The sequence below is a fragment of the Nonomuraea sp. 3N208 genome (assembly GCF_052245935.1).
Lineage (GTDB): Bacteria > Actinomycetota > Actinomycetes > Streptosporangiales > Streptosporangiaceae > Nonomuraea.
In genome coordinates this window covers 110,432-167,144 of record NZ_JBQQBR010000008.1, presented here as the reverse complement: position 1 = coordinate 167,144, position 56,713 = coordinate 110,432, and the positions used below count along the sequence as shown (strand labels likewise).

Below are 56,713 nucleotides of genomic sequence, written 5' to 3'. Positions count from 1 at the left end.
AGCTCACGCTCGTGCTCCACCAGCGCCTGCAGCTCCGGGCCCCACTCCTCCTCGGGCAGCACGGTGAAGCCGTGGCGCGCGTACCAGGGCGCATTCCACGGCACGTCCCGATACGTCGTCAGCGTCACGTGCGGCGCGCCGGCCGCACCTGCGTGGTCGATCACCGCGGCCACCAGCCGCCCGCCGATGCCTTGGCGCATGTTGTCAGGATGGACCGCCAGCTGCTCGAGATGCAGGTTGCCGTCCACCCATCCGACCAGCGCGAACCCGGCCAGCGGTGCCCCCTCGACCAGCACGTTCCCCGGGTCGTCCACTTCCTCGATCATGGTGGTGCCGGGCGGGAACGTGATGCCCACCTGCTCGAACAGCCGATCCGCGGCCAACTCGATCGCCACCAGCCCGGCGAGCTCGCCGGCCTTCGCCCATCGCACCATGCCGACACGATCTCATGTTTCGAGCGGATCTCGCCGCTCGTATTAGTGTTGATGATCGTAGGCCCGGCTGTGCGGAGCCGGGACCCTCTCCTCACGACGTGCCCACGACCCACCAGGTGGTGGGCACGTCGTGCGGCCACATCGGGGCCGCAGCAGATCCCCCTCAGGACCGCCTCAGAGGTCGAGCAGCGGCTCCAGGCCCACGGTGAGGCCGGGCAGCTCGCGCACTCTGCGCACGCCCAGCAGCACGCCGGGCGTGAACGCCGACCTGCTCATCGTGTCGTGCCTGATCGTGAGGATCTCGCCGTCGCCGCCCAGCAGCACCTCCTGGTGGGCGATGAGCCCGGACAGGCGCACCGAGTGCACGCGCACCTCGCTCACGTCGGCGCCGCGGGCGCCGTCCAGCGCGGTGCTGGTCGCGTCGGGCATCGGGGCGGAGCCGGCCTTGGCACGCGCCTCGGCCACCAGCTGCGCGGTACGGGTGGCGGTGCCGGACGGGGCGTCGGCCTTGTTGGGGTGGTGCAGCTCGATGATCTCGACCGACTCGAAGTGACGCGCCGCCTGCTGCGCGAAGTGCATCATGAGCACGGCCGCGATGCCGAAGTTGGGGGCGATCAGGCAGTTGGTGCCCGGGGAGTCCGCCAGCCACCCGCGTACGGTGGCCAGCCGCCCCTCGTCGAACCCGGTCGTGCCCACCACTGGATGCACGCCGTGCGCGATGGCCCATTCGAGGTTGCCCATGACCACGTCGGGGTGGGTGAAGTCGACCACCACCTCCGCGCCTTCGAGGCCTTCGATGGAGTCGTCCTTGTCGAGCGCGGCCACCAGCTCCATGTCGCTGGCCGCCTCGACCGCCTTGCACACCTCGGAGCCCACGCGACCGCGGGCGCCGAGCACACCTACCTTGATCACACGCCCAACCCTATCCCAACGGGAAACGGCCGACGGTTTCGCCCACCGTCCGTGCCGCCGCCGCTGTCACACCGACGCCCGGCCGGACGCATCACGCACCCCACCACGCCGCGTCAGGCGCCCACGCAACCTCAGGGCACGCCCGTCAGGGATAACCGCTGGAAGGGACTGGACGCGCAAGCCTGCTCAAGGGCGGAAGCGCACCTGTGGCGAGCCGCAGCACACGGCCCGCCCGAGGTGCAGTGTGGCGGCGGACCGCTGCATGCGGCCCGCCACGATGACGGCCGGCTCAGCGGATGGAGTCGGTGAAGTCCTTGTCGCCGTACGGGCCGATCACGGCGAGCGTGAGCGGCCGGTTGAGCACATCCCTGGCGATCTCGGAGATCTCGTCGGGAGTGACGGCCTCGATGCGGGACAGCACCTCGTCCACCGACATGAGCTCCTCGTAGACCAGCTCGTTCTTGCCGATCCGCGACATGCGCGAGCCCGTGTCCTCCAGGCCGAGCACGAGCCCACCGCGCATCTGCCCCTTGCCACGCATGATCTCGTCGGCGCCCAGCCCCAGGTCCACCACCCTGGTCAGCTCGTCCCGGCAGATCTTCAGCACGTCGTCGATCTTCGACGGCAGGCAGCCGACGTAGATGCCGAACTGACCGGTGTCGGCGTACGCCGAGGTGTAGCTGTAGGCGGAGTATGCCAGGCCGCGCTTCTCCCTGATCTCCTGGAACAGCCTGGACGACATGCCGCCGCCCAGCGCGGAGTTGAGCACGCCCAGCGCGAACCTGCGATCGTCGGTACGCGACAGGCCGGTCGTGCCGAGCACCAGGTTGGCCTGCTCGGTAGGCCGGTCGAGCACCCTGACGCCGGAGCGCGAGCCGGCGCCCGGGCCGCTGGTGCGCGGCGGGGCGAACTCGGCGGGGCCGCTCAGGGCGCCCGCCCGCTCGTACGCCCTGGTGACCAGCTCGACGACTTCCTCGTGCCGTATGTTGCCGGCCACCGACACCACCGTGCGGCGGGGCCGGTAGTAGCGGTGGTAGTACTCGGCTATCCGGTCGCGCCCGAGCGCGTTGATCGACTCGACCGTGCCCAGGATGGGCCGGCCGATCGGCGAGTCACCGTAGAGCTCGGCAGCGAACTGCTCGTGCACCACGTCAGAGGGGTCGTCGTCGTGCATGGCGATCTCCTCGAGGATCACGCCACGTTCGGACTCGACGTCCTCGTCGGTCACCAGAGAGCTGGTCACCACGTCGGCGAGCACGTCGACCGCGACCCGCAGGTCCTCGTCGAGCACGCGGGCGTAGTAGCAGGTGTATTCCTTGGCGGTGAAGGCGTTGATCTCACCGCCAATGCCCTCGATGGAGGCGGAGATCTCCATGGCGTCGCGCGTCGGAGTGCCCTTGAACAGCAGGTGTTCGAGGAAGTGGGTGGCCCCCATGTGCTCGGAGGCCTCGTCACGCGAGCCGATGCCGACCCACATGCCGACCGCGACGCTGCGCACGGTCGGCATGGTCTCGGTCACCACGCGTAGGCCACCCGGAAGGACAGTGCGCCTTACCACCCCGGCTCCGTCCTTGCCGGGGTGGAGCGTGGTGGTACTCACGAGTTCCGGTCGTCCCCCTCGCCGCCGCCGTTACCACGGGTGCGGACGCGCGTACGGGTGCGGCGGGGCCGCTCGGACCTGTCCTCGCCCGCGGCAGCGGACTCCTCCGGCTCCGGCGCCTCGTCGCCACCCTCGGCGGCCTTCGCCTCCTTGTCGGCGGCCTCCTTCTCGATGACCTCGACCGGCACCAGCGAGAGCTTGCCGCGACCGTCGATCTCGGCGATCTCGACCTGAACCTTCTCGCCGACGCTCATCACGTCCTCGACGTTCTCGATGCGCTTGCCGCCGTGCAGCTTGCGGATCTGCGAGACGTGCAGCAGGCCGTCCTTGCCCGGCATGAGCGAGATGAACGCGCCGAAGGCCGCGATCTTGACGACCGTGCCCAGGTAGCGCTCGCCGACCTCCGGCATGTGCGGGTTGGCGATGGCGTTGATCGCCGACCGCGCGGCCTCGGCGGCCGGGCCGTCGGTGGCGCCGATGTAGATCGTGCCGTCGTCCTCGATGGTGATCTCGGCGCCTGTGTCGTCCTGGATCTGGTTGATCATCTTGCCCTTCGGGCCGATGACCTCGCCGATCTTGTCGACCGGGACCTTGATGGTGATGATGCGCGGCGCGGTCGGGTTCATCTCCGCCGGAGAGGCGATCGCCTCCTGCATCACGTCGAGGATCGCCAGACGGGCGCCCTTGGCCTGCTTGAGGGCGGCGGCCAGCACGCTGGCCGGGATGCCGTCGAGCTTGGTGTCGAGCTGCAGGGCGGTGATGACGTCCTTGGTGCCGGCGACCTTGAAGTCCATGTCGCCCATGGCGTCCTCGGCGCCGAGGATGTCGGTCAGCGTGACGTACGCGTCGCCCTCGCCGATCAGGCCCATCGCGATGCCCGCGACCATCTCCTTGAGCGGCACACCGGCGTCGAGCAGCGCCATCGTGGACGCGCACACCGAGCCCATCGACGTGGAGCCGTTGGAGCCGAGCGCCTCAGAGACCTGGCGGATGGCGTACGGGAACTCCTCGCGCGTGGGAAGCACCGGGATCAGTGCCCGCTCGGCGAGCGCGCCGTGGCCGATCTCGCGCCGCTTGGGCGAGCCCACCCGGCCGGTCTCGCCGGTGGAGTAGGGCGGGAAGTTGTAGTTGTGCATGTAGCGCTTGGTGCGCTCAGGGTTGAGCGTGTCGATGTTCTGCTCCATGCGCAGCATGTTGAGCGTAGTGATGCCCATGATCTGGGTCTCGCCGCGCTCGAACAACGCCGAGCCGTGCACCCGCGGCACCACGTGGACCTCGGCCGACAAGGCGCGGATGTCCTTGGTGCCGCGGCCGTCGATGCGCACGCCTTCCTTGACGACCCGCTCACGCATGAGCTTCTTCATCACGGAGCGGAACGCGGCGCCGATCTCCTTCTCGCGTCCTTCGAAGTCGGCCAGGAGCTTCTCGGCGGCCAGCGCCTTGATCTTCTCCAGCTCGTTCTCGCGCTCCTGCTTACCGGCGATGGTCAGCGCGGTGGCCAGCTCGTTCTTGATCGCCGCTTCGACCGCGGCGTAGGCGTCCTCCTGGTACTCCAGGAAGACCGGGTATTCGGCCGTCTCCTTCGCCGCGACCTGCGCGATGCGCGCCTGCGCCTCGCACAGCACCTTGATGAAGGGCTTCGAGGCCTCCAGGCCCTGCGCGACGGTCTCCTCGGTGGGCGCGACGGCGCCCTCGGCGACCAGCTTGAGCGTGTCTCTGGTGGACTCGGCCTCGACCATCATGATCGCGACATCGCCGTCGTCGAGCACCCGGCCCGCCACGACCATGTCGAACGTGGCCGACTCCAGCTCGTGGTGCGTCGGGAACGCCACCCACTGGCCCTCGATCAGCGCGACGCGCACGCCGCCGATCGGGCCCGAGAACGGCAGGCCCGCCAGCTGCGTCGACAGGGACGCGGCGTTGATGGCGACCACGTCGTAGAGGTGGTCGGGGTTGAGCGCCATGATCGTGGCCACGACCTGAATCTCGTTGCGCAGGCCCTTGACGAAGGACGGGCGCAGCGGCCGGTCGATCAGGCGACAGGTGAGGATGGCGTCCTCGGAGGGACGGCCCTCACGGCGGAAGAACGAGCCGGGGATGCGCCCCGCGGCATACATTCGCTCCTCGACGTCCACCGTCAGCGGGAAGAAGTCGAACTGCTCCTTCGGAGCCTTGGACGCGGTGGTGGCCGACAACACCATCGTGTCGTTGTCGAGATATGCGACGGCGGACCCGGCCGCCTGACGCGCGAGCCGTCCGGTCTCGAACCGGATCGTGCGCGTGCCGAATGAACCGTTGTCTATGACGGCTTCAGCAGTGTGGACACCCTCCACGGGGGACCTCCTTGTGGTCGGTCTCCCGCGCCCTTTTCTCACCGGCACCCTCGTTAGGTGCAGCGCCGGTCTTCGATCGAAGCGCCCGGTTGAATGTCACAGTCAGACGTGCTGTCACCCACCGGAAGCCACTACCGAGGACCGGCCCGCAGGCGTCGCGGGTCGCATGGTGCTGAGCGGACGCGGGGGCTGTGTGTCTCGGAATCTTCAGTTGTAAGGCGGTGGAGCCGTTTCACGTCCCCGCGCGCCTGCTTCATATGGGCTCTACCCATATGAAGAAGGGAGCGGCGCGCGCCGCTCCCTTTCCATGTTATCGGCGCAGACCGAGCCGCTCGATAAGCGAACGGTAGCGCTGGATGTCGACCTTCTGCAGGTACTTCAGCAGGCGGCGCCGGCGACCGACGAGCAGAAGCAGGCCACGACGGCTGTGGTGGTCGTGCTTGTGCGTCTTCAGGTGCTCGGTGAGCTCGCTGATGCGCTTGCTCAGCAGCGCGATCTGCACCTCGGGCGACCCGGTGTCACCCTCGGTCGTCGCGTATTCGCCGATGATGGTCTTCTTGGCAGCGGTGTCGAGGGACACGGCTCTCCTTCAATCTACGGGCACGCGCTAATGTGTCGAAAGCGCGAACGACCGTGCGTGCCTACAGTCGCCGCATGAAGGCCGTCATGGGCAGCGCACAGCGCCGCCGTTACATAGCCGACATGCAAGGTTACCACCTAGGGCCGGGTGCTCGGGTGTTCCCGCCCGGCACCGGACGTGTGGCGCGCGACCAGCCGCCGGTAGGCGCGGGGAGCGGACTCCTCCAGTGCCCGTGCGCGCCGTAAGCCCACGACTGAAACCACGGAAGCCAGTGCCCGTGCGCGCCGTAACGGCGGCGCGCCACTGACCGGTCAGAGGCCGTTCCCCTGGACAGACGCAAGCCGTCGACGGCGGTTGGCCAACCACGGCAACGCGTAAAAGAAAGAAATAGGGTTATCTTGTGAGTCGCCGGGTGGCGTCGACGTCGGCGTGGATCTGGGCGATGAGAGCGTCGATCGACTCGAAGCGGGTGTTGCCGCGCAGGCGGGCGGCGAAGTCCACCGCCACGTGCACCCCGTACAGCTCCAGGTCGTCCCGGTCCAGCGCGTACGCTTCCACCGTCCGCGGCACGCCCTCGAACGTCGGATTCGTGCCGACCGAGATCGCCGCCGGCCACCGCTCCCCCGCGTACAGGGCAGGCAGGTTGGCCATGGGCACGCACTCCAGCCAGCCCGCGTAAACCCCGTCGGCGGGGATCGCCGTGTGCTGCTGCGTCTCGACGTTCGCGGTCGGAAAGCCCAGCTGCCGCCCCCGCTGGTAGCCGCGGACGACCACGCCTTCAACCCGGTGCGGCCGCCCGAGCGCCGCCGCCGCGCCCTCGACGTCGCCGGCCACGATGCGCTCGCGGATGGCGGTGGACGAGACGCCGTCGAGCATGGGCACGACCTCTACCTCGAAGTCGTATTTATCGCCCAGCGTCCGCAATGTCTCGGCGTCGCCGCTCGCACCCTCCCCGAACACGAAATCCTCTCCTACCACCACGACGGCGGCCCGCGCCCGTTCGCCCAGCACCGATTGCGCGAAGTCCGCCGGACTGGTCCGCGACAACTCGAGCGTGAACTCCACCACGTCGATCTCGTCCACCCCCAGCCCGCTCAGCAGCTCGGCCCTGCGCCTGGGGTTCGTCAGCCGCTGCGGATGCGACCCGGGCCGCACGACCTCGTCGGGATGCGGCTCGAACGTGACGGCGACCGCACGCAGCCCCTGCTCCCTGGCAACGGCGACGGCCCGCTCGACAACCCGCTGGTGCCCGCGGTGGACCCCGTCGTACACGCCGATGGTGACGACAGACCTTCCCGAACCCTGCACGCTAGGCCCCATTCGCTCGTGGCGGATCAATCCCCCACAAGCCTGCCACGCGCGTCACGGTTCCCTGCAACCGAGGGGGATAGGATCGGACATCATGCCTCGATACGCGCTTCTGATCCTGCCTGCCTTCAACCGGGTCTACGGTGAGAGCTCCGTCCGGCTGACGAGGAGCGAGCTGGCGGTCTTCAGCACGCGGGCACTGCAGGGTGAAGTGCTGGGCAGCGAGGAGACCACGATCGGCGGCGTGCCGTACGTGACGTTCGACACGGCGGAACCGCTCACCCAGCCGGATATTTCGCTTTTGTCCAATCTTTCCTCGGTTTACGCAATTTTTGGGACCGAGGGCGAGCTGCTCAGGCCGCTCTGGATGCAGCCGCTCGACCGGCTGAGCAGCGACTTGATCACCATCCAGAAATACGCCGGCAAGACCAACGAGCACTTCACCAAGCTGCTGCTCAACGTCACCGCGCTGGCCGGGGACAAGGGGCTGGGCGAGCGGCTGTCGGTGTTCGACCCGCTGAGCGGCCGGGGCACGACCCTCAACCAGGCCCTCATGTACGGCTACGACGCCTACGGGATCGACGTCGACGGCAAGGACTTCGAGGCGTACTCCGGCTTCATCAAGACCTGGCTGCGTAACAAGCGGCTCAAGCACACCGCCGAGACCGTGCCGGTACGCCGCGAGCGGGCCCTGGCCGGGCGGCGGCTGAACGTCACGTTCGGGCTGTCGAAGGAGGCGGTCAAGGCGGGTGACGTACACCACCTGACCATGGTCAACGCCGACACCCTCAAGAGCCGCGAGTTCTTCAAGCCCCGCTCGTTCGACGTCCTGGTGACCGACGCCCCCTATGGGGTCCAGCACGGCAGCAAGGGCGGCTCCGGCCTGTCCCGCAGCCCTCTGGAGCTGTTGCGCCAGGCGGTGCCCGTCTGGGCCGAGCTGCTGCGTCCTGGCGGTGCGATGGGCATCGCCTGGAACACCTACGGCGGCAAGAGCTCCGACCTCGCGGAGATCCTCACCGCGGCCGGTCTCCAGGTGATGGACTACCCCGACTTCGAGCACTGGGTGGATCAGGCGATCGTCCGCGACATCATCGTCGCCCACAAACCCGCCTGAGGCATCGCGGCCCGCCCGGTGTGGCCCGCCCGGTGCGCCTGCCCGAAGGGGCCGAGGTCGGCGGAGGTCCCCTCTGGGGCCAGGCCGGATCCGAGAGCGGCTGACGTACAACGGACGCAGCCAGCGCGGGAAGGGGACTAGCCCGCGAAGACGGCGATGGGCTTGGCGGTCCTGCCCTGCTCCTCGACCAGCGCGAGCAGCTCCCCCTCCGGCCCGAACACGCCGATCGGGCCCTTCCCGAGGCCGGTCGCGGGCAGCCGCCCGCCGTGCGCGACGACGCGGGCCTCCTCAGCCGTCACGTCCCTGCGCGGGAACGCCGCCGCCACCGCCTCCCCGATCGGCAGGATCACACATTCCTCGGCAAGCTGCTCGATGCTCCTGGCCAGCGACAGGTCATAAGGGCCCACCCGGGTGCGCCGCAGCCGCGTCAGATGCCCACCTACCCCGAGCGAAGCGCCCAGGTCGCGGGCCAGCGCGCGGATGTAGGTGCCGCTGGAGCAGGTCACGACCGCGTCCACGTCCACCACGTCGTCGTGGGCCCTGATGTCCAGCACGTCGAACGCCCGCACGGTCACGGGCCTGGCCGACAGCTCGACCTCCTCGCCCGCCCGGGCCATCTTGTAGGCCCGCTGGCCGTTCACCTTGATGGCGCTGACCTGGGGCGGGATCTGCATGATCTCCCCGGTCAGCGTGGCGACGCCCTTGTGGATCTCGGCCATCGTCACGCCGGCCGCCGAGGCGGTGGCGGTCACCTCGCCCTCGGCGTCGTCGGTGTTGGTGCTGACGCCGAGCCTGATCGTGGTGTCGTAGACCTTCTCGGTCAGCGTCAGGTGCCCGAGCAGCCTGGTCGCCTTCTCCACGCCGATCACCAGCACGCCCGTCGCCATCGGGTCGAGCGTGCCGGCGTGCCCCACGCGGCGGGTGCCTGCGATGCGCCGCATCTTGGCCACCACGTCGTGAGACGTCCAATCGGCCGGCTTGTCGACGATGATCAGACCGCTCTCGGCCATCAAGCCATCCCCTGCCCTCGTACGAACGCCATTCCGCCTGGTCCGGTGGCAGTCACGCCATCCCCAGCTCGCGTTTGAAGGCGGCCATGGTCTCCTCCACGGTGGCGTGCGAGGTGTAGCCGGCCGCGTTGTGATGCCCGCCGCCGCCCAGGGCAGCGGACGCGGATCCCACGTCGACGGTGCCCTTGGACCGGATGGACACCTGCCAGGCGCCCTGGTCGTCCTCCTTGAGCACGACCGCCACCTCGGCCTCGTCAGTGCGCCGCACGATGTCGATGATGCCCTCAAGCTCGGCATACGGCAGCCCGTATGCGGCCCGGTCCACCCGCGTCACGTACGTCCACACCAGCCCGCCCTCCAGCGTCACCCGGTCGAGGGCGGCCGCCAGCACCTTGAGGTAGCTGAACGGCGAGCGGTCCCACAGCTCGCGCGCGATCTCGTCGGTACGCAGCCCCGTCGCCACGAGCCTGGCCGCCATCTGGTGAACGGCCGGCGTGGTCGAGGAGTGGCGGAACGAGCCGGTGTCGGTCACCAGGCCCGCGTACAGGCACGTGGCGATGTCCCGGTCGAGCCGCCCGCCCAGCCGGTAGATGAGCTGTTCGGCCAGCATCGCGGTGGCGGCGGCTTTGGCGTCGATGAGCCCGAGCGTGCCGAACCCGGCGTTGGACGGGTGGTGGTCCACCACGATGACCTCGCGCGCCCTGGCGGTGTTGTCGCCGAGCGGACCCAGCCGTTCGAACGTCGAGGAGTCGAACGAGATCACCAGCTCCGGCGCGGCCGGGTATTCCTCCGGCGGCACCAGCATCTCCTGCCCGGGCAGGAACCGCAGCAGCCGCGGCACCGCGAACGGCCGGTCGCCGAACGACGCCACGACCCGCTTGCCCATCGACCGCAGCACGAAGGCCACGGCCAGCATCGAGCCGAGCGCGTCGCCGTCGGGCGTCACGTGGCAGACCAACGCGACCTCGTCGGCCTGCCCGATCAGGTGCAGCGCCCGGTTCCAGGCGCTCTCCGGTATCGCGCCACCGCCGACGCCGTTGCGGGACTCGACCCGTGCCGGCCGGTCGGCCCGGTCTCGTACGTCGGGCGTCACGCCGACTCGTCCTCGTCCTCGCCCTCGTCGGGCTTCCTGTAAGGATCCGCCTCGCCCGCGTACGCGGCGCTCTGGGCCTGCCGCGCGACCTCGGCGTCCCGCTCCCGGGCGGCGTTGATGAGGTCGTCGAGGTGGCGGGCACTGTCGGGCAGCGGGTCGTGTTTGAAGGCGAGCGTCGGGGCGAAGCGCACGCCGGTCTGGCGGCCGACCTCAGAGCGGAGGATCCCCTTGGCGCTCTCCAGGGCTGCCGCGCTGTCGGCGCGCTCGGCCTCAGAGCCGAACACCGTGTAGAAGACCGTCGCCTCACGCAGGTCAGCGGTGACGCGTGTGTCTGTCACGGTGACGAAGCCCAAGCGTGGATCCTTGATCCGGCGCTCCAGCATCTCGGCGACGATCTGCTGGATGCGGTCGGCGAGCTTGCGCGCTCGTGCGGCATCCACCATGTTCGCTCCCCCTCACGCACGACCTGGCCGTGCTGTCGTTCAATCTTCGTCGTGGTAGAGCCGCTGCCTGGCCGACAGCAGCTCGATCTCAGGGCGGAAGGCCACCATCCGCTCGCAGGCGTCCATCACCTCTTTGCAGTTACCCGCGGAGGCGGAGATGACTGCGACGCCGATCTCAGCCCTGCGATGCAGGTCGAGATGACCGGTCTCGGCCACCGCGATGCTGGGATAACGTCGCTGCAGCTCGGCGATCAGAGGCCGGACGGCAGAGCGCTTCTGCTTCAGCGAACGCACGTCGCCGAGCAGGATGTCCAGGGTCAGAGCACCCACATACATCGTTGGCTACCACCGCTTGGACTGGTGTGGTGGACGCACGACCGGCCTGCTGCGGTGGGGACCAGGCCAGGACGTGCGAGAGGCGCCCGGCGGATGTCCCGCCGGGCGCCATGCCGCGCGTCAGTCTCGCGGCTTCTCCCGCATCTCGAAGGTTTCGATGGTGTCGCCTTCCTTGATGTCGCTGTAGCCGACGCCGATGCCGCACTCGAAGCCCTCGCGGACTTCGGTGACATCGTCCTTCTCCCGCCGCAGCGAGGAGACGGTGAGGTTGTCGGCCACGACGACGCCGTCGCGGATGAGGCGCGCCTTGCTGTTGCGCACGATCCTGCCCGAGCGGACCACCGAACCGGCGATGTTGCCGATCTTCGGCACCTTGAAGATCGCGCGGATCTCGGCGGTGCCCAGCTGGACCTCTTCGTATTCGGGCTTGAGCATGCCCTTGAGCGCCGCTTCGATCTCCTCGATCGCCTGGTAGATGACCGAGTAGTAGCGGATGTCGACGCCCTCGCGCTCGGCCAGGTCGCGCGCCCGAGGCTCGGGGCGGACGTTGAAGCCGATGATGACCGCGTTGTCGTCGGCGACGGCCAGGTTGACGTCGTACTCGGTGATCGCGCCGACCGCGCGGTGCAGGACACGGAGCCTGACCTCGTCGCCGACATCGATCTTGAGCAGAGCGTCTTCCAGCGCCTCCACCGAACCGGACACGTCACCCTTGATGATGAGCTTGAGCTCGTCGACGCGGCCCTTCTCGAGGTCGCTGAACAGCTCCTCGAGGGTGCGGCGACGGCTCGACTTCGCCATGTCGGCGCTGCGCTTGCGCGCCGCGCGCTGCTGGGCGATCTGGCGGGCCATCCGGTCGTCGGTGACGACGATGAAGTTGTCACCGGCGCTCGGCACTGCCGTCAGACCCATCACCAGGACCGGACGGGACGGCGTGGCCTCTTCGACCGCGTCGCCGTTGTCGTCGAGCATCGCGCGGACGCGGCCGAAGGCCTCGCCACACACGATCGAGTCGCCGACCCGCAGCGTGCCGCGCTGGACCAGGACGGTCGCGACGGGGCCGCGGCCCTTGTCGAGGTGTGCCTCGATCGCGATGCCCTGAGCATCCATCGTCGGGTTGGCCCGCAGGTCGAGCTCGGCGTCGGCGGTCAGCAGGATGGCCTCGAGCAGGTTCTCGATGCCGGTGACGTTCTTCGCCGAGATGTCGACGAACAACGTGGAACCGCCGAATTCCTCGGCCACCAGACCGTATTCGGTGAGCTGGGCCCGCACCTTGTTGGGGTCCGCGCCTTCCTTGTCGATCTTGTTGACCGCGACCACAACCGGCACGTCGGCCGCCTGGGCGTGGTTGAGCGCCTCGATCGTCTGCGGCTTCACACCGTCGTCGGCCGCGACCACCAGCACCGCGATGTCGGTGGACTTGGCGCCTCGGGCACGCATGGCGGTGAACGCCTCGTGACCCGGGGTGTCGATGAAGGTGATCTTCCGGTCTTCGCCCTCGTGCTCGGCGGACACCTGGTAAGCGCCGATGTGCTGGGTGATGCCACCCGCCTCGCGCGCCACCACGTTGGTCTTGCGGATGGCGTCGAGCAGCTTGGTCTTACCGTGGTCGACGTGACCCATGACGGTCACGACCGGCGGACGCGCGGCCAGGTCGGCCTCGTCGCCCTCGTCCTCGCCGAACTCGATGTCGAAGGCCTCGAGAAGCTCGCGGTCCTCCTCCTCCGGGCTGACGACCTGGATGTTGTAGTCCAGCTCGGCGCCGAGCAGCTGCAGCGTCTCCTCGTTGACCGACTGGGTCGCGGTCACCATCTCGCCGAGGTGCAGCATGATCTGCACGAGCGCAGCGGGGTTAGCGCCGATGCGGTCGGCGAAGTCGGACAGCGACGCGCCGCGCGGCAGGCGGATCGTCGCGCCGTTGCCGCGAGCGACCTGCACGCCGCCGATCGCCGGCGCCGACATGTTGTCGAACTCCTGGCGCCTCTGGCGCTTGGACTTGCGGCCACGAGCGGGACGGCCGCCGGGACGCCCGAAGGCTCCCGCGGTGCCACCGCCACGGCCACGGCCACCGGCGCCAGGACGACCACCGAAGCCGCCACCGCCACCGGGTCCACCGGTGCCGGTGCGCTGACCGGTGCCGGCGCCACCACCGGGACGGCCGGCGAAGCCGCCGCCACCGCCGCCGGGACGGCCACCGCCGCCACCGCCACCGGGACGACCGCCGCCGCCACCGCCACCGGGACGGCCACCGCCGCCACCACCGCCGGGACGGCCACCGCCGCCACCGCCGCCACCGCCGCCGCCGGGACCGCTGGGACGGCCCTGGGGCATCATCATCGGGTTAGGACGCGGGCCACCGGGACGGGGACCGCCTGCTCCGGGACCCGGACGCGAACCGCCGGAGGGCGGGCCGGGCCGCGGCCCAGGAGCGGGCCTGCCCTCGCCGCCTCCACGGCTCTGCGGCGGACGCGGCATCGCGCCGTCACGCGGCGGGCCGTCGCGGCGCTCGCGCTGGCCGGGGCCACCGCCGTCGCGCTGGTGACCACCCGGCCGCGGCGGCCGGGCCTGGCCCATGCCGCTGGCGGTCGACGAGAACGGGTTGTTGCCCGGACGCGGGCCACGCGGACCCGGCTTCGGTCCCGGACCGGGACGCGGACCGCCGCCACCTGCAGGCGCGCCGGAACGCGGGGCCTGCGTGGAACCGCCGCCTCCAGGACCCGGACGAGGACCTGGGCCGGGCTTGGGACCCGGGCGAGGGGCGGGACTGGGCCGCGGACTCGGAGTCGGCCGAGCAGGGGCGCCGCTCTCGAAGCGAGCCTGCGGAGCCGGAGGCGTCTCACTGCGCGGAGCCTGAGGCTGCTGCTGCTGCTGCTGGGGCATGGGCACCGGCGGGCGCGGCTGACCGCCGCCCGCGGGACCCGGACGCGGAGCGGGACCCGGCTTGGGACCCGGACCCGGACGCGGAACAGTTGGAACCGGCGCCTGTGCGGTGCCGTTGCCGGCCTGGCTGTCTGCCGGCCGGGGAACAGCCTTCGGCGGCTGCTGTCTGTGGGACGGCTGTCCGCCGCCCCTAGAGGGCCCACCCTTGGATGCGCCCAGAGCTTCGGTGAGCCTGCGGACCACCGGCGCTTCGATGGTCGAGGACGCCGATCGGACGAACTCTCCCATCTCTTGGAGCTTGGCCATGACGACCTTGCTCTCTACGCCGAACTCCTTAGCGAGCTCGTATACCCGGACCTTCGCCACTGCACTCCCTTACTCGGCCCGGGAGGCTGGCTGTGCCGTCCGGACCGTCGCTACCTTGACGTCTTCATCGCCGCGTGCTCATCAGGCGCTCATAGCAATCTGACTCCGCCCATCAACTCGGCGTCCTACATGACATTTCGTGGTTCTCCTTCCAGGTGCGCCCGCACGGGCGACAGGTCGAGCGGTCCCGGCACGCGAAACGCGCGCGGAATCGCCCGGCGACGCTCGGCGAGCTCCAGACAGCTCAAGGACGGATGCAGCGATGCACCGCGGCCAGGAAGCCGTCCTCGCAGGTCAGGGACCACATGATCCTCAACCCGCACCAGGCGGAGCAGCTCGGTCTTAGCCGTGCGAACCCTGCAGCCCACACACGTGCGCTGTGGGGCCGCTTGGCCACCATATTCCAGCTTACCGTGTTGACGCATCTACGGAACCGGCGGCATCTTCCGCTTGGGTGTCGGGCCGGATGTCGATCCGCCATCCCGTGAGCCGTGCGGCCAGCCGGGCGTTCTGCCCCTCTTTCCCGATGGCCAGCGACAGCTGGTAGTCGGGAACGATGACTCGAGCGACACGCCCCTCCAAATCGAGAACCTCGACGTGGGAAACGCGTGCGGGCGACAGAGCATTCCCGACGAACTCCGCCGGATCCTCCGACCAGTCGATGATGTCGATCTTCTCGCCGTGCAGCTCGGTCATCACGTTGCGCACGCGCGAGCCCATCGGGCCGATGCACGCGCCCTTGGCGTTGACGCCGGGCTTGCGCGACCTGACTGCGATCTTCGTACGGTGTCCGGCCTCGCGCGCCACCGCGGCGATCTCCACGGTGCCGTCGGCGATCTCCGGGACCTCCAGCGCGAACAGCTTCTTCACCAGCCCGGGATGCGTGCGCGACAGGCTGACCGAGGGGCCCTTGTGGCCCTTCTTCACCTGCACCACGTAGGCGCGGATGCGCTCTCCGTGCACGTATTCCTCGCCGGGCACCTGCTCGGCGTGCGGCAGCACGGCCTCGATCTTGCCCAGGTCGACCAGCACCACGCGCGGGTCCTTGCCCTGCTGGATGACTCCGGAGACCAGCTCGCCCTCGCGGCTGGCGTACTCGCCGAAGTTGATCTCGTCTTCGGCGTCGCGCAGCTGCTGCAGGATGACCTGCTTCGCGGTGGTGGCGGCGATCCTGCTGAAGTTGTTGGGCGTGTCGTCGAACTCCCTGACAACCTCGCCCTCCTCGTCGAGCTCGGCCGCCCAGATCGTCACGTGACCGCTGCTCCTGTCGAGCTGGGCACGCGCCTTGGAGGCCGCACCCTCGGTCCGGAAGTACGCGATCAGCAGCGCGTCCTCGATCGCCTTGACCACCAGGTCGAAGGAGATGTCCTTTTCACGTTCCAGGCTGCGCAGGACGCTCATGTCGATGTCCACGGCGGCTCCCCCTTAGCCTTCGTCGCCGTCGACGTCGTCGATTCGGCGGAACTCCACCTGCACCCGTCCCCGGGTCAGGTCTTCGTAATCAAGCCGGCGCGCGGCGCCCGCGACGTCGAGGTCGACGCCGCTCTCGTCCGCGGCCAGGATCCGGCCCTCCACCTCGGTGCCGTCTCTCATCTCGGCCTTCACCAGGCGTTTGGCCGCACGCCGCCAGTGGCGCGGCTCGGTGAGAGGGCGGTCGACACCAGGCGAGGAGACCTCCAGCGTGTAAGCCGCGTGGCCCATCGAGTCGTCGTCGTCCAACGCCGCAGAGACGGCCTGGCTCACGTCGGCCACGTCGTCGAGGCTCACGCCGCCGTCGCGATCGACGATCACGCGCAGCAGCCGTCGCTTGCCTGCCTGGGTGACGGTGATGTCCTCCAGGTCGAGACCCTCCGCGCTGACCACGGGCTCCAGGAGCTTTATCAGGTGGTCGCGGGGTGATGCGCTGCCCATATCGACCTCCCCTATTGTCATGTCTCAGCCGGGCGGACCTCGCCTCTGGCTCTCCGCCGCCTGGCTGCGCAGCCAGCGACGACAGTTGACACCCTATCCGTACGAGGGCACGGAAAGAGCGCCACTCGGCACGCTCGAGTGGCGAGCGTCGCGTACAGCGATCGCGGGCATGAGCCCGTACGATGCTATCCGGGTCCCGTATTCCTGGAGGTTCCTGTCCGTGCGTCCGCGTCACCTCTCCCGGCGGGTCTTGCTGGCGAGCGGAGCGGCCGCTCTCACCGCCTGCAACGCTTCCGGCCCGCCGCCGCAGCCGCCCGCGCAGGCTCCGGACTCCCCCGAGACGCGTCTGGTGAAAGAGTTGATCGCCGAGAAGGAGCGTACGATCGCGCTCTACTCATCCATGATCGCGAGCGGGGCGCGCAAACTGGTCCCCTTCAGGGATCGTCACCAGGCCCATCTGAACGCGCTGCGCAAGCACGTCGCGACCAGCTCCTCCGCGTCATCGTCCGGTGCGGCCTCCGCATCGCCGCCCCCCGCCGCCTCGGCGTCCGGCACCGTCACCGCCTCGGCGTCGTCGTCCCCCACGGCCACCGCCACACCGGAAGTGTCGCTGGCGCGGCTGCGCAGCCTGGAGCGTAAGGCGGCCGCGCTGCGGGCGCGCCAGCTCGCGACCGTCTCGCCCGGGATGGCCCAGCTCATCGCCAGCATCGGCGCCTGCGAGGCCGCCCACGCCATCGCCCTGCCGAGGTCGCTGTGAACGCCGACGACGTCGAGAAGCTGCGCAAGGCGCTGGCGGCCGAGCATGCGGTGCTGTTCGCGTACGGGCTGCTGGGCGCGCGGACGTCCGGGTCGCTGCGGGACAGGATGAGTGCGGCCTTCGACGCCCACCGGGCGCGCCGTGACCAGCTGCGCGGGTTGATCACGACGCGCGGCGGCCGGCCGGTCGAGCCCGACGCGTCCTACGCGCTGCCGTTCTTCCCCTCCAACGCCACGCTGGCGGCCAAACTGGCCGTGCACCTGGAGAACGGTGTCACGGCCGCCTACCTGGAGCTGGCGGCCGCACAGGACATGTCGCTGCGCCGCTACGCCGCACTGGCCATGCAGGAGGCGGTCACCCGTGCCTATGCCTTCCGCCCCGCCCAGCCGCCCGCGTTCCCCGGCATGCCCGTCGCGGCACAGCACGGAGATTGAAGTGATCTCCTCCGGTGAACGGAGGAGATTCCCTCCTACCTTGCGGTGAAGGACCCGTACCACTCCGCGCCAGGTGCCCTTGGTGGCGGTCGGCACGTCGGAGAGGACCAGGGGCCCCTGGCCGGTGTGCACGGTGAGGCGTGATCGGGCGGACCGTGCAGGTTCTACGCGCAGAGGCGCCGACCGGGTCCCTACGTGCGGGATCCGGTGTGCGCCAGTGCTCGGGCGGGGTGTCAGGCGATGGTGGCGGTGACGCGGTCGGCGGCCTCCGCCAGCGGGATCTCCGACTTCTCGCCCGAGACCCGGTCCCGGAGCTCCACCACACCCTGCGACAGTCCGCGCCCGACCACCACAATGGTCGGCACCCCCAGCAGCTCGGCGTCCTTGAACTTGACGCCGGGCGACACCTGCGGCCGGTCGTCCACCAGGACACGCACGCCGCGCGAGGACAGCTCGCCGGCCAGCTTCAGGGCAGCCTCCACCTGGTTTTCCTTGCCGGTCCCGACGATGTGCACGTCGGCGGGCGCGACCTCGCGGGGCCACACCAGGCCGAGCGGGTCGTAGGCCTGCTCGGCGATGACCGCCACGGCGCGTGAGACGCCGATGCCGTACGAGCCCATCGTGATGCGGATCGGCTTGCCGTCCGGGCCGAGCGCGTCGAGGCCGGCGGCGTCGGCGTATTTACGGCCGAGCTGGAAGATGTGGCCGATCTCGATGCCGCGGTCGATGGACAGCTCCGCGCCGCAGCGAGGGCAGGGGTCGCCGGCGCGCACCTCGGCGGCCTCGATCGTGCCGTCAGGGGTGAAGTCGCGGCCTGCGACCACGTTGGCGGCGTGTTTACCCGGCTCGTTGGCGCCGGTCACCCAGGAGGTGCCGGTGGCCACGCGCGGGTCGACGAGGTAGCGGATGCCCAGCTCTCGCAGGACCTGCGGCCCGATGTAGCCGCGGACGAGCCCGGGGTGCCTGGCGAAGTCGGCGGCCTCGAAGATGGCGGGCTCGCCGGGCGCCAGCGCTGCCTCCAGGCGCTTGAAGTCCACCTCGCGGTCGCCGGGCACGCCGATCACCAGCGTCTCGATCTTGTCCGAGCCGGGCGTGGTGATCTTGACGACGACGTTCTTCAACGTGTCGGCGGCGGTGACGGACAGGCCGTGATGCTCGTTGACGTACGAGACGAGCGTCTCGATGGTCGGAGTATCCGGAGTGTCCATGACCCGCAGAGCCGGCACGTCCTCGTACGAGCGGGCGGCGGGGGCGGGCGTGGTGACGGCTTCGGCGTTGGCCGCGTACCCGCAGGAATGGCAGGCCACGAACGTGTCCTCGCCGGTCGGCGTGGGCGCGAGGAACTCCTCCGACGCCGACCCGCCCATCGCCCCCGACTGCGCGAACACGATCTTGTAGCGGATGCCGAGCCGGTCGAAGGTCCGGATGTACGCCTCGCGGTGCTGCTCGTAGGAACGCTTGAGCCCGTCGTCGTCGAGGTCGAAGGAGTAGGAGTCCTTCATGAGGAACTCGCGGCCCCGCAGGATGCCTGCACGCGGCCGGGCCTCGTCGCGGTATTTGGTCTGGATCTGGTAAAGCGTGACCGGATAGTCCTTGTAGGAGGAGTATTCGCCCTTGACCATGTCGGTGAAGAGCTCCTCGTGCGTGGGCCCGAGGAGGTAGTCGGCGCCCTTGCGGTCCTGGAGCCTGAACAGCGTGTCGCCGTATTCGGTCCAGCGGCCGGTGGCCTCGTAGTATTCGCGGGGCAGCAGGGCGGGGAAGAGCACCTCCTGGGCGCCCATCCGGTTCATCTCCTCGCGGACGATCCTGGTGACGTTTTCCAGGACGAGCTTGCCGAGGGGCAGCCAGGAGTAGATGCCCGGCGCCACGCGGCGGACGTAGCCGGCGCGGACCAGGAGCTTGTGGCTCGGCACTTCCGCGTCTGCCGGGTCGTCCCGCAGGGTGCGAAGAAACAACGACGACATGCGCAGCAACACGGCTACTCCTTGCTCGAACCTCGGTCTGGAGGATTACAGGCTATCGAGTCGGAGCAGCGGCTCGCTCGGTGTTAAACCTCCACCCCTGCGTCGTCAGACCGCCAAGGGTATCCAGCCGGAGACGAAGGCGGCCAGGCAGACCGTGAACACGCCGACGAAGACCGCCGACAGGGCGAGCGCGCGGACCCGGGCGCGGGCGTTCCTGCGCAGGACAAGCACCAGTGCGACCGACAGCAGCCCGACGACCAGTGCAGGCAGGGGCCAGAACGACTGCTCGCTGCCGATGAAGCCAGGTGTCGCCCGGTCCACGACGTCCGCGATCAGCGCCGCGCCGACCGCGCCTGCCGCCAGGTCGCCCCAGGCGTCGTTCCTGCGGGTGACGTACGCCAGCAGGCCCAGGCCGACAAGGAGGGCGAGCATCCAGTTGAGCCCGGCGGCGCTGCCGCCGATGACGTCGAAGGCCACGTCGCCGCGGAGCGCTCCGGCGCCCATGGCGGCTACCAGCGTGGACACGGCCGCCAGGAACGTGGTCAGCAACGCCCATCCGAACCCCGACGCGGTGACCCCGACGACCAGGGACAAGGCAAGGTACGCGTACGGCTCGTAGACTTGGCCGAGCCATTCGGGGCCGCGGCCGGAGATGAGCATGCCGATGAGGCCGATCAGCAATCCTCCTGAGAAAGCCGCGACCAGATGGCGTTCGATGCCGCGCTGCCGCCGGTCGTATTCGGCGAAGTCGGCGTACTCGATGGCGGTGTTGTTCATCTCCATTCCCTGGTCAAACCCTCCCCCGGAGACCTATAGGGCAGACCGCCATCAGATTATGCGACCGTACAGAAAAGGCAAATTTCGGTCATTCCTTTACCAAGACAAGCAATCGCTTGGTTAGCATGAGTCCGTGTCGCTTCCCGATGAGCTCCGCGCCGTTGTCCGCGACTACCTCGCCGGCCGCCCAGGTGCATCCTGGGAGGAGTTCGCGCGGGACGTAGGCATCGCGGGACTGCTCGCACCCGAGGAGCACGGGGGCGCGGGATGCGGGCCGGCCGAAATGGCGGCCGTGGCGGAGGAGCTGGGCCGGGTCCTGTCGCCGCATCCGTTCCTGCAGTCGGCGGTGATGGCCGTCGAGGCCGCCGCCGCGTGCGGGGCGTCCGACCTCCTGGCGGCGCTGGCCGAAGGGGCCGCGACCGCGACCGTGGTGCTGCCGGGTGACGGCGAGCTGCGGCTGGAGGGGGACCTGCTCGCGGGGGTGGTGCCGTACGCGCTGGAGGGCGAGCTGGTGCTGCTCTACGTCGACGGGCTGCTGGTCGAGGCCGTGCCCACGCGGCGGGAGCCGTACCCGACGATGGACGAGAGCAGGCCGCTGACGCGGCTGACCTTCGACCGCGAGCCGGCACGACCGCTCGGCGACGGCGGGTCATGGACCCGGGTGCGGGACCTCGGCATCGCGGCGCTGGCCGCCGAGCAGGTGGGCGGGGCGCAACGCTGCCTGGAGATGGCGGTCGAGCACGCCAAGCGGCGGCACCAGTTCGGGCGGCCGATCGGATCCTTCCAGGCGATCAAGCACAAGCTGGCCGACGTGCTGCTGCTCGTGGAGTCGGCCAGATCGGCGGCCTTGGCGGCGGCGCGGGACGGGATGTTCGCGGCGATCGCGGGGTCGTATTGCACGGAGGCCTATCTGGCGGCGGCGGGCGAGAACATCCAGGTCCACGGCGGGATCGGGATCACGTGGGAGCACCCGGCGCACCGGTACCTCAAGCGGGCCACGTCCGACGCGCAGCTCTTCTGCCCGCCCCAGGCCCACCGCGCCCGGCTGGCGGGGCACGTCTTCGGGCCACCCGCCTGATCCCGGCCACCGGCCTTGCCGAAGTCAGTGTGATGTTCGGGTGGAGGTCCTTTGCAGGAGGAACGTCGGTGGCCATGGCGTGAGGCCACCCCTTCGAAGGACCCGGACGCCCGTGGCATGGGGTCGGCCGCAGAGGAGGGGTGTGCCCACGGCAGGAGGCCGGCCGCAGCGGAGGGGTGCCCACGACATGGGGCTGGCCGCAGCGGAGGGTTGTGCCCACGGCATGGGGGCGGCCGTGGAGGGTGGGCGGCCTGAGTGGGTCAGCCGCCCAGGAGTTCCTCCCAAGGGTGGCGGGTGTTGGTGCGGCGGCTGGTGTCGAGGGCCTCGGCCAGGCGCCAGAAGCCGGGCCGGGAGCGTACGGTGGCCCGGCCCATCGGGTCGACCGCGCGCAACTCGAACCGCACGCCCATCACGTCGAGCACGGCCGAGCCGTCGCTGCCCGGACCCGCCTCGGTGACGAGCGAGCCTTCGTAGTCGGGGTCTCGCACCTGCTCGGCCAGTAGTAAGGCCACCTCCGACGCGTACGGCCCGTCGCGCCACTCGATGTGCCAGCTGTGATCGGCCCCCCGCCACCAGGTCAGGTCGCGGCACGACTCGATGAAGTCCGCCTCGGTCGCCAGCGCGGCCATGACCCGGCCGAACGCCTCGTACCGGCGGGCACTCGTGAGCGAGAGGCCGTCGTCGCCGTGATCGGGGACCGTCGCGTCCTTCGGCCGCCTCAGCGCGTGCTTTCGCTTCACAGGCATCCACTCTGATCGCGCCCGTGCCCTTCCCGCAAGTGTTCGCTGCTGATACGCTCTACCAAGCGAGCGCTTGGTTTCCTACTGTGCCGGAGGCGCGATGACGTCCCTACGGATCAGCCTGGGGTACGAACTGGAGGTCCGCGGGCGCGCCCGCGAAGTCGAGCAACAGGCGTTCCACAACGTGGTCGACCAGGTCGTTCTGGGCGACCGGCTGGGCTTCGACACCGCCTGGTTCGTCGAGCACCACTTCACCAGAGGCTTCTCCCACTCCTCCGCCCCTGACCTGGTCCTGGCCGCCATCTCCCAGCGAACCGAGCGCATCCACCTCGGGCTCGGAGTGGTGCTGCTGCCGTTCCAGTCCCCGATCCGCACGGCCGAGCGCGTCGCCACGCTGGACGTGCTGAGCGGCGGCAGGGTGGAGTTCGGAACGGGACGCGGGGCCTCGCCACTGGAGTACCAGGCGTTCCAGCGGCCATTCGAGAAGTCCCGGCAGATCTGGGAGGACTCGCTGGAGGCCACGCTGGCCATCTGGCGGGCCGACGGCGAGCCGATCAGCCGGTCGAACGAGTTCTTCGAGATCCCCGACGTGGCCGTCTATCCGCGGCCGGTCCAGGAGCCTCATCCGCCGGTGTGGGTGGCCTCCACCTCCCTGGAGGGGTATCTGGCGGCGGCCAAGCACGGATACAACCTGCTCGGCATGACGATGCTCAAGGGCATCGACGACGTCGCCGCCGACATCGCGCGGTACCGGGAGTGCCTGAGCGAGCACGGCTTCGACCCGTCCAGCCGCCGGGTCGCCCTCATGATCCCCTGGTTCGCCGCCCCCACGCGGGACGAGGCCAATGCCACGGCCGCCGACGCCGTCCTGTGGTACATCCGCCGCCAGGTCAACCTCGTCACCCCGCCCGACTACTACGACGCCCGCCACGCCACGCACCGCGTGCTCGGCCAGCTCGCCGCCGGACTGCCGCCCGACGAGGCCATGGCCACGCTGCGCGAGCACCTGATGGTGGTGGTCGACGACGTGGAGGGCTCGCGCAAGGCCCTGGCCAGGATCGCCGAGGCCGGCGCCACGGATCTCATCATCCAGGCCCAGGTCGGCGGGCTGGCGCACGAGCAGGTGTGCGAGTCGATGACGCTGTTCATGACCGAGGTGGTGCGCTGATGGCACGCTGGCTGACCCGCGACGATCTCGGGGCCGCCGCGCGTACCGCCGAAGGGCTCCTGCTCGTCTCTCCTGATGTGTCGAGCGTCTTCCCGCTGAGCCAGGACGACCGTACGGCCGCCGCCGGGCTGACCGCGGCGGCGCTGCGGGCGGCCGGGGTCGGCGACCGGGACCGCGTGGCGGTGGCACTCGCCCAACCCGCGGGTGCGCTGTGGACCGCCGCCGCGGCCGACGTGGCGCAGGCCGCCGCCGACGTGGGGCCGCGCGGCCGGATGCGGCTGCACCACGCGCTGTCCGCGCTGCGCGCCACCACGCTGGTGGCCACCCCCACGGGCGCGATGGACTTCCTGGCCCGCCTGCACCTGGAGTTCCTCCTGGACCCGCTGGACCTCGGGCTCAGGAACATCGTCCTGACCGGCGAGATCGCCTCGAAACGCACGCTCGGCCATCTGGCCGGCGAGTTCGCGGCGCGAGTCACGGAGGTGTACGCGAGCCCGTTCGGCGGCACGGCACTGGCCTGGCGGGCGGCCGAGGAGGACCCGCTCACGCCGCTGGCGGACGGCGTGCTGGGGCTGGCGGCGCTCGCCAAGGACGCCGACCCCGACGCGCATGCGGAGCTGGCCGAGCTGGTCGTCACCCCGCAGGGGCACTCGACGCTCGGCGACGCCGTGCTCAGGACCGGACAGGTGGCCGGGGCCGGCGACGGCATTCCGGCGCCCGCGCACACCGTGGGCGAGCACGTACTGGTCAGAGGCGTATGGCTGGCCTTGCCGCGGGTCGAGAAGGCGCTGTCGAAGATCGACGGCGTGGCCGGCTGGGACCTGCAGATCAGCAGGCAGGGCACGCTGGACGCGGCCGTGCTCACCGTGACGTTCAACCGGGAGAGCCTGGTCGGCAACCCCATGTGGCGCTCGAGGATCCAGCAGGCGATCCGGGCGCTGACCCCCATCTCGATCACCGTAGAGATCGCCCAGGACGTCGCCGACACGCCGCGCCCCGCCACGGTGACCGACCTGCGCGGCCACCACCTGGGCCGGGATCGAGCTCTCATCACCTGAGGGGGACCGATGACGCCGGACTGGGGGACGCTCCCCCGCATGCTGCGCGACCAGGCGGCGCACCACCCCGACGCCATGGTGATCGCCGAGGGTGGCACACGGGTGACGTTGACGGAGCTGCGGGCGGCGGCCGCCAAGGTCGCCCGCGGCCTCATCGCCCTCGGCGTCGAGCCCGGCGACCGGGTGGCGATGTGGGGGCTGAACTCGGCGTACTGGGTGGCGCATGCTCTCGGGATCTGGGACTCGGGAGCGGCCATCGTGCCGCTGTCGTCACGGTTCAAGGGCATCGAGGCCGCCCAGCTCATCGAGAAGACCGGCGCGAAGGTGCTGATCACTGGCAAGGGGCCCACGGCCGTCCCGCTCGCCGGGCTGCTGCCGCCGCTGCCCGGCCTGCGTCACACGATCGTCCCCCCGGCGTCGGAGCTGCGCGCCCTCGCGGCGCGGGTGACGGCGCGGGAGGCCGAGGAACGGGCGCTCGCCGTCCGTCCCGGGGACCTGTGCGAGATCATGTCCACGTCGGGCACCACCGGCACGCCCAAGGGCGTCATGCTGGACCATGCCCAGGTCCTGCGCGGCTACTGGGACTGGTCCGAGATCGTCACGCTGAACGAGCACGACCGCTATCCGGTCATCGCGCCGTTCAGCCACGGGTTCGGGCTTAACGCCGGGCTCGTCGCCTGCGTCATGCGCCGGGCCACGATGGTGCCGATCCCGATCTTCACCCCGGACGCCCTCATGTCCCTCATCTCGGCCGAGCGCGTCACCATCCTGGCCGGGCCGCCCACGTTGTTCCACCGGATCCTCGACGAGCTGGACCGCGGGTCCTGGGACGTGTCGTCGCTGCGCGTGGCCATCTGCGGAGCCGCCGCCGTGCCGGCGACACTGATCACGCGGCTGGTCGAGCGGGTCGGCCTGGAGCGGATGATCAACGCGTACGGGCTGATGGAGGGCACGGTCGTCTCCATGACCAGGGCCGGCGACCCCATCGAGGTCGTCGCCAACACCACAGGCAGGCCCGTGCCGGGCATCGAGGTCAAGATCGTCGATGACGACGGCAAGGAGGTCGCGACCGGCGAGCGCGGCGAGATCCTCCAGCGCGGCTACGGCGTGATGCGCGGCTACTGGAACGAGCCCCAGCGGACGGCCGAGGCCGTGGACGCCGGCGGCTGGCTGCACACGGGCGACGTCGGCGTGCTGGACGAGCAGGGCAACCTCGCGATCGTGGACCGCAAGAAGGAGCTCTACATCGTCAACGGCTTCAACGTCTCGCCCGCCGAGGTCGAGTCGCTCCTGTTGCGTGAAGGGTCGCTGGCCCAGGCCGCGGTCGTCGGCGTGCCCGACCGGGCCACGGGCGAGGCCGGCGTGGCGTACGTGGTCCCGCGGCCCGGCGCGAGCGTCGACCCCGCCGGCCTGATCGCGTGGGCGCGGGCCAACATGTCCAACTACAAGATTCCCAAACGGGTCGTCGTGGTGGACGCCCTGCCGGTCAACGTCAACGGCAAGATCGACAAACTTGCCCTCCGTGATCGGGCGAAGCAGGCGCCGGGCGAGTAGGTTGGAAGTGCGCCCACTGCCCCAGGAGCTGCCATGTTGCGCCTGCTGGCCGGTGCGGCCGCACGTACATTCGGGGCGCGCGCGGCCGTCGTCACCGGCGCCACTTCACTGACCTTCGCCGACCTCGACCGGCTCTCCGATCAGGTGGCCGCCGGGCTCGCCCATCGCGGGGTCCGGATCGGCGATGTCGTGGTCCTGGCGCTCCCCGACGGGCCCGAGTTCGTGATCTGCTACGTCGCCGCCGCGAAGATCGGGGCGGTGACCGCGGGCATCGGGACGGATCGTGTGGAGCTGCTGACCATGCTGGACCCTGCCATCATCATCACCGTTCCGCGGGTGCTGCCGCCGCTGCCCGGGCTCGACGTGGTGACGCTGCCCGTCGAGGGACGCGTACGGCAGTCCTACGACCCCGCGCGGCTGGCCGGCCTGTGCCGGGCCGAGCCGCCACCGCCGCCGTTCCCGCCCGACCCCGGCCGCCCGGTGGTGATCACGTTCACCTCGGGGCGGACCGGGCCGCCCAAGGCCGTGTTGTTCGGCAACCGCCAGCTCGAGGCGATCCGGACCCACGGGGCCGGCGATCGCTGGGGCACGGGCGACGCCCGGCTGGTGCCGCATCCGCTCGGGCGCCTCGGGTTCGCCACCCGGCTGCCGATCTTTCTCCAGACCGGGCGAACTTGCCACGTCCTGCCCGCGTGGAGTGAGGACGCCGCGATGCGGGTGCTGCGCGAACACCGGATCGGCGTGTTGCAGGGCAGCCCGCTCCAGCTCTCGCGCATCCTCGACTGCGGCGGGGACCTGCCCGACCTGACCCTCATCCTGTCCAGCGGCGCGCCCGCCCCGCCCGAGCTGATCAGGGCGCTGCGCGACAAGTACGGCGTGCCGGTCTGCAACCGATACATCTGCACCGAGGCGGGGCTCGGGCTCGGGACACGGCCCGACGACCCACCCGAGGACGCGGAGGTGAGCGTCGGCAGGCCACGCGGCGGGGTGGACGTGTCCATCCGGGACGAAGACGGTCATGAGCTGCCTCATGACGTGCAAGGTGAGGTGCTTCTCCGCTCGGACGCGGTCATGAGCGGCTACGTTGGCAACAACACCGAGCAAGCGGTTTTCTCCAAGGACGGGTTCGTTCGCACGGGCGACCGGGGATACATCGATCGCACCGGCCGGTTGCATCTGGTGGGACGGGTGTCTTAGGAGGCGGCGTGGCGTTGCGTGTGGCGGTCATCGGGTCGGGCCCCGCCGGGATCTATACGGCTGAGGCACTGGTCAAGCTGTCCGTGGAGGCCGTGCGGGTCGATGTGCTCGAGCGCCTGCCGACCCCGTACGGGCTGGTCAGGTACGGCGTCGCACCCGACCACACGTCGATCAAGTCGATCGCCAACTACTTGCGGAGGGTGCTGGAGCTGCCCGAGGTCCGCTTCCTCGGCGGCGTCACGCTCGGCACGCACGTCTCCGTCGATGACCTGCTCGGCCGCTATGACGCGGTCGTCTACTGCACGGGGGCGATGGTCGACAGGAAGCTCGGCATCCCCGGCGAGGACCTGCCGGGGAGCGTGGCGGCGACCGACTTCGTCAACTGGTACTGCGGGCATCCCGACGTCGACCCCGGCATGTTCACGCTCGACACCTCCGAGATCGCGGTGATCGGGGTCGGGAACGTGGCCGTGGACGTCGTCCGCGTCCTGGCCAAGACCGCCGACGAGCTGCGCTCCACCGACGTGCCGCACGACGTGCTGCAGCGCCTGTCGGAAAGCCAGGTGAAGGCCATTCACATGGTGGGCCGCCGGGGCCCAGAGCACGCCAAGTTCACACTCAAGGAGCTGCGCGAGCTGGGCGATCTGGCCAACGCCGACGTCTGCGTACGTCCCGAAGAGGCCGTCGTGCTCGGCGGCGACTTCCCGCGCCAGGTCCAGGGCAACATCAAGGTTCTGCAGTCGTGGGCCGCGCGCGAGCCCGTCGGCCGGCCGCGCCGGCTCGACGTGCGGTTCTGGCTGCGGCCCGTGGAGATCCTCGGCGCCGAGCGGGTGGAGGGGCTCAAGCTCGAACGCACCCGGCTGTCGGAGGAGGGCCGCGTGGTGGGCACGGGCGAGTTCGAGACGCTGCCGGTCGGGATGGTGTTGCGGTCGGTCGGCTACCAGAGCGTGCCGCTGCCCGGGGTGCCGTTCTCCGAGCGGACCATGACCGTGCCGAACGAGGCCGGGCGGGTACGCGCCCGCGAATACGTGGCAGGCTGGCTCAAGCGCGGGCCTACCGGGGTCATCGGCACTAACAAGTCCGATGCGGCGGAGACGGTCCGCACGCTCCTCTCCGACCTGGAAGGGCGCGAACGTGTTGATGGCGGCGAGTCGATCGACGCGCTGCTGGCAGAGCGGGGGGTGCAGCCGGTGACCTACGAAGAGTGGCTGGCGATCGAGGCGGCAGAAGCCGAGCTGGCCAGGTCCCTCGGCCGCGGCGAACGCGTCAAGCTCGTCGGGCTGGAGGCCATGCTCCGGGCGTGCCGTGACTGACGAGCGTACGAGTGCGGGTGCCGGGTCCGGCGCCGTGCCACCCGGCTTCACCGAGGTCTACCGGGCTCAGCAGGCCCGTTTTCCGATGCCCGAGCCGGGGTGGCAGCCGGTCCACACGGTCTACGTGCCTGCCGACCGGTTCTCCGCCCACACGGTGGCCGACTGGCGCGATCACGCGTTGTCCCTGGTCAAGATGCATCTGGGTGGTCCTGACGAGCTGGCCGAGGTGTTCGGCGTACCCGGACGGCTCGCCGCGGCCGTACACGAGCAGGTCCTGCGCAAGCTCGCGCACGAACCGATCGAGGACCTGCGCGTCGACTTCGAGGACGGCTACGGCGTGCGGCCCGACCCGGTCGAGGACGGGCACGTGGAGCAGGCCGCCGGGGCGGTGGCCGCGCTGCACGCCGCCGGGGCGTTGCCGCGGCGGTGGGGGCCGCGGGTGAAGTCGTTCGCGGACGGGGATCCTGGGCGGTCCGTGCGCACGCTGCGCGGATTCGTCACGGGTGTGGTCGAGCGGGCCGGGGAGCTGCCCGCCGGGTTCACGGTGACGTTCCCGAAGGTGCTGATGGAGGAGTACCTGACGCAGTTCGCGGGCGTGCTCGAGCGGCTGGAGGCCGAGGCCGGCGGGCGGCTGCGGTTCGAGATGCAGGTGGAGGCCCCGCAGACGCTGCCCTTCCTGCGTGCCGAACTGGCCGAGTCCCTGGGCGGACGGCTGGCGGCGGCGCACTTCGGCGTGTTCGACTACACGGCCGCGCTCGGGCTGCCGCCGCACGAGCAGCGGCTCGACCATCCGGCCTGCGACCACGCCCGGCACGTCATGCAGACCGCGTTCGCCGGAACGGGCGTGGAGCTGTCCGACGGCTCGCTCGCCGCCTCGCCTGCCTCCGATCGCGCGGCCGACGTGCACGCGCTGTGGCGGCGGCACGCCGAGCTGGTACGGCACTCGCTGCGGCACGGCTTCTACCAGGGCTGGGACATGCACCCGTCGCACCTGGTGAGCCGGTTCGCCACCCTCTACGCCTTCCACCTGGCGAACTATGACTCCTATCGGGAGCGGGTGAGCGCGTGGGAGGAGCAGCGGGACGCGGGAGGCGGGGTGATGGACGAGCCCGCCACGATCCGCACCCTCGCCGCCGCCCTCCGGCGCGCCGATGCCGCCCTGCCTTAGCGGGTCAGTCGCGTTCGACCATCGCTCGCCATTGGCGTACCAGGCGCCACTCGACCGGGTCCGACCAGCCGGCCCGGACCGCGGATCCCACGTGGAACGCCCGGATGCCGTAGTCGAGCAGCGCGGGCACGTGTGCCGGACGCAGGCCGCCGCCGGCCAGGATGATCGAACCGTCACCTGCCTCGGCCCGGGTCTTTAACACCGGCAAGCCGTCACCGACGCCGGCGGGGGATCCGGACGTGAGCACGGTGGCGAGGTTGGGCAGCAAGCGCACGGCGCGCCAGGACGCCTGGATGTTGGCCGCGTGATCGACGGCTCTGTGGAAGGTCCACGGCAAGGGGGACACAGCGTGGATCAGCGCTTCGGTGGCCACGAGATCGACGGCTCCAGCGCTGTCGAGAAACCCGAACACGAACCCTGCCGCCCCGGCCTGCGCCAGCGCCTTGGCGTCGCGCCCCAGCCGCGCCAAGGCGTCGGGGTCGGCGGCGAAGTTGGCGTCGCAGCGGAGCATCACCATCTGGGGAAGCGGGCACTCCGCGGCGATCGCGGCAACCGTCTCCGGGGAGGGGGTCAGCCCGTCGGCCGCCATGTCGGCGACGACCTCCAGCCGGTCGGCTCCGCCCTGTTCGGCGGCCACGGCGTCGCGCACGTTGAGCGCGATCACCTCGAGCAGGGATCCGGTCATGCAGGAGAGGCTATATGGTGCTCTGCACCTTTCCGCCGCGAAAACCCCAAAGGCCCCACCGCTCCGCGGGGCATCGGGGGGACGGCGCCCGGCCGCAGCGTTGAGGTCATTTGAGACGGAGCGTCCATCGACCGCAGGCATCCTCCGTGGCGGCCGCCTCTGGGACGGTCTGAGGCCTTCAGCCGGCGCGTCGGACGGCCGTGGGCGCACCTCTTACAGGGGGCGCGGGCACGCTCCCGTCAGGGACGCGCTGAGGCGTTCGGAGAGGTGGCATGAAAGGCGGAGCGCGCATCCCTGCCGGTGGCCAGGGGTCCTTGAGGACGTGGCGCCCAGCCTCTCAGGGGATCGGCCCGGCCTCGGGGGTTCGAGGCCGGGCCGGTTGAGGGTTAGGCGGTGATCAGCTCCGCGATGGTCAGGTCGCGGAAGGACGTCGTCGGGAGATCCTCCGATGGGCGCTGAAAGAGGGCGCCGGAGGAGCGATGGGACAGGTCAACGGTGCGGACGTGGTGGAAGCCGCGGCCACGGTAGTACGACTGCAGGCGCGGGTTCGCCTTGGCGCAGTCGAGCCGGAGCCACGGCAACCCCGCGGCGAACGCCGAGGCGCTGGCCCAGTCGAGGAGGGCGTCGCCGAGGCCGCTGCCCGACCACGGCCGGGCCACGGCCAGCTTGTGGATGTAGAGCGCGGCCCCGGGGTCGTCGCCCGGAGCCCAGAACTCAGGATCGGCGTGATCGTCGAGGGCAATGGTGGCGACCGGCGGTGCCGACTCGTCGGGGTCGAGGTATCGAAGCTCGTCGTCGAGTACGAACAGCACCCGCTCCTCTATGAGCGGCTCGATCCGCTCAGGGCCGAACCCGTTGCGGGGCCACTGCCGCACCCCTTGCGCATAGAGCCACTCGGCGGTATCCGCCAGCAGCGTGAGTACGCCGGGAAGGTCCTCAGGTTCCGCCCGGCGGAGCGCGAGCGGATGAAGCAGGGTGTTTGTGTGCATAATACAACTCCCGTTGCGTTGGGTTCCTACGCGAGCGCACAGCGTAATGACGCGATGTCGCGTAGGGGCGAAATGGGGCCTTAACCCGATATACATGGATAAATGGCGATTTGGGGGAGTATGCACGACTCCCCCAGGCCAGCGAGGCGGCTATTTCTCGCTGCACCCGGCCGGCGGGATCACCCCTTCATCCGAGCCCACTAGCGGCGATCGAGCTCGTATCTGATCAAATGTTTGTCGGCGGGCAGCACCGACACAGCGACACGCACTGGCATGTCGGCCCCGTCGAAACCAACTCGGACATACACCATGACTGGCGTGCCGAGCTCGAGTTGGAGGCGCTCTGCCTCCTCTTGGTTGGGCATGCGGGCCCAGATGTCGTCGACGACGCGCACCTGCGCATGACCCAGTTCTTCCAGCACCCGGTTCGCCCCTCGCGCGATGTCTCCGGGCCTGGCGATCTCGGAATCGGCAACCAGTTCACGGGGGAAGTAGGAATCGTTGGTGTTGTACGGCTGGCCGTCCACGAAACGCAGACGGCGTCTCACCACCGCCAATTCCCCATCCGCCAACTCCAGCCTGCTGGCGATCTCCTCGACCGGAGACACGGTCAGCACCTCGATGTACTGGCTTGGCGCACGGCCTTCCTGTGCCACGGCGTAGGCGAATGCCTCCCGCAGCTCCCCACGGGGTTGCTTCTCCAGCTCACGTTGGGGATAGATGAGCAGCGGCCGCCGGTCCCTGACCACGGTTCCGCGCCGCGGCGTGCGCGTGACGAGCCCTTCATTGACGAGCTCTCCGAGGGCCAACCGTACGGTGTTTCTGCTCACCCCATGGTCTTCCATGAGCTGTGCCTCGGTCGGCAGCTGTGCCCCGGGGCCGAGGACACCCGAGTAGATGGCTCGACGCAATTCCGCAGCCACCTGCTGATACAGCACCGACCTTGCCACTTTCACCCCTTTTGTTCCAACAATTTAGACGATCTGGTTCTAGCAGGCCACAACCCCTTGACCGAACCCCCTCGATCGGCCCATCATCCATTCGTTGGTACAAATCCATCTAAAGGCCGGTGAGGGGGTGAAGGCCAGTGTTGCCGGTCCGCACAGGTACGCCGTACCTGCCCTGGCATAACCCTGGTGAAGCAACACGTTTACTGCGTTACGCGTTGACGCGCCAGGGGTTCACCCACACCTACCAGAGCAATCGGCATGGCACGCCCATGCAATCGGTGTCGACAGAGCTGACCGTGCGGTGCAATGACGGATCCTTTGTCTGGAATGAGGAGGGTGGCGCCCCCGTCACGCACCCCATTGATGACCCGGTTGGTGCAGCTCAACGCATCGCCGCACGTTACCGGCAGCAGGAGCTTTCACACTCCCCCATCGACTCCGTGTGCGATCACACGGCCTAGGACTCCATCCCTCGCCGGAGTCCTGGCGCCGCCGCTCACGGGGCAGGAAGCGCGTCCTGGCGGGTCCCCCACGCCCGCCAGGGCGCGCTTTCCTCTGAGGGACCAGCCAATGGATCTCTTCCTCTTCCGCCCGCCCGGCGGCCCGCGCGGCCGCGCATCGGTGAGCACGAACATCCGGACTGCAGGCGCGATCGCCACCCGTGGCCGCGTGGCCACGCCGGTCACCGAGCCCAATCCGCTCACGTCCGCCGCCAAGATCAAGCCGTCCGCGTTGACGTCTACTGCCTCATCATCAACCCTCGGAGTCCGTACTGGGGGCAGCTTCGCCATGGTGGGACTGATGGGGTTCGTGGGTACGAATCCATTTCCCGGATCAAGGTCAATCAGCGGGAGGATTCGCGCTGGGGTGGATGAGCATCCGGGCTCCCGGCCGGCGTCCAGTTCACCAGCGTCAGGGTCTCGTCGATCCGGTCATACGACGCCCGCACCCGCTCGCCCGGCTCGGGGGGCCGCTCGCCGTGCCAGTTCCCGTACACCAGGCATCCCGGCACCGCCGCCAGCCGCACCATCACGACCACGAACGGCTCCCGCACGCCAGGCACGAACGCCTGGTGGTTCACGATCCAGCTCTCGACCCGCCCCTCCGGCTCCACTTCCTGCCAATGCCACGCCTCCGTCCGGCACGCCGGGCAGAACGCCCTGGCCGGGAAGCGCGTCGTGCCGCACGTGTCGCATCGCTGCACGGCGAACTCGTGTCTGGCGATCCGCTCCCACCATTCCCGCGAGTCACGGTCGGGCTCGGGCCGGTAGGCCATCACGACCTCCTGAGGATCAGGGCGGAGGTGGCGGGCAGGATGTAGCCGGGCTGGGCCGTGGAAAGCGCCACCTCCGCGCCCGGCACCTGGCGGTCCCCCGCGTCGCCTCTGAGCTGGGATACCGCCTCCGCGATGTGGTTGACGCCGTGGACGTAGCCTTCCGAGAGGAAACCCCCGTGGGTGTTCACCGGCAGCGGGCCGTCCAGGGCCGTGGCGCCCGAGGCCACGTACGGGCCGCCCTCGCCTTTGCCGCAGAACCCGTAGTCCTCCAGCTGGACGATCACCGAGTACGTGAAGCAGTCGTAGATCTCGGCCACGTCGATGTCCCCCGGCCCGAGCCCGGCCTGCGCGTACAGGCGCGGGGCCAGGGTGGCGGCCGCGGTCACGGTGGGGTCGGCGTCAGGACCCGACAGGTGGGACGTGCCGCCGCCCCAGGCCGCGGCCGAGATCAGGACCGGCGGGCGGCGCAACGAGCGGGCGCGTTCCGCCGTGGTGACGACCACGGCGCAGGCCCCGTCGGTCTCCAGACAGCAGTCCAGGAGGCGGAAGGGCTCGGCGATCCACCGGCTGGCGAGGTAGTCGTCCAGCGTGATGGGGGTGCGCACGAGCGCCCGCGGATTCTTGGCGGCGTTGGCGCGCTGGGTGACGGCCAGGTGCCCGAAGTGCTCGGCCTTGGTGCCGTACTTCAGCATGTGGGCGCGGGCGTACATCGCATACTGCTGCGGCGGCGCGACGTACCCGTACGGCGCCTGGTACTGCACCTCCGGGCTCGCCGGCACCCCCCGGCCGGTGCCGCCCATGCGGAACTCGGAGCGGGCGTTGATGGCCCGGTAGCAGACGACCGTCTCGGCCAGCCCGGCCGCGACCGCCAGCGCGGCCTGGCCGACCACGGCGTGGGAGACGCTGCCGCCGCCGAACTGGTCCAGGTGCCAGGCCAGGTCCTGAAGTCCCAGAGCCGGGCCCACCAGGGTGGGCGGGGCGGAGTCGCCGACACGGTGCGTCGCCAGGCCGTCGACGTCGTCCGCCGTCAGTCCGGCGTCCTCCAGGGCGGCCAGCACGGCGCGGCAGGCCAGCGTCAGGGTGCTGACGCCGGAGTCCTTGGTGAAGGGGGTGTATCCGACGCCCGCGATCGCGGTCGCGTCCCGAAAATCAAGCAAGCGCTTGGGCACATACGCAACGCTATGCCGGACATTTCACGCATGTCAACGCAGGTATGGCGACACAGGACCGCACAGCGCAGGACCCCAACCCGTGCGGCATTCGACTTGACATGTTTCCCCGGTCCCCCTAGCGTCCAAGCAAGCGCTTGGTAAGATAGGGCGCAGCCGGTGGACTAGGAGGCGGACCCATGAGCACACACGCTGCCCGGCTCGTGGCGGCGGACGGCTGCCGCAGCCTTCCGACGCCGCATCAGCGCAGGATTCGCAACGGAGCCGCCATGCCGACGGGCCCGAACTCACAGAGCGCCAACGGCCATCTGGACAGCCTGCGCTTCCGGCAGGTGCTCGGCAGGTTCGCGACGGGCGTGGTGGCGATCACGGCGCTCGACCCGCTGAACGGCCGGCCCTGCGGCCTGGCCGCGAACTCCTTCACCTCGGTCTCGCTCAACCCGCCCCTCGTGGCGTTCTGCGTGGCGCACACCAGCACCAGCTGGCCCAGGGTACGCGGCGCGAAGATCGTCACCGTGAACGTGCTGGCCGAGCACCAGCAAGAGGTGTGCGCCCAGATGGCGACCAAGGGCGGCGACAAGTTCGCGGGGCTGGAGTGGACCGGCTCACCCGGCGGCAACCCCGTGCTCGAAGGCGCGCTGGCGTGGATCGACTGCGCGGTAGAGGCCGAGCACCCGGCGGGCGACCACATGATCGTGGTGGCGCGGGTGCTGCAGCTCGACACGCACGCCGAGGGCGGGCCGCTGGTGTTCTTCCGCGGCGGCTATGGGGGGTTCGTTGACGCTTCCTGAGCTGGGCGAGACCCCTGGCTTCCGCGAGGAGGCCAGGGCCTGGCTGGAGGAGGCGCTCAGCGGCGAGTTCGCCTCAGCTCGAGGGCTCGGCGGCCCTGGGCGCGAGCACGAAGGGCACGAGCTGCGACTGGCCTGGGAGCGCCACCTCGGCAAGAACGGCTGGACCTGCCTCGGCTGGCCGGAGCGGTACGGCGGGCGCGCCGCCTCGCTGGAGGACCAGGTGGCCTTCTTCGAGGAGTACGCCAGGGCCGACGCCCCTGCCCGGGTCGGCCACATCGGCGAGGGCCTGATCGGGCCCACCATTCTCGAATTCGGCACCGACGAGCAGCAGGCCCGGTTCCTGCCGCCGATCCAGCGGGGCGAGGAGCTGTGGTGCCAGGGGTACTCCGAGCCCGAGGCCGGCTCCGACCTGGCCGGTGTCCAGACGAAGGCGCAGCTGGAAGACGGCCACTGGGTGGTCACCGGGCAGAAGGTCTGGACCTCGCTGGCCCACGTGGCCGACTGGTGCTTCGTGTTGTGCCGTACCGAGCCGGGCTCGCAGCGGCACCGCGGGCTGTCGTACCTGCTGGTCCCCATGCGCCAGCCCGGCGTCACCGTGCGGCCGATCATGCAGCTGACCGGGACGTCGGAGTTCAACGAGGTGTTCTTCGACGGCGCGCGCACGGCGGCGGACAACGTGCTGGGCGCGCCCGGCGACGGCTGGCGGGTCGCGATGGCCACGCTCGGCCACGAGCGCGGCGCGTCCACGCTCGGGCAGCAGATCGGCTTCCGGCGTGAGCTGGCCAAGGTGATCGAGACGGCGAAGCGGACCGGCGCGGCCGATGATCCGGTGCTGCGTGACCGCCTCGTGCGGTCGTGGCTCGAGCTGGAGATCATGCGGCTCAACGCGCTCAGGATGGTGCGCCCCGACCCGGGGCCTGAGGTGTCGATCGCGAAGCTGTACTGGTCGGAGTGGCATCGCCGGCTCGGCGAGCTGGCACAGGCCGTGCAGGGGAAGGCCGGGCTGGTGGGCGAGCCGAACGACCTGCAGCGGCTCTACCTGTTCAGCCGGGCCGACACGATCTATGCCGGTTCCAGCGAGATCCAGCGGAACATCATCGCCGAGCGCACTCTGGGACTGCCACGGTGATGGGAGAGGCGATGACCCCGGCGTACCCCAAGGCACACGGCCTGCTCGACGGCAAGGTGACGCTGGTGACGGCGGCCGCGGGCGCGGGCATCGGCTATGCCACCGCCCGCCGCTGTGCCGAGGAAGGCGCCACGATCGTGGTCTCGGACAGGCACGAGCGCCGCCTGGCCGCCGCCGCCGAGGCGCTGACCGAGCTCACCGGCGTCAAGCCGCTCGCCGTCCCGTGCGACGTGACGTCGGAGGCCCAGGTGCTGGCACTGTTCGACGCGGTGGTCGAGGCGCACGGCCGGCTCGACGTGGTGGTCAACAACGCCGGACTCGGCGGTACGGCGCCGCTGGCCGAGATGACCGACGACCAGTGGCACGCGGTCATCGACGTCACCCTGACCGGTACCATGCGCTGCACCAGGGCCGCGCTGCAGCACATGATCGGCCAGGGCTCCGGCGTCATCGTGAACAACGCCTCGGTGATCGGGTGGCGGGCGCAGCGCGGGCAGGCACACTATGCCGCCGCCAAGGCGGGGGTGATGGCGCTGACCAGGTGTGTGGCGCTGGAGGCGGCCGAGCACGGCGTTCGGGTCAACGCGGTGGCGCCGTCGCTGGCCGTGCATCCGTTCCTGGCGAAGGTGACCAGCGAGGAGCTGCTGGCGGAGCTGACGGCCAAGGAGGCGTTCGGGCGGTCGGCGGAGCCGTGGGAGGTGGCGAACGTGATCGTCTTCCTGGCCAGCGACTACTCGTCGTACATGACCGGCGAGGTGGTCTCGGTCTCCTCCCAGCACCCCTGACCGGCCCCTGTCAGGGAAAGATCAGGCTAGGCGGCAAGGGGTTCCGGATCTACTGTCCGGAATATGGGCCCACGCTCCTCGTTCCTGCTCGATGTCCTCATGACGGAGTTCGGCGAGTCGATCAAGCAAGACCCCGCCGCATTTAGGCGGAAATTTCGGAAAATGGCCGCCTCCCCCTTCGCCTTCTACCGAGGCAGCGCGTGCCTGTTCTACGCGGACATGGCCGGCACGTACGCCGACGACGCCCACCTCGACGCCCCCACCAGCCGCGTCTGGATCCACGGCGACCTGCACGCGGAGAACTTCGGCACGTACATGAACGCCTCCGGCGTGCTCGTCTTCAACGTCAACGACTTCGACGAGGCGTACGTGGGCCCGTACATCTGGGACCTCAAACGCTTCGCCGCCAGCGTGGCGCTGATCGGGTACGCCAAGGCGCTGTCCGACGACACCATCGGCACGCTGGTGACCGACTTCGCCGGGGCGTACCTGGAGGAGCTGGACGCCATCGCGTCCGGCGGGGACGACGCAATCGGCGCGCTCACCTTGGACACCACCACGGGCGTGCTGCACCGGGTGCTGCAGACGGCCCGGCTCAACACGCGGGTGGCGCTGCTGGACGTGGAGACCGTGATCGACGACTACGACCGGCGCTTCGCGCTCATGGAGGGCCGGGCGGCGGTGGACGCGGCGACCAGGGACGCCGTGCTGGCCTCGTTCGAGGAGTACCTGGCCACGCTGCCCACGCAGGCGAACCCGGTCGAGCACGTGATCAAGGACGTGGCGCTGCGTAAGGGCGTGGGCATCGGGTCGGCGGGGCTGCCGTCGTACAACCTGCTGCTGGAAGGCCGTTCGCAGGCGTTGGAGAACGACGTCATCCTCTACATGAAGCAGGCGGCGGTGCCCGCCGTGGCGCGGCATGTGATCGACGAGAAGGTGGTCTCCTACTTCCTGCATCAGGGGCATCGCACGGCGGAGTCGCAGCGGGCGCTGCAGGCGTACGCCGATGCCTGGCTGGGGTACACGACGCTCGGCGGGGTCGGGCAGCTCGTGGCGGAGGTGTCGCCGTACTCCGCCGATCTGGACTGGGACGACGTGAACGAGCCGGACGAGCTGCGCTCGATCATGCGGGACCTGGGGCGGGCGGTGGCGCGCATGCACTCGGTGGCCGACGACGAGTCCACCCACGACCTCGTCGACTTCTCGACGGAGGAGGCGATCATGGCGGTGATCGACGGCGACAGGTCCGGATTTATCGGGGTTTTGGTGGATTTTGCTCACCGTTATGGGGCACAGGCCCGGGAAGACCACCAAAGGTTCGTCGATTTGTTCCGCAACGGCCGCCTACCTGGCGTCTGACCCGCGGGCGGGAGCGGAGGAATCCCCCGTGCGACATCTGATCGGGCTGCTGCTGGGGACCGAGGAGGACTGGCCGTCGGCGTTCGAGACCGTGTTGCGGCGACTCGGGCCGATCAAGGACGTGGGCGAGTTCGACGTGGAACGGGTCACGATCGAGCCGTTCGGCCTGCGAGCCGAACCGCGGCACGCGCTGGTGATCGACCGGCTGGCGTACTGGTACTACCACCCGCGCGAGTGGCTCAAGAAGATCTCCATGATGGACGACGTCTATCTGCTCAACAGCCCGTTCACGTTCCAGTCGATGGAGAAGCACGCCGCGTACTGCGCGATGATGCGGCTCGGGCTGAAGGTGCCGGAGACGGTGCTGGTGCCGTACAAGAACCCGCCCGACAACGCCAGGTACGCCTACACCGCGGCCCGCTACAACCGGCCTTTCGACCTGGACGAGGTGGCCGAGCGGATCGGATACCCGCTGTTCATGAAGCCGTACGACGGCGGGGCCTGGCGCGGCGTGTCCCTGGTGCGCGACCGGGACGAGCTGCACCGGGCCTACGACGCGAGCGGCGAGATGCTCATGCACCTCCAGCAGGCCATCCAGGGGTACGACGCGTTCGCCAGGTCGCTGTCGATCGGGCCCGAGACGATGGTGATGCGGTTCAGGCCCGAGGAGCCGATGCACGCCAGGTACGTCGTCGACCACGAGTTCCTGTCGCCGGCCGCCGGCGAGGAGGTGGTGACGATCGGGCGGCTGGTGAACGCGTTCTTCCGGTGGGAGTTCAACTCCTGCGAGACCCTGGTCAAGGGCTCCGACGTGCATCCCATCGACTATGCCAACGCCTGCCCCGACGTGGCGCTGACGAGCCTGCACTACTACTTCCCCTGGGCGATCAAGACGCTGGTGAAATGGTGCGTCTTCTGCGTGGCCACCCGGCGCAGACCCCGGATCGACCTGGAGACGCACGACTACTTCGCGGTCACCGGGACGTACGAGGAACGGCTGGCGGAGTATCGCCGGCTGGCCGACCGGTATTTCGAGACCGAGCGTTACCACGAGTTCTGCCGGACCCATCTGGGGCACCTCGACGAGGTGGTGCTCGAGTGGGTGGCCGGGCCGGAGTTCGACCGGCTGCTGGTGGACACGGTGAAGGCCACGTATCCGGCGCACGAGCACGATCGGTTCGTCGAGCACTTCAGGGGGCTGCTGCGGCTCTGGGTGAAGGACCAGGGCTAGCGCGCGGCGCGAGCCAGGCCGGATCCGGCCTGGCTCGCTGGAGGGGGCTCGCGGAGTGATCAGTCGACGATGTCGTCGATGCTCGCGCGGCTGCCGCCGCTCGCCGTGACGGCGTTGCCGTTGACGTTGTTGATGCTGCGCGCGTCGTTGCCGCTCACGTTGACGTTGACGACGTTGCCGAAGTTGTTGCCGGACTGGGACGAGGACCGGTTGGAGCTGGAGTTGCCCGCGTTGACGTCCGCGTACGCGGCGGCGGGCAGGAGCGCCGCGCCGGCCGTAACCGCGGCGATGAGGCCGGCCACGCAGAACTTCTTCACCATGTCGATGTCCTTTCGGTCAGCCGAAGATGTACGTCACCGTGATGCCGCCGTGCGTGGCGGTCGAGGCGATGCCGTTGACGTTGTTGACGTTGGTCGAGGCGCCCTGGCCGCGGTTGACGGCCGAGACGTCGCCGAAGTTGTTTCCTGACTGGGACGAGCCGCTGTTGCCGCTCCAGTTGTAGGACCAGGATCGGTCGCCACAATGGTCGGACCAGCTGTCAGCGTGCACGGGGACAGCAGGGAGCACGCCACTCGCGACCGCTGCCACCATGGTCGCGGCGGCGCACACTCTTCGGATCACTTCCGCTCCTTCGCTCTCAGGGCCTTTCACCTTCGTTGGCCCTTGGAGATCAAGGCCGATGCGAGCCTATAACTCTGCGTTGTCATTTGGTAGCTCAAAGTAATCAGAATATTGTTCGGCGCATACGCTGACACGGGATGTCAGCGACCCGGGCATAACGTCCCCGCATGATCTACGAGCTGCGGCAGTACACGATGCGCCCGGAGCGGCGCGACACGCTCATCGAGCTGTTCGAGCGGGAGTTCATCGAGACACAGGAGGCGGCAGGCATGCGGATCGCAGGGACCTTCCGCAACCCGGACGCGCCCGACATGTTCCCCTGGCTGCGGGCCTTCCCCGACATGCCGGCGCGGAAGGCGGCGCTGGAGGCCTTCTACGGCGGGCCCGTGTGGCAGGCCAACCGCGACGCCGCCAACGCCACGCTGATCGACTCCGACGACGTGCTGCTCCTGCGCGCCCTGGCGGAGCCGCCCGCGTGGGAGCGGCCGCCCGCCGGCGCGGCAGAGCTCCCCCCGTCGATGTACGTCGCCACGATCTGCCACGTCGAGGACGGCTTCGCCGGCTTCTTCGACTCGGAGGTCGCCCCGGTGCTGGCCGAGGCCGGGGTGCCGGTGGTGGCCCGGTTCGAGACCGAGCACGCGGAGAACACCTTTCCGCGCCTGCCGGTCCGTACCGGGGAGAAGGTATTCGTCTGGTTCGCCCGCTTCGACACGCCGGAGGACGAGCGGGAGGTGGACCTGCCGATGTTGAAGTCGCGCCTGACCGCGCCCCCGCAGCGGCTGCGCCTGCGTCCCACCGCCCGGTCCGCCATGCGCTGAGTACGCCCAGGGACCCACCCCCTGACCAAGGTGTGGGCGAAAGCTGGGGTTTTCCCTAGGCGGGCCCCTGAATCTGCGGGTACGCCGGACATCTACGCTCCAATGGCGGCAGATCTCAGCGGAGGGCCCTGGATGGACGTGCATGAGATCAGAAGACGGCACGAGGACGAGCTCCTCGCCATCCCGAACGTCACCGGCGTCTCCACCGGTAAGGGCGACGCGGACGAGGACGTGATCGTCGTCTACGTGACCCGCATGGTCTCGTCCGGAATCCCGGCCGAGCTGGACGGCGTACCCGTCAAGGTCATGGAGATCGGGACCCCCACGGCCCAGTGAGCATCACCGCACCCGGAACTCCTTCCATGTAGGAGGTGGTTGGCCGTGAGCCAGCCGGAACTGATGCGCGGATCCCAGGGATATCGCCTGTCCGACGCCGCCAAGGAGCAGGCGGCCCAGACACTGATGGAACCCGAGACGCGGCCGAGCAACGTGGTGGGGTTCGGCCAGGGCGTCAAGTGGACGAACGGTGAGCCGACCGGAGAGCCGGCGCTGCTCGTCTTCGTGTCGCAGAAGCTCCCGCCCACCATGCTCAGGGAGCAGGACCTGCTGCCCCGGCGCATGGACGACGGGACGACCGTCGACGTGGTGAGGGTCGGCCACGTCGTCGCCGAGCAGCAGATGGGCTCTCCTCAGACGATGAGCGCCCCCGCCGCCCAGTACATGGGCGCTCCCGCGATCCCGCGCGGCGACGGGGCGGCGGCCGAGGCCGGCGCGCAGGTGCTCATCCGGCGGATGCGGCCCTGCCCGTCCGGCTTCTCCATCGGCAACGTGCAGGTCACGGCGGGAACGATGGGCAGCGTCGTCTACGACTTCCTGCCTGGCGCCACCATCGATCCGCCCGCGCCTGGGCTGGGCATCCCCTCGCGGTTCTACGTGCTCAGCAACAACCACGTCCTGGCCGACTCCAACCGCGCCCCCGCGGGCAGCGCGATCGTGCAGCCCGGCCGGTTCGACGGCGGTGTCGACCCGCAGGACCGGATCGCCATCCTGTCCAGGTTCATCCCCATCGACCTCACCCCCGCCATCCCGCTGACCAGCCACAACAACATCGTGGACGCCGCGATCGGCGAGGTGCAGTTCCAGGAGGCCACCAGGGAGACCTACTTCAGCTGCGCGCCCAGGGGCTGGCGACGCAAGGCCAACGTCTCCGTCGGCGACCTGGTCAAGAAGGTGGGGCGGACGACGAACCTGACACTCGGCCGCATCATCGCGGTGGACGCCACGATCGACGTGAGCTACGGGTTCGGCGTCGGCCGCTTCCGCGACCAGATCGTCACCACCGCGATGTCGGCGGGCGGCGACTCGGGCTCGCTCGTCACGAGCCTGGACAACGTGGCCATGGGCCTGCTCTTCGCCGGCTCGGTCCAGGTCACCATCGTCAACCACATCGAGCACGTCCGTAGCCTGCTCCGCGTCGAGATCGCCGAGACGCTCCTTTAACCGCTGAGACGCCGCAGCGGTGCGGCGTCGGAGGAGAGAAGCACAATGCCTCAGTCAACCAAGGCGCCCGACCGGGCCTTTTACGACGCCACCGGAGGACAGGCCAAGTCCTTCGCGGAGTCCGTCGCCGCGCAGAAGAGCGCCACCATCAACGCCTACGTGGAGCTGCGTAACGGGTCGGCGATCTTCGTCATCGACCTCGAGATCGACCCGAACACCTACCCGTTCCAGGTCGTCAGCGGCACCATCAAGTCGGGGATCTGCGGCGCGCCGTGGGCCGTCACCAGCGGCCACTTCGGTGAGCAGCTCCTGCTGAACGCCACCAGGAAGGGCCAGGGCAGTTGCGCCAGCACCATCACCGTGGTGGGAGAGCAGCAGGATCCGCTGTCATGGCGGGGGACGTACGGGTTCGACGGCACCGCCTCGGCGTTCCGGCACACGACGATCTTCCACGCCTGGTCGCTCAGTCCGTGAGGTCACCGGCCAGGTGGCGCCAGTACGGGATCTCGCCGCCGCCGTCCACCCGTACCTCCGCGCCCGTCACGTAGCCGGGCGCGGACAGCCACAGGCACGCCCTGGCCACGTCCTCCGGCGTGGCCAGGCGGCCGGCCGGGATCGCCGCGCCCAGCCGCCCGTCTCCGTGCTCGCCGTAGTGGCCCGCCGCGCTCTCCGTGGCGGCGAGGCCGACGACGACCGTGTTGACCCGCACGTCGGGAGCCCACTCGGCGGCCAGGCAGCGGGCCAGGTGGTGCAGTCCCGCCTTGGCGGCGCCGTACGCGGAGGTGCCGGGCGAGGGACGGGTGCCGCTGGAGCTGCCGATCATCACGATGGCCCCGCGGGCGGCGGCGAGCAGTGGGTAGGCGTACTGCGCGACCAGGAGCGGGGCCGTCAGGTTGAGCTCGATGACGCGGGCGTGCAGGCGCGGCGAGGTGCCTTCAAGCGGCGCGTACGGCGAGCCGCCCGCGTTGTTGACCACCACGTCGAGCCGGTCGAACCCGGCCACGAGCCGCTCGACGTCCTCGGGGGCCCGCACGTCGGCCCGCACGAAGCGGAGCTCGCCGTTCGCGGGCGGCGTGCGGGCGCAGACGGTGACGTCCGCGCCCGCCTTCTGGAAGGCCCGCGCGATCCCCGCGCCGATGCCCTTGGTCCCACCCGTCACCAGGACCGACTTGCCCGAGTAGTCGTAAGTCACGGTCACGGGTGCTAACGTACCAAGCAAGCGTTAGGTGCAGCTAGCAGGGAGCGTTATGGGAATTTCGCTTCGGGCCGGGCCGATCACCGAGGTCGTCGTCGACGTGCCGCCGGTGAACGCGCTGACCGTGCGGGGCTGGGAGGAGCTGGCCGAGGCCCTGCGGACTGCCGGGGACGACCCCGAGACCAGGGTGGTCGTGTTGCGGGCCGAGGGACGCGGGTTCAACGCCGGGGTCGACATCAAGGAGCTGCGGGACGCCGAGGGGTACGAGGCCCTGGTCGGGGTCAACCGGGCCTGTTACGCGGCGTTCGCGGCCGTCTACGAGTGCGCGGTGCCGGTCGTGGCGGCGGTGCACGGGCACTGCCTGGGCGGCGGCGTCGGGCTGGCCGGAAACGCCGACATCGTGGTGGCCGCCGACGACGCCTACTTCGGGCTGCCCGAGGTGGACCGGGGCGCACTGGGCGCGGCCACGCACCTGGCCAGGCTGGTGCCGCAGCACCTGATGCGGGCCATGGTCTACACATGCAGGAATGTCACCGCCGCCGAGTTGCACACGTTCGGGTCGGTGCTCGAGGTCGTGCCCCGCGACAAGCTGCGGGACGTGGCGTTGGAGGTGGCCGGGCAGATCGCCGCCAAGGACCCGTACGTCATCCGCCGCGCCAAGGAGTCGCTCAACGGCATCGACCCCGTGGACGTCAAGCGCAGCTACCGCTTCGAGCAGGGCTTCACCTTCGAGCTGAACCTCATGGGCGCCGGCGACCGGCACAGGGAGCGATTCACGTGACCAAGGTGATGTCCGCCGAGCAGGTCGCGGACGCGCTGGAGAGCGGGATGACGGTCGGGATCGGCGGCTGGGGCTCGCGCCGCAAGCCCATGGCCCTGGTGTCGGCGATCCTCCGCTCCCCCGTCCGGGATCTCACGATCGTCTCGTACGGCGGCCCGGACGTCGGCATGTTGTGCGCGGCCGGGAAGGTACGCAAGGTCGTGGCCCCGTTCGTCACGCTCGACACCATCCCGCTCGAGCCCCATTTCCGGCGGGCCAGGCAGGCGGGAGAGATCGAGTTCGCCGAGTACGACGAGGGGATGTTCATGTTCGGGCTGCTGGCGGGGGCGCACCGGCTGCCGTTCCTGCCCACGCGGGCGGGGATGGGGTCGGACGTGATGCGGGTCAACCCGGGGCTGCGGACGGTGCGGTCGCCGTACGAGGACGGGGAGGAGCTGGTCGCGGTCCCGGCCCTGACCATGGACGTGGCGCTGGTGCACATGAACCGGGCCGACGTCCGGGGCAACGCCCAATACCTGGGGCCTGATCCGTACTTCGACGACCTCTACGCCAAGGCGGCGGCGCGCTGCTACGTCTCGTGCGAGCGCATCGTGGACACCGCCGACCTGCTGAAGGAAGGGCCGGTGCAGTCGCTGCTGATCAGCCGGTCGATGGTGACGGGCGTGGTGGAGGCGCCCGGCGGTGCCGGGTTCACCTCGTGCGAGCCGGACTACGGGCGCGACGAGGAGCGGCAGCGGCGTTATGTGGAGACGGGTGTCGATGAGCAGCAGGGCTGATGTCTGCGTGGTGGCGTGCGCGGAGGCGTTCAGGGGTGACGGGGAGATCCTGGCGGCCGGGATCGGCGGGGCGGTCACGGTGCTGGGGGCGCGGCTGGCACGGCTGACGTTCGAGCCTGACCTGCTCACGAACGACGGCGTCTGCCTGCTCACCGGAGACGTGCCGGGGCTGGGGCAGGCGCCCGAAGTGGTCGAGGGATGGCTGCCGTTCAGAGACCACCTGTGGCTGATGTTGAACGGACGGCGGCACGTCATGCTCGGCGCGAGCCAGATCGACCGGTACGGCAACACGAACATCTCCTGCATCGGCGACTGGGCCCAGCCCAAGACGCAGTTGCTGGGAGTGCGGGGCGCGCCGGGCAACACGCGGTGCGACCCGACGAGCTACTGGATCCCCCGGCACAGCCCTCGGGTCTTCGTGCCTCACGTGGACATGGTCAGCGGAATCGGGACCGATCGGGGCGCGTTCGAGTTGCGGCGCGTCGTGACGAACCTGGCCGTGCTGGACTTCCGCACCCCTGACGGGTCGATGCGGCTCGCGTCCGTGCATCCCGGGGTGACGGTCGACGACGTGGTGGCGGCAACCGGCTTCGACCTTGTGATCGACGAGGACGTCCCGGTGACGCGGGCGCCGGACCCCGAGGAACTGCTGGTCCTGGACCGGCTCGACCCCTCCAGGAGCCGCGACCGCGAGGTGGCGGCGTGAGGACCGCGCTGACGTCCCTGGTCGGCTGCCGGTATCCGATCGTGCAGACCGGGATGGGGTACGTCGCGGGCGCGCGGCTGGCGGCGGCCACCTCGCAGGCAGGCGGGCTGGGGGTGATCGGCGCCGCCACCATGTCGGTGGCCGAGATGACCGAGGCCATCCGGCGGGTGAAGGAGCGCACGGACGCGCCGTTCGGGGTGAACATCCGCTCGGACGCCGACGACGCGGCCGAGCGGGTCGAGGTGATGGTGCGCGAGGGCGTACGGGTGGCGTCGTTCGCCCAGGCGCCCAGGCGGGAGCTGATCGCCCGCCTCAAGGACGCAGGAGTGGTGACGATCCCCTCCGTGGGGGCCCGCCGGCACGCGGAGAAGGTGGCCGCGTGGGGCGTGGACGCGGTCATCGTCCAGGGCGGCGAAGGCGGCGGCCACACCGGGCCGGTCGCCACCACCCTGCTGCTCCCCCAAGTCGTGGACGCCGTGGACATCCCGGTGATCGCGGCCGGCGGCTTCTTCGACGGGCGTGGGCTGGTGGCGGCGCTGGCGTACGGGGCCTCCGGGATCGCCATGGGCACCCGGTTCCTGCTGACCAGCGACTCGCCGGTGCCCGACGAGGTGAAGAAGTTCTACCTGGCGGCGCGGGAGACCGTGGTGACGGCCAAGGTGGACGGGGTGCCGCATCGGGTGCTGAGCACGCCGTTCGTGGCCTCGCTCGAACGTTCCCGTCTGGCCAGGGCCGTGGTGAACGGGGCCAGGTTCAAGCGGTTGTCAGGGCTGTCGTGGGGGGCTCTCATCCGGGAGGGGCGGCGGATGCGGCGCGGGCGGGAGCTGACCTGGGCGCAGGTGCTGCAGGCGGCGAACACGCCGGTGCTGTTGCGGGCGGCGATGGTGGAGGGGCGGGTGGATCTCGGGGTGATGGCGTCGGGGCAGGTGGTGGGGGTGATCGACGACCTGCCGTCGTGCCGTGACCTGATCGACCGCATCATGGCGGAGGCCGACGCCGTCCTGTCCCACCTCGATCGCCGCTAGTCGAAGATCGGGATCAGCTCGCTCGTGAACCGGCGCGGATCGATGATCGAGACAGCGTCGGCGGTCGCCGCTCTACACCGGCCAGACCCCCACGATGTCCTCCGGCCCCCAGTGCACGTCGACAGGTCCAACTCCGGCGGCCATCCCCGAACGGGAGACCACCACAGTCCCGGTCTGTCCGGGAACCACCCCAGGAACCTGAGCCGACGCTTCGAACATCGCACGCAGCGCGTGTCCATCGAACTCGCCGTCGAGCCATTTCACCGACCCGGTGAAGAACACCTGCCGAGCCACCGGCCCGCGATCGGCGCCGACCAGGTCCACCTCGGGATTGAACGACCGGTTCCACCAGCCGCCCACCACTGTGGTCTCGGGCCAGGGAAGCTCGTCCGCGGCCATGGCCAGCGAGTCGCGGATCAACGGCTCCACAGCCCGCCCCCGCCAGGCCGACCAGCGCCGTTCCACACCCCGGAAGCCCACCTCGGGCCTGCCCCTGCGGCTCTCTTCATGCGCCTGACGCAAGGCTGCCAGGTAGAGCCGGAGGTTGGAGTCCGCAACATGGTAGAGGGCGGGCTTGCCCGGCCTGGTCGACAGTGGCTCATTCATCGCCACGACCCGCCTGTCGTGCGTGAGCTTGTGCAGGATCGGTGAGAGAGTGCCCGAGACGAGCGCGCCGCCCGGGCCGCCGGCGGTCGCCGCGATGTTCGCCTGGGTGCGGTCTCCGCTGCCGATGGCTTCCAGGACACGGTGCGCGATGTCCGGCGAGGGGAACTCCGCCATGAGTGTGGCCTCAGGAACGGCGAACAGCGGCGAGACGGGCTCGGCCGACTCCTGGCGGATGAAGTCCAGTGCGGGCATGCCGTGCGGCCAGCCGCGCAGGATCCCTGGCAGACCGCCGCTCACCAACTGGGCGTCGATCGCGTCGGCGCCGCTCAGTCCGGTCGACCGCGCGGTCTCAGCGGGATTCAACGGCCCGAGGATCATCGGATCCGCCCTGCCGTAGAAGGGCCGGTCGTACGAGGTGAGGCGCTCCATCATGTGCAGATCACTACCGAGCAGCAGCAGCACGACGGGGCGCCTGGACAGCAGCCGATCCCAGGCCACCTGCAGCGACCCGTCGAAGGTCGGATCCTGCTCGGCCAGCCAAGGTAGCTCGTCCAACACCACGATCGACGGCGTGGCGGGCAGAACGGACGCCAAGATCTTGAACGCCTCGAACCAATTCCCCGACTCGAGCAATGAGACCAGTCCAGGGTCCTCGGGAAGGGATGACTCGGCCAGCTCCCGGCAGAACCGGCTCACGGAGTCGACCGGCGCGGCCCCCTTGATCGCCGAGAAGAAGAAGTATGGCATGGCCGCCTCGTCGCAGAACTCTTGCACCAGCCGCGACTTCCCCACCTGCCTCCGTCCCCGGATGGCCAGCGAGGTCCCGTGGACCTCTCTCCTCACCTGGTCCAGCCGCCTGTGGAGAAAGGCCAGCTCAACGGATCTGCCTATGAAACCGAAACCTGCCACCTTGACTGCTCCTATGTAGATTCAATCTATGTAGATTTAATCTACATAGCTTCATCTCCAGACGACAATCGACAGGGCCGGCGGTGGTGAACTGCTCGATCTCGATCGCGGCACGGTCTCCTGCGCACGGGCCCTACATCGGGGAACGTGGCGGCGCTGAGAGAGTCCAGTGCCACGCAGCCGACCAACCATCCGTGACGGCGGGAGGCCTGGTCGCCGGGGAGCTGGGTCTGCGATTCCAACCTCCGCATGGCAGGAATCTGATGATCTGATCGAACGCGCTGTCGAAAGTGTCGAGATACCCTGCTGCTGCCCCAGGTCGTGGACGCGGTGGACACGAGTCCCTGCCCCGCAACGGCATCCATGCAAAGTCGAGCAAGTCGACGCGCGCTGGATCCACGTCGTGATCATATAGCTCCTGGAAAAGTTGGGGAGTGAGGACGGCGCCGCTGGTGCCGCGGCTCCTCCGGTCAGACGGGAGTGGGCTCAATGCGTGTGGTGGAACTACCGGTCGGCGAGGAAGGCCACGTCGTCAAGGTGGAAATTCGGGACAGGGACGGGGATGCACCGGTCCGTGTCGGCCGGGCCGGGCACGTGGTCGCCCGCGCGTCCCGGTCGTTCGGCGAGATGCTCGACACCATTCAGCCAGTGGCCGAGAAGTTCGTCGCTAGTTTCGGAGAACTGGCGCAGGCACCGGACGAGATCACCGTGGAGTTCGGGGTCGCACTCTCCGCTGAGGCGGACGTGGTGATCGCCAGCACCGCCACGGACGCCAACTTCTCCGTGACTTTGTCATGGAAAGGCAAAGTGTGAGGCTCGGTCCCTGACCATACTCGCGTTAGGAGCCTCATGTGAGACCTGACGCTGAAAGATCACGGAGTCGTGATGCCACGCAATGGGGATGATGCGCTCAGCCGCGCCACACTGCGTGTCCGCGGTCCCGATCCGAATGGTCCGATCGTCGGTGCGGGCTTTCTGATCGAGGCCGATAAGGCCATCACGTGCGCACATGTGGTCTCCGCCGCGCTAGGGCTGAAAGGAGCCGAAAAGCCCTCTCTGGATGACCGGATCACTCTGGAGTTGCCGTTCATCCGGTCTGAGGCGACCCCGGTCGCGAAGGCCTATATCGAGATCGAGAACTGGGTCCCCCCTGCCGACGACGACAGCGGAGACATCGCCGTGCTGCGGCTGGAAACCGAGATGCCCGGCGCCCTTCCGCTCCAGATGGTGGATGCCGATGACCTCTGGTATCACCGGGTGCGCGTACCGGGCTTTCCCGAAGGACTGGCCGGCGGGGTCTGGCACGTTGGGCAGGTGCGCGGGCCTACAGCGCCAGGATGGATACAGCTTTCGCCGGAAAGCCCGTCTGACGTCCCCCTCACCGGAGGCTTCAGTGGCAGCCCGGTCTGGGATGAGGAATTCGGCGGTGTGGTCGGCATGGTGGTGGCCGCTCAGCCTGACGGGGCGCGGCAAGGCTTTTTCCTCCCCACGCGCACATTGATAGCCGCTGTGCCACTGCCGGTAGATCCTCAACCGCCGTTCCGGGGGCTGTCCACTTTCTCCGAAGACGATGAGAAGGTCTTTTTCGGACGGGAGGTCGAGGCCGAGGAAGTCGCACGTCTCGTCCACAAGCAACCACAGGTCACGTTGGTCGGACCGTCAGGGTGCGGTAAGTCCTCGCTGGCGCTGGCGGGCGTGGTGCCGTTGTTGCGGCGGGCTGCTTACGAGGTCGTTGTTGTCCGCCCGTCCGCCGGACGTTCCTTGATATCCGCGCTCAGCGCCGAACTGTCCGCACTCTTGCATCCCGGTCTGACAGGTGCAGAGGCGCTGTCAAAGGCGAGAGGTGTGCGGGCGGAGCTGGGACAGGAGGGACTGGGCGAGATCGCAGCGTTGGTCCTGCGCGGCTCCCAGAGGAAGCAGTTGCTCATCGTCGTCGACCAGGCTGAGGAACTGCTCGGCTGCCCGCTCGAGGAGGCGCAGGCCGCCGCAGAAGTGCTGTTCCCTGCCCGGCCGCTGGATGACGTGCGCGTACTGCTCACGTTGCGGGCCGATTTCCTGGAAGCGGGGTTGTCCCATCCCGCGCTGGGGAGCGCGCTGAGCCGCGCCGTCTACGCGCTCACACCAATGCACCGCGAGCAGTTGAAGGAGGTCATCGAGCGACCGCTCGAAGGGATTCCGGCGGTGGGCTACGACCCGATGCTCGTCGAGACGATATTGGACGACGCCGGGAACCAGCAGGGCGCACTCCCACTGCTGGGCTTCGTGTTGGAGAAGCTGTGGCAGAAGCGGTCGCAAGGGCAGATCTCCTTCGCCGCCTACGGGGAACTCGGCGGCGTACGCGGGGCGCTGGCCAAAGAGGCCGAGAGAATCTGGCAGGAATGCGTTCCGGAATCGGACGCGACCGCGGGGCGGGCACTGCTGACCCAACTCGTGGGGGTGTCGCCAGGCAGCGGGGCGCCCCTGCGGCGGGTGGTGCGACGTTCGGAGGTGGCGGAGGATTGGTGGCGGATCGCTCAGGTGCTCGCGGGCCGGCGCCTGCTCGTGGTGGGCAGCAACGAGGACGAGGGCGAGACCGTGGAGCTGGCCCACGAGGCGCTGATCCTCGAATGGCCACGACTTGCCGAGTTGGTAACGGCGGACCGCAACCGCAGTTTCCTGGAATGGCGTGCCGTGCTGGACGAAGACATCAAGCGTTGGGAGCAGCACGACAAGGCCGTGGAGTGGCTGCCCAGGTCCGGCGCACTGGCGGAGGCCGAGAGGTGGTTGACCGAGCGACGGGCGTATCTGAGCGCGGCGGAGCTTCACTATCTGGAACTGGGACGCCGACGTGAACGCTTCAGGTCGCTTTGGAAACGTGCCGGGTGGGTGGGGGCTGTAGCGTTGCTGACGGTGCTGGCCGTCCTGACGACAAGCGTGATCGTCCTGGGACAGGTTAGCGACGATCGGGCGGCCGAGGCGCGGTCGAGAGGGCTGGCGAGAACAGCGGCCGACTTGGCCAGCCGCGATCCCCGGCTGTCGGCGATGCTGGCGATCGAGGCGGTTCGTTCGTCGCCGACCTGGGAGGCACGTAACCAGGTGCTCCAGCGGTATGTCGAACATCGGGACACGACGGCAATCGCGTCGGGGGCGCTGGGCTTGTTGGCCGAGGCGGACGCAAGTGCCGATGGACGAGTGGTTCTCGTCACCACGGATTCGGGTACGGCGACGCTCTACGTCCGTTCAGCGAACGGCGATTACCGGCTCCAGCACCTGCCCTACAAAGGGGTCGCCAGTCAGCCCGCCGTGTCGCCCGACGGCATCCTCATCGCGTATGCCGTCGAGGACGGCAGCATGGTCTGGCACAGCGTCGATCCGGGTAACCGATGGCCGTTGGACGACGGGCACACGCTTTCGCGGCAGAATCGCGAAAAACCTGAAGGCTTCCCCGCTCAGGGAGCCGACATCATACAGTCCGGCGACGATGGGTGGATCGCGACCACTGGGCCGGGCACAGTGGTGCTGCAGTCCCTGGGCGTGACGGCTCCCGAACAGGCGTGGACGCTCGACTTCGCCGCGGAGTCGGTCCGTTTCGGCCCTAATGAAAGGACCGTCGTCGCGCTCAGCGACGGTGAGCTATGGGTGCTCACGAGCGTGGGCAAGCCATTGTGGAGCAAGGTGAACCTCAAGCGGCTCGGCAGGGCGGACGGCCTCCGTGTCTCGGGCGACGGCACGAGCGCAGTGGTCTGCACAAACTCGAACGACAAAGTCCGTCAAAGCGCCACGTACACGGCGTTGCGATTGCCCGACGGGACACGGCAGGGGCGGTATCGACGTGCGATTCCCTGCCGAGACTTCGCTGTGGACGACTCCGGGCGACACGGCATGATCGTGGGACCGCACGGCTGGGAACTGGTCGACCTGCGGCAGGGTTCGCGCCTTTCCTCAACATGGATCGAGGCGCACGAGGATCCGGGCCCGATCGCCCTGGTCGACGTGCCGGACTCCCCGGCATTGATGACCATGTCGCGTGACACCGTGGTTCTTACCTCGCTGAGAAACCGGGAAGAACGGTCCGGCGAGCCGGAGTTGCTGTCCAACGGGCGCTGGATGATCGCTCAGGCCGAGGGCGGCAAGAAACTCCGCGTGAGCGAAACGGGCGGGGAACAGCGGACGATCGCCGAGGTGGACCGGGCCACGACCGCGTCTGGCCTGGACGTCCACGGCAACCCCTTGGTGAGCCATGACGAGCGTTATGTCGCCGACCCGGTGGCCGCCAACGAGGTGGTCGTACGTGCTCTCCCCTCGCTCCGCACCGTCACCCAAGTCACCTCGGCCCTGCCGCCTCGCGACAGCGCGGGGAACATGGAGCAACTGGACTACTTCTTCCTCAAGAACGGCGATCTGCTGACGCGCGCGGGGAGACGGTTGGAACGCTGGGATGTCAAGACAGGACAGCGCAAGAGCGGTTTTGATCTGACGGGCCCCGGTTCCACCGTTGGGGAAATACAAGCCAGCCCATGGAACCCAGACCACCTCCTGGTAGCCGTGAGAGAGCGGGGCTACATTCATACCGTCGATCTGGGGACCGGAAAGGAGGTCACCGGGCGGCGGATGCAGATGGGGTCGGGCACCATTGAGGGATTCACCTTCGACTCTAGTAGCAGGTACCTGCTGGTGTTCCGTAGTGGCGGACTGCCGGAGGTATGGCTCAGCCAACCACTGAAGAAGCTGCTCGGCCCGCTGCGATCGGTTTCGGAGAACGGTCTCGGTGCCAATGAGAGGACGTTCTCAATGTTCGTCGAGCAACAGCACAAGCTGTTCCTGATCAGCGACAAGGAGATCCACATCTACGGGCTGGACGTTGCCGAAGACCGTGACGGGCACGATGGGGTGACGTATGAGGGCACATACACTTTCAGCCTGGTGCAGGAGTTCTTGGACGTCTCAGCGGACGGCAGAACGCTTCTCCGATTGAGAGCCGGGGACGGGGCGGAAGGGTACGTCACCGATGTGTTGCCGCTGGACGTGACGGCGTGGGAGCGGCGAGTGTGCGAGGTGCTGGGGCGCGACCTGACCGACGATGACCGCAAGCAGGTGCCGGTCGAATTGCCGGCCCAGATCTGCCTTGGATGAGGGCACGCTGACTCGATCGTGGTGTTGTCCCCGTCCAGCCCGTCGATCGCGGCGAGGATCTGGTCGGCGTCGGAGAGCACATGGAATCCTCATCACTACGAGGAGGCCGATCGCTCCAAGACCACGAACGATCCAACCATCCTGGCAACGGCGGATCGGGGGGGCGAACTCATGTTCGCGGCGCTAGCGCCCCGGATCGGCTGGCACGCATCCATCGATGAGAACACGTACTCCCTGCTGCTGTTCGAGCCGGACAACCCAAACGGATCGTGGGCAGCTTGCGACAAGGAATCCGGGACCGACACCTACCAGGTCACCCAGTACGGCGAACGCCACCTGTGGGATGAGCTGTCCGACGCCTATCTCGGGTGGGTGGCGCTCGGCAGCCCACACTACGAACGATTCGGGCTGACCGTTGGCCCTGAAGGCACGCACCTGTGGCTCGATCACCCCAACGGGCCGAACTGGAAGCTACCGGCACCTTCCAGCGTGCTCGAGGGTCACTGAAAGATCCAATCCTGCCTATCGATCGACCGCATCGTCCCGACCGGCAAGGGAGCCGCCATGCGTACTGTGATCGACATAGACGCAGATCTCTTCGATGAGGCTGCCGAAGAACTCGGCACCAAGGGTCGCGAGGCCACCGTCACCGCTGCCCTGGAGCATTTCGCCCGCCGTCACCGGCAGCGCGAGGCTGTAGCCGCGATCCTGTCGATGGACCTCGACCGCAGCGCCGACGCCTGGCGGCCGCCTGTCAATTGAGGGCCTTGGAACTGGCCTCCTACGGCCGTCCTTCGGATAGCGCACCCTGTACGGGATGCAGGAGCTAAAGGACAGTGATGCCGCGGGCGGCGAGGATGGCGTTGGCCTGGGTCTGGTTGATGATGGCGCCGGCGAAGGCCCGCAGCTTGGAGTCATCCGGCTGCCCCAGGTCGGCGCCCCGCAAGTCCGCCTTGGCGAACTTCGTGTTCAGCAGGCGTGTCCCGATGAAGCGGCAGTCGCTGAACGTGGCCTCCGTGAAGTCGCACCCTGACAGGTCGGCGTCGTCGAAACGCACGCCCTCGATGGCCTCGCCGCGCAGCGAGCAACCGCCCAGGTTGGCCAGGGTCAGGTTGGAGCGGGCGATCTTGAAGCCGGTGCCGCGGGAGGCGGTCAGGGAGGCGCCGATCATGCGGCACCCGGTGAACGAGACGTCCGTCAGCAGCGCTCCGCCGAACTGGGCCGACGACAGGTCCACGTCCGTGAACGTCACGTCGATGAGGTCGGCGTCGTTGAACCGGGTCCGCATCCCGCCGCCGCCCGTGAACACCGCCCCGTCCAGGTCGGCCTTGCGGAAGTCGGTCTGCTCCAGCACGCAGGACTCGAACCGGGCTTCGGCCAGCGAGGCGCCCCAAAGGTCGGTCTCGGTGAGGTCGCAGTCGCGGAAGACGTGCGGCTCGTCGGGCGGGAGGCGGTCGGCCAGCGCTTTGCGTGAGAGGTCCTCGCCGTCGAAGTTCACAGCGTCACCCTAACGGGGATCACACACCGCCGGTCAGCACCTCGGCCGCCGCCTGCCCGCAGACCCTCGCGGAGCCGTACGTGGCGATGTGCACGGCGCCCAGGTCCGAGCGGGCTGGCAGGCCCATCTCGACCACGACCGCGTCCGTGCGGGCGCTGAGGAGGTGCCGCAGGGCCTCGGCCTGCCAGGCGTAGCGGTGCGCGTCGCGTACCACGATCACCAGAGGCCGGAAGACGGCCTCGCCGATCAGGCGCTCCAGAGCGGCGCCCGTCGCCTCGCCGGCCTCGAGGCGGACGACTGTGGTGCCGGGTAGCAGACGGGCGAGGGGCTCGCCGACGCCCCAGGGGGTGCCCTTGTCGATGGCCAGGTTCATCTCCGGGGCCAGTTCGACCACGTACGGGGCTGACGACAGGGGCAGGAGCGGGGCGGTGGAGCGGCGGGTGACGCGGATGGCCCGGCGGGCGGCCGTGAGGCCGAGGTAGCCGTTCTCGTGGCCCTGTACCTGGCTGCCCGAGGAGGTGGCCCAGGCGGCCAGCTCGCGGACCCGGCGAGCGGCGTCGGCCAGTCGCTCCTCGGGCAGCAGTCCATCGGTCACCGCGGCGGCGATGGCGTCGCGGACCTCGACGGCGGTCGCCTCGTCTGCCCGCTCGCCGCCGATGCAGATCGCGTCGGCTCCGGCGGCGACGGCGCGGGCGGAGGCGCCTCCGATCCCGTACGCCCCCGACACGGCGGCCATCTCGATGCCGTCCGTGATGATCATCCCGTCGAAGCCCAGCTCCTCACGGAGCAGCCCGGTGAGGACCTTGGGGCTGAGCGTGGCAGGCAGCTCGGCGTCGTACGAGGGCACCAGGAGGTGGCCGGTCATGACCGCCTTGACACCCTCCTTGATCGCCTCGCGGAAAGGGACCAGCGCGGCCTCGATCCCGTCGTCGGCCACCACGGGCACGCCGTGGTGGGAGTCGATGGAGGTGTCCCCGTGCCCGGGGAAGTGTTTGGCGCAGGCGGCCACGCCGGCCGACTGCAGGCCGCGGACGAACGACCGCGTGTGCCGGGCGACCAGGACCGGGTCGGCGCCGAACGCCCGCAGGCCGATCACCGGGTTGTCCGGGTTGGAGTTCACATCGGCCGAGGGGGCGAAGTCGATCGTGATGCCGGCCCTGGCCAGGTCGCCGCCGAGGTCCCTGGCGACGGCCTCGGTCAGGCCCACGTCGTCCACGACGCCGAGCGCGTACCCGCCGGGGCGGCTGCTGCCGGTGGCCACCTCCAGTCTGGTG

Annotated in this window: 55 protein-coding genes (2 of these 55 cut by a window edge); 27 read left to right on the top strand and 28 right to left on the bottom strand. The window is 69.5% G+C overall.

The window, feature by feature from the left end; translation table 11 throughout:
* From ACTWPT_RS14375 to ACTWPT_RS14350, 6 genes are all read right to left on the bottom strand, one after another.
* Positions 1-434, bottom strand: partial view of a GNAT family N-acetyltransferase gene (locus ACTWPT_RS14375; protein WP_443177846.1) — the 5' portion only. Its footprint begins 46 nt before the window's first position; 434 of the gene's 480 nt are visible here — the first part of the coding sequence; the start codon lies at positions 432-434; the stop codon falls past the left edge of the window.
* A gap of 174 nt (positions 435-608) precedes the next feature.
* Positions 609-1,346 (bottom strand): 4-hydroxy-tetrahydrodipicolinate reductase, encoded by a 738-nt coding sequence (gene dapB / locus ACTWPT_RS14370; RefSeq protein WP_443177845.1) that lies wholly within the window; start codon positions 1,344-1,346, stop codon positions 609-611.
* 289 nt (positions 1,347-1,635) lie between these two features.
* Positions 1,636-2,946, bottom strand: a complete 1,311-nt coding sequence (locus ACTWPT_RS14365; RefSeq protein WP_443177844.1) for a M16 family metallopeptidase — start codon at positions 2,944-2,946, stop codon at positions 1,636-1,638.
* The gene (locus ACTWPT_RS14360) at positions 2,943-5,279 is read right to left on the bottom strand and encodes a polyribonucleotide nucleotidyltransferase (RefSeq protein ID WP_443177843.1); all 2,337 of its coding nucleotides are present in this window, start codon (positions 5,277-5,279) and stop codon (positions 2,943-2,945) included. Before ACTWPT_RS14360 ends, ACTWPT_RS14365 begins: the two co-directional genes overlap by 4 nt.
* 310 nt (positions 5,280-5,589) lie before the next feature.
* Positions 5,590-5,859 (bottom strand): 30S ribosomal protein S15, encoded by a 270-nt coding sequence (gene rpsO / locus ACTWPT_RS14355; protein WP_195896693.1) that lies wholly within the window; start codon positions 5,857-5,859, stop codon positions 5,590-5,592.
* A gap of 393 nt (positions 5,860-6,252) precedes the next feature.
* Positions 6,253-7,179: a bifunctional riboflavin kinase/FAD synthetase gene (locus ACTWPT_RS14350; protein ID WP_443177842.1), complete on the bottom strand. Its 927-nt coding sequence runs from the start codon at positions 7,177-7,179 to the stop codon at positions 6,253-6,255.
* A gap of 82 nt (positions 7,180-7,261) precedes the next feature.
* On the opposite strand from ACTWPT_RS14350, the gene ACTWPT_RS14345 reads away from it, so the two are divergent.
* On the top strand, positions 7,262-8,281 hold the full coding sequence (locus ACTWPT_RS14345; RefSeq protein ID WP_443177841.1) for a TRM11 family SAM-dependent methyltransferase: 1,020 nt from the start codon (positions 7,262-7,264) through the stop codon (positions 8,279-8,281).
* A gap of 137 nt (positions 8,282-8,418) precedes the next feature.
* Here the strand turns inward: ACTWPT_RS14345 and truB are convergent, their stop codons facing one another.
* From truB to rimP, 8 genes are all read right to left on the bottom strand, one after another.
* Entirely contained in the window at positions 8,419-9,291 is an 873-nt protein-coding gene (truB, locus tag ACTWPT_RS14340) for a tRNA pseudouridine(55) synthase TruB (protein WP_443177840.1), read from the bottom strand.
* 52 nt (positions 9,292-9,343) lie between these two features.
* Positions 9,344-10,384, bottom strand: a complete 1,041-nt coding sequence (locus ACTWPT_RS14335) for a DHH family phosphoesterase (RefSeq protein WP_443177839.1) — start codon at positions 10,382-10,384, stop codon at positions 9,344-9,346.
* Positions 10,381-10,827, bottom strand: a complete 447-nt coding sequence (gene rbfA / locus ACTWPT_RS14330; RefSeq protein ID WP_443177838.1) for a 30S ribosome-binding factor RbfA — start codon at positions 10,825-10,827, stop codon at positions 10,381-10,383. Before rbfA ends, ACTWPT_RS14335 begins: the two co-directional genes overlap by 4 nt.
* 39 nt (positions 10,828-10,866) lie before the next feature.
* Positions 10,867-11,163 carry a DUF503 domain-containing protein gene (locus ACTWPT_RS14325; protein ID WP_443177837.1) on the bottom strand — a complete coding sequence of 99 codons (297 nt, stop codon included), beginning with the start codon at positions 11,161-11,163 and terminating at the stop codon, positions 10,867-10,869.
* A 120-nt stretch (positions 11,164-11,283) separates the two neighbouring features.
* Complete coding sequence (infB, locus tag ACTWPT_RS14320) at positions 11,284-14,409, bottom strand: translation initiation factor IF-2 (RefSeq protein ID WP_443177836.1); 3,126 nt, start codon at positions 14,407-14,409, stop codon at positions 11,284-11,286.
* Positions 14,410-14,534: 125 nt separating this feature from the next.
* On the bottom strand, positions 14,535-14,834 hold the full coding sequence (locus ACTWPT_RS14315; protein ID WP_443177835.1) for a YlxR family protein: 300 nt from the start codon (positions 14,832-14,834) through the stop codon (positions 14,535-14,537).
* The gene (gene nusA / locus ACTWPT_RS14310) at positions 14,818-15,822 is read right to left on the bottom strand and encodes a transcription termination factor NusA (protein WP_443177834.1); all 1,005 of its coding nucleotides are present in this window, start codon (positions 15,820-15,822) and stop codon (positions 14,818-14,820) included. The genes ACTWPT_RS14315 and nusA overlap by 17 nt, the downstream gene beginning before the upstream one ends.
* A gap of 12 nt (positions 15,823-15,834) precedes the next feature.
* Complete coding sequence (rimP, locus tag ACTWPT_RS14305) at positions 15,835-16,320, bottom strand: ribosome maturation factor RimP (RefSeq protein WP_443177833.1); 486 nt, start codon at positions 16,318-16,320, stop codon at positions 15,835-15,837.
* A 220-nt stretch (positions 16,321-16,540) separates the two neighbouring features.
* On the opposite strand from rimP, the gene ACTWPT_RS14300 reads away from it, so the two are divergent.
* Positions 16,541-17,077 carry a hypothetical protein gene (locus ACTWPT_RS14300; protein ID WP_443177832.1) on the top strand — a complete coding sequence of 179 codons (537 nt, stop codon included), beginning with the start codon at positions 16,541-16,543 and terminating at the stop codon, positions 17,075-17,077.
* A complete protein-coding gene (locus ACTWPT_RS14295) occupies positions 17,074-17,511 on the top strand; it encodes a ferritin-like domain-containing protein (protein WP_443177831.1) in 438 nt (145 codons plus the stop codon). Before ACTWPT_RS14300 ends, ACTWPT_RS14295 begins: the two co-directional genes overlap by 4 nt.
* Positions 17,512-17,744: 233 nt before the next feature.
* Here ACTWPT_RS14295 and ACTWPT_RS14290 read toward each other — a convergent pair whose 3' ends face one another.
* A complete protein-coding gene (locus ACTWPT_RS14290) occupies positions 17,745-19,487 on the bottom strand; it encodes a proline--tRNA ligase (protein ID WP_443177830.1) in 1,743 nt (580 codons plus the stop codon).
* Between the two features lie 93 nt (positions 19,488-19,580).
* On the bottom strand, positions 19,581-20,252 hold the full coding sequence (locus ACTWPT_RS14285) for a hypothetical protein (protein ID WP_443177829.1): 672 nt from the start codon (positions 20,250-20,252) through the stop codon (positions 19,581-19,583).
* Between the two features lie 133 nt (positions 20,253-20,385).
* On the opposite strand from ACTWPT_RS14285, the gene ACTWPT_RS14280 reads away from it, so the two are divergent.
* Positions 20,386-21,330 carry an acyl-CoA dehydrogenase family protein gene (locus ACTWPT_RS14280; protein ID WP_443177828.1) on the top strand — a complete coding sequence of 315 codons (945 nt, stop codon included), beginning with the start codon at positions 20,386-20,388 and terminating at the stop codon, positions 21,328-21,330.
* Positions 21,331-21,590: 260 nt separating this feature from the next.
* Here the strand turns inward: ACTWPT_RS14280 and ACTWPT_RS14275 are convergent, their stop codons facing one another.
* Positions 21,591-22,076, bottom strand: a complete 486-nt coding sequence (locus ACTWPT_RS14275; protein ID WP_443177827.1) for a hypothetical protein — start codon at positions 22,074-22,076, stop codon at positions 21,591-21,593.
* A gap of 94 nt (positions 22,077-22,170) precedes the next feature.
* Here ACTWPT_RS14275 and ACTWPT_RS14270 point away from each other — a divergent pair, with 94 nt between their 5' ends.
* From ACTWPT_RS14270 to ACTWPT_RS14245, 6 genes are read left to right on the top strand one after another with little or no spacing between them, the layout of a single operon-like run.
* A complete protein-coding gene (locus ACTWPT_RS14270; RefSeq protein ID WP_443177826.1) occupies positions 22,171-23,238 on the top strand; it encodes an LLM class flavin-dependent oxidoreductase in 1,068 nt (355 codons plus the stop codon).
* Positions 23,238-24,296, top strand: a complete 1,059-nt coding sequence (locus ACTWPT_RS14265; protein ID WP_443177825.1) for a hypothetical protein — start codon at positions 23,238-23,240, stop codon at positions 24,294-24,296. Before ACTWPT_RS14270 ends, ACTWPT_RS14265 begins: the two co-directional genes overlap by 1 nt.
* A gap of 9 nt (positions 24,297-24,305) precedes the next feature.
* Positions 24,306-25,850, top strand: coding sequence for an AMP-binding protein (locus ACTWPT_RS14260; RefSeq protein ID WP_443177824.1), 1,545 nt, complete (start codon positions 24,306-24,308; stop codon positions 25,848-25,850).
* Positions 25,851-25,883: 33 nt separating this feature from the next.
* Positions 25,884-27,047, top strand: coding sequence for a class I adenylate-forming enzyme family protein (locus ACTWPT_RS14255; RefSeq protein WP_443177823.1), 1,164 nt, complete (start codon positions 25,884-25,886; stop codon positions 27,045-27,047).
* Between the two features lie 8 nt (positions 27,048-27,055).
* A complete protein-coding gene (locus tag ACTWPT_RS14250; protein WP_443177822.1) occupies positions 27,056-28,360 on the top strand; it encodes an FAD-dependent oxidoreductase in 1,305 nt (434 codons plus the stop codon).
* Positions 28,353-29,528, top strand: a complete 1,176-nt coding sequence (locus ACTWPT_RS14245; RefSeq protein ID WP_443177821.1) for a DUF6986 family protein — start codon at positions 28,353-28,355, stop codon at positions 29,526-29,528. Before ACTWPT_RS14250 ends, ACTWPT_RS14245 begins: the two co-directional genes overlap by 8 nt.
* A gap of 4 nt (positions 29,529-29,532) precedes the next feature.
* Here the strand turns inward: ACTWPT_RS14245 and ACTWPT_RS14240 are convergent, their stop codons facing one another.
* The 5 genes from ACTWPT_RS14240 to ACTWPT_RS14220 all read right to left on the bottom strand — a co-directional run bounded on the left by ACTWPT_RS14240 (position 29,533) and on the right by ACTWPT_RS14220 (position 34,597).
* Positions 29,533-30,213 (bottom strand): copper homeostasis protein CutC, encoded by a 681-nt coding sequence (locus ACTWPT_RS14240; protein ID WP_443177820.1) that lies wholly within the window; start codon positions 30,211-30,213, stop codon positions 29,533-29,535.
* Between the two features lie 386 nt (positions 30,214-30,599).
* Entirely contained in the window at positions 30,600-31,202 is a 603-nt protein-coding gene (locus tag ACTWPT_RS14235) for a GNAT family N-acetyltransferase (RefSeq protein ID WP_443177819.1), read from the bottom strand.
* A gap of 200 nt (positions 31,203-31,402) precedes the next feature.
* Positions 31,403-32,152, bottom strand: coding sequence for a GntR family transcriptional regulator (locus tag ACTWPT_RS14230; protein WP_443177818.1), 750 nt, complete (start codon positions 32,150-32,152; stop codon positions 31,403-31,405).
* Positions 32,153-32,996: 844 nt separating this feature from the next.
* On the bottom strand, positions 32,997-33,428 hold the full coding sequence (locus ACTWPT_RS14225; RefSeq protein WP_443177817.1) for a Zn-ribbon domain-containing OB-fold protein: 432 nt from the start codon (positions 33,426-33,428) through the stop codon (positions 32,997-32,999).
* On the bottom strand, positions 33,428-34,597 hold the full coding sequence (locus ACTWPT_RS14220) for a thiolase C-terminal domain-containing protein (RefSeq protein ID WP_443177816.1): 1,170 nt from the start codon (positions 34,595-34,597) through the stop codon (positions 33,428-33,430). Before ACTWPT_RS14220 ends, ACTWPT_RS14225 begins: the two co-directional genes overlap by 1 nt.
* Positions 34,598-34,776: 179 nt before the next feature.
* Here ACTWPT_RS14220 and ACTWPT_RS14215 point away from each other — a divergent pair, with 179 nt between their 5' ends.
* The 5 genes from ACTWPT_RS14215 (at position 34,777) to ACTWPT_RS14195 (ending at position 39,892) form a co-directional block, all read left to right on the top strand.
* Entirely contained in the window at positions 34,777-35,388 is a 612-nt protein-coding gene (locus ACTWPT_RS14215; protein ID WP_443177815.1) for a flavin reductase family protein, read from the top strand.
* Positions 35,375-36,517: an acyl-CoA dehydrogenase family protein gene (locus ACTWPT_RS14210; protein ID WP_443177814.1), complete on the top strand. Its 1,143-nt coding sequence runs from the start codon at positions 35,375-35,377 to the stop codon at positions 36,515-36,517. Before ACTWPT_RS14215 ends, ACTWPT_RS14210 begins: the two co-directional genes overlap by 14 nt.
* Before the next feature lie 11 nt (positions 36,518-36,528).
* A complete protein-coding gene (locus ACTWPT_RS14205; protein ID WP_443177813.1) occupies positions 36,529-37,302 on the top strand; it encodes an SDR family oxidoreductase in 774 nt (257 codons plus the stop codon).
* 63 nt (positions 37,303-37,365) lie between these two features.
* Complete coding sequence (locus ACTWPT_RS14200; protein ID WP_443177812.1) at positions 37,366-38,661, top strand: DUF2252 domain-containing protein; 1,296 nt, start codon at positions 37,366-37,368, stop codon at positions 38,659-38,661.
* A 28-nt stretch (positions 38,662-38,689) separates the two neighbouring features.
* Positions 38,690-39,892, top strand: a complete 1,203-nt coding sequence (locus ACTWPT_RS14195; RefSeq protein WP_443177811.1) for an ATP-grasp domain-containing protein — start codon at positions 38,690-38,692, stop codon at positions 39,890-39,892.
* Positions 39,893-39,951: 59 nt separating this feature from the next.
* Here ACTWPT_RS14195 and ACTWPT_RS14190 read toward each other — a convergent pair whose 3' ends face one another.
* The gene (locus ACTWPT_RS14190; RefSeq protein ID WP_443177810.1) at positions 39,952-40,212 is read right to left on the bottom strand and encodes a hypothetical protein; all 261 of its coding nucleotides are present in this window, start codon (positions 40,210-40,212) and stop codon (positions 39,952-39,954) included.
* A 16-nt stretch (positions 40,213-40,228) separates the two neighbouring features.
* Positions 40,229-40,513: a hypothetical protein gene (locus tag ACTWPT_RS14185; RefSeq protein WP_443177809.1), complete on the bottom strand. Its 285-nt coding sequence runs from the start codon at positions 40,511-40,513 to the stop codon at positions 40,229-40,231.
* Between the two features lie 167 nt (positions 40,514-40,680).
* On the opposite strand from ACTWPT_RS14185, the gene ACTWPT_RS14180 reads away from it, so the two are divergent.
* The 4 genes from ACTWPT_RS14180 (at position 40,681) to ACTWPT_RS14165 (ending at position 43,305) form a co-directional block, all read left to right on the top strand.
* A complete protein-coding gene (locus tag ACTWPT_RS14180; protein WP_443177808.1) occupies positions 40,681-41,331 on the top strand; it encodes an NIPSNAP family protein in 651 nt (216 codons plus the stop codon).
* Positions 41,332-41,463: 132 nt separating this feature from the next.
* On the top strand, positions 41,464-41,667 hold the full coding sequence (locus ACTWPT_RS14175) for a hypothetical protein (protein WP_443177807.1): 204 nt from the start codon (positions 41,464-41,466) through the stop codon (positions 41,665-41,667).
* Positions 41,668-41,712: 45 nt separating this feature from the next.
* A complete protein-coding gene (locus tag ACTWPT_RS14170; RefSeq protein ID WP_443177806.1) occupies positions 41,713-42,831 on the top strand; it encodes a hypothetical protein in 1,119 nt (372 codons plus the stop codon).
* A gap of 45 nt (positions 42,832-42,876) precedes the next feature.
* On the top strand, positions 42,877-43,305 hold the full coding sequence (locus tag ACTWPT_RS14165; protein ID WP_443177805.1) for a hypothetical protein: 429 nt from the start codon (positions 42,877-42,879) through the stop codon (positions 43,303-43,305).
* On the opposite strand, the gene ACTWPT_RS14160 is transcribed toward ACTWPT_RS14165, so the two are convergent.
* Positions 43,295-44,029 (bottom strand): SDR family oxidoreductase, encoded by a 735-nt coding sequence (locus ACTWPT_RS14160; protein WP_443177804.1) that lies wholly within the window; start codon positions 44,027-44,029, stop codon positions 43,295-43,297. The two genes, ACTWPT_RS14165 and ACTWPT_RS14160, sit on opposite strands and share 11 nt — an antisense overlap.
* Before the next feature lie 49 nt (positions 44,030-44,078).
* On the opposite strand from ACTWPT_RS14160, the gene ACTWPT_RS14155 reads away from it, so the two are divergent.
* Genes ACTWPT_RS14155 through ACTWPT_RS14140 form a run of 4 tightly spaced genes read left to right on the top strand, consistent with a single transcriptional unit; the run spans position 44,079 to position 47,314 of the window.
* Positions 44,079-44,807 (top strand): enoyl-CoA hydratase family protein, encoded by a 729-nt coding sequence (locus tag ACTWPT_RS14155; RefSeq protein WP_443177803.1) that lies wholly within the window; start codon positions 44,079-44,081, stop codon positions 44,805-44,807.
* A gap of 8 nt (positions 44,808-44,815) precedes the next feature.
* Positions 44,816-45,583: a CoA transferase subunit A gene (locus ACTWPT_RS14150; RefSeq protein WP_443177995.1), complete on the top strand. Its 768-nt coding sequence runs from the start codon at positions 44,816-44,818 to the stop codon at positions 45,581-45,583.
* Positions 45,567-46,289: a CoA-transferase subunit beta gene (locus ACTWPT_RS14145; protein ID WP_443177802.1), complete on the top strand. Its 723-nt coding sequence runs from the start codon at positions 45,567-45,569 to the stop codon at positions 46,287-46,289. Before ACTWPT_RS14150 ends, ACTWPT_RS14145 begins: the two co-directional genes overlap by 17 nt.
* A complete protein-coding gene (locus tag ACTWPT_RS14140; protein WP_443177801.1) occupies positions 46,286-47,314 on the top strand; it encodes an NAD(P)H-dependent flavin oxidoreductase in 1,029 nt (342 codons plus the stop codon). The genes ACTWPT_RS14145 and ACTWPT_RS14140 overlap by 4 nt, the downstream gene beginning before the upstream one ends.
* Before the next feature lie 72 nt (positions 47,315-47,386).
* Here ACTWPT_RS14140 and ACTWPT_RS14135 read toward each other — a convergent pair whose 3' ends face one another.
* Entirely contained in the window at positions 47,387-48,712 is a 1,326-nt protein-coding gene (locus ACTWPT_RS14135; RefSeq protein ID WP_443177800.1) for an AAA family ATPase, read from the bottom strand.
* 606 nt (positions 48,713-49,318) lie between these two features.
* Between ACTWPT_RS14135 and ACTWPT_RS14130 the strand changes: the two genes are divergently transcribed.
* The 4 genes from ACTWPT_RS14130 to ACTWPT_RS14115 all read left to right on the top strand — a co-directional run bounded on the left by ACTWPT_RS14130 (position 49,319) and on the right by ACTWPT_RS14115 (position 54,703).
* Positions 49,319-49,642, top strand: a complete 324-nt coding sequence (locus tag ACTWPT_RS14130) for a CU044_2847 family protein (protein WP_443177799.1) — start codon at positions 49,319-49,321, stop codon at positions 49,640-49,642.
* 72 nt (positions 49,643-49,714) lie between these two features.
* The gene (locus ACTWPT_RS14125) at positions 49,715-53,941 is read left to right on the top strand and encodes an nSTAND1 domain-containing NTPase (protein ID WP_443177798.1); all 4,227 of its coding nucleotides are present in this window, start codon (positions 49,715-49,717) and stop codon (positions 53,939-53,941) included.
* Positions 53,942-53,959: 18 nt separating this feature from the next.
* Positions 53,960-54,448: a hypothetical protein gene (locus ACTWPT_RS14120; protein WP_443177797.1), complete on the top strand. Its 489-nt coding sequence runs from the start codon at positions 53,960-53,962 to the stop codon at positions 54,446-54,448.
* A gap of 57 nt (positions 54,449-54,505) precedes the next feature.
* Entirely contained in the window at positions 54,506-54,703 is a 198-nt protein-coding gene (locus tag ACTWPT_RS14115) for a type II toxin-antitoxin system VapB family antitoxin (protein WP_443177796.1), read from the top strand.
* A gap of 64 nt (positions 54,704-54,767) precedes the next feature.
* On the opposite strand, the gene ACTWPT_RS14110 is transcribed toward ACTWPT_RS14115, so the two are convergent.
* Both ACTWPT_RS14110 and ACTWPT_RS14105 read right to left on the bottom strand, forming a co-directional pair.
* Positions 54,768-55,439, bottom strand: a complete 672-nt coding sequence (locus ACTWPT_RS14110) for a pentapeptide repeat-containing protein (RefSeq protein ID WP_443177795.1) — start codon at positions 55,437-55,439, stop codon at positions 54,768-54,770.
* A 19-nt stretch (positions 55,440-55,458) separates the two neighbouring features.
* On the bottom strand, positions 55,459-56,713 hold the 3' portion of the coding sequence (locus ACTWPT_RS14105) for a glycoside hydrolase family 3 protein (protein ID WP_443177794.1). Its footprint extends 230 nt past the window's final position; only the last 1,255 of its 1,485 coding nucleotides appear in the window; its start codon lies beyond the right edge, outside the window; its stop codon occupies positions 55,459-55,461.

Bases quoted from the DNA above. Each gene is read 5' to 3' on its own strand.
- ACTWPT_RS14350 (WP_443177842.1), bottom strand. From the start codon at position 7,179: ATGGGGCCTAGCGTGCAGGGTTCGGGAAGGTCTGTCGTCACCATCGGC.
- ACTWPT_RS14345 (WP_443177841.1), top strand. From the start codon at position 7,262: ATGCCTCGATACGCGCTTCTGATCCTGCCTGCCTTCAACCGGGTCTAC.
- truB (WP_443177840.1), bottom strand. From the start codon at position 9,291: ATGGCCGAGAGCGGTCTGATCATCGTCGACAAGCCGGCCGATTGGACG.
- rbfA (WP_443177838.1), bottom strand. From the start codon at position 10,827: ATGGTGGATGCCGCACGAGCGCGCAAGCTCGCCGACCGCATCCAGCAG.
- ACTWPT_RS14325 (WP_443177837.1), bottom strand. From the start codon at position 11,163: ATGTATGTGGGTGCTCTGACCCTGGACATCCTGCTCGGCGACGTGCGT.
- ACTWPT_RS14315 (WP_443177835.1), bottom strand. From the start codon at position 14,834: ATGCGTCAACACGGTAAGCTGGAATATGGTGGCCAAGCGGCCCCACAG.
- rimP (WP_443177833.1), bottom strand. From the start codon at position 16,320: ATGGGCAGCGCATCACCCCGCGACCACCTGATAAAGCTCCTGGAGCCC.
- ACTWPT_RS14285 (WP_443177829.1), bottom strand. From the start codon at position 20,252: ATGAACAACACCGCCATCGAGTACGCCGACTTCGCCGAATACGACCGG.
- ACTWPT_RS14275 (WP_443177827.1), bottom strand. From the start codon at position 22,076: ATGCCTGTGAAGCGAAAGCACGCGCTGAGGCGGCCGAAGGACGCGACG.
- ACTWPT_RS14270 (WP_443177826.1), top strand. From the start codon at position 22,171: ATGACGTCCCTACGGATCAGCCTGGGGTACGAACTGGAGGTCCGCGGG.
- ACTWPT_RS14265 (WP_443177825.1), top strand. From the start codon at position 23,238: ATGGCACGCTGGCTGACCCGCGACGATCTCGGGGCCGCCGCGCGTACC.
- ACTWPT_RS14260 (WP_443177824.1), top strand. From the start codon at position 24,306: ATGACGCCGGACTGGGGGACGCTCCCCCGCATGCTGCGCGACCAGGCG.
- ACTWPT_RS14255 (WP_443177823.1), top strand. From the start codon at position 25,884: ATGTTGCGCCTGCTGGCCGGTGCGGCCGCACGTACATTCGGGGCGCGC.
- ACTWPT_RS14240 (WP_443177820.1), bottom strand. From the start codon at position 30,213: ATGACCGGATCCCTGCTCGAGGTGATCGCGCTCAACGTGCGCGACGCC.
- ACTWPT_RS14235 (WP_443177819.1), bottom strand. From the start codon at position 31,202: ATGCACACAAACACCCTGCTTCATCCGCTCGCGCTCCGCCGGGCGGAA.
- ACTWPT_RS14225 (WP_443177817.1), bottom strand. From the start codon at position 33,428: ATGGCCTACCGGCCCGAGCCCGACCGTGACTCGCGGGAATGGTGGGAG.
- ACTWPT_RS14215 (WP_443177815.1), top strand. From the start codon at position 34,777: ATGAGCACACACGCTGCCCGGCTCGTGGCGGCGGACGGCTGCCGCAGC.
- ACTWPT_RS14205 (WP_443177813.1), top strand. From the start codon at position 36,529: ATGACCCCGGCGTACCCCAAGGCACACGGCCTGCTCGACGGCAAGGTG.
- ACTWPT_RS14200 (WP_443177812.1), top strand. From the start codon at position 37,366: ATGGGCCCACGCTCCTCGTTCCTGCTCGATGTCCTCATGACGGAGTTC.
- ACTWPT_RS14190 (WP_443177810.1), bottom strand. From the start codon at position 40,212: ATGGTGAAGAAGTTCTGCGTGGCCGGCCTCATCGCCGCGGTTACGGCC.
- ACTWPT_RS14180 (WP_443177808.1), top strand. From the start codon at position 40,681: ATGATCTACGAGCTGCGGCAGTACACGATGCGCCCGGAGCGGCGCGAC.
- ACTWPT_RS14175 (WP_443177807.1), top strand. From the start codon at position 41,464: ATGGACGTGCATGAGATCAGAAGACGGCACGAGGACGAGCTCCTCGCC.
- ACTWPT_RS14165 (WP_443177805.1), top strand. From the start codon at position 42,877: ATGCCTCAGTCAACCAAGGCGCCCGACCGGGCCTTTTACGACGCCACC.
- ACTWPT_RS14155 (WP_443177803.1), top strand. From the start codon at position 44,079: ATGGGAATTTCGCTTCGGGCCGGGCCGATCACCGAGGTCGTCGTCGAC.
- ACTWPT_RS14150 (WP_443177995.1), top strand. From the start codon at position 44,816: ATGTCCGCCGAGCAGGTCGCGGACGCGCTGGAGAGCGGGATGACGGTC.
- ACTWPT_RS14145 (WP_443177802.1), top strand. From the start codon at position 45,567: ATGAGCAGCAGGGCTGATGTCTGCGTGGTGGCGTGCGCGGAGGCGTTC.
- ACTWPT_RS14130 (WP_443177799.1), top strand. From the start codon at position 49,319: ATGCGTGTGGTGGAACTACCGGTCGGCGAGGAAGGCCACGTCGTCAAG.
- ACTWPT_RS14125 (WP_443177798.1), top strand. From the start codon at position 49,715: ATGCCACGCAATGGGGATGATGCGCTCAGCCGCGCCACACTGCGTGTC.
- ACTWPT_RS14115 (WP_443177796.1), top strand. From the start codon at position 54,506: ATGCGTACTGTGATCGACATAGACGCAGATCTCTTCGATGAGGCTGCC.